42 protein-coding genes and 3 tRNA genes (2 of these 45 cut by a window edge) are annotated in these 57,671 nt (G+C 57.2%); 17 read left to right on the forward strand and 28 right to left on the reverse strand.

What is annotated here, in order from left to right; translation table 11 throughout:
• The 3 genes from cysH to cysJ form a co-directional block, all read right to left on the reverse strand.
• Nucleotides 1-223 carry the 5' portion of a phosphoadenosine phosphosulfate reductase gene (gene cysH, locus NB069_RS17555; RefSeq protein WP_250585621.1) on the reverse strand. Its footprint begins 512 nt before the window's first position, so only the first 223 of its 735 coding nucleotides appear in the window; it begins with the start codon at nt 221-223; its stop codon lies off the left edge, out of view.
• Nucleotides 224-313: 90 nt separating this feature from the next.
• Nucleotides 314-2,026 (reverse strand): assimilatory sulfite reductase (NADPH) hemoprotein subunit, encoded by a 1,713-nt coding sequence (gene cysI, locus NB069_RS17560; protein ID WP_250585623.1) that lies wholly within the window; start codon nt 2,024-2,026, stop codon nt 314-316.
• Nucleotides 2,026-3,831, reverse strand: a complete 1,806-nt coding sequence (cysJ, locus tag NB069_RS17565; protein ID WP_250585625.1) for an NADPH-dependent assimilatory sulfite reductase flavoprotein subunit — start codon at nt 3,829-3,831, stop codon at nt 2,026-2,028. Before cysJ ends, cysI begins: the two co-directional genes overlap by 1 nt.
• A 307-nt stretch (nt 3,832-4,138) precedes the next feature.
• On the opposite strand from cysJ, the gene queD reads away from it, so the two are divergent.
• A complete protein-coding gene (gene queD / locus NB069_RS17570) occupies nt 4,139-4,501 on the forward strand; it encodes a 6-carboxytetrahydropterin synthase QueD (RefSeq protein ID WP_250585627.1) in 363 nt (120 codons plus the stop codon).
• Here queD and NB069_RS17575 read toward each other — a convergent pair.
• Nucleotides 4,486-6,816, reverse strand: a complete 2,331-nt coding sequence (locus tag NB069_RS17575) for a helix-turn-helix domain-containing protein (RefSeq protein ID WP_250585629.1) — start codon at nt 6,814-6,816, stop codon at nt 4,486-4,488. The two genes, queD and NB069_RS17575, sit on opposite strands and share 16 nt — an antisense overlap.
• 171 nt (nt 6,817-6,987) lie before the next feature.
• On the opposite strand from NB069_RS17575, the gene NB069_RS17580 reads away from it, so the two are divergent.
• The gene (locus NB069_RS17580) at nt 6,988-8,157 is read left to right on the forward strand and encodes a M20 aminoacylase family protein (protein WP_250585631.1); all 1,170 of its coding nucleotides are present in this window, start codon (nt 6,988-6,990) and stop codon (nt 8,155-8,157) included.
• Nucleotides 8,158-8,183: 26 nt separating this feature from the next.
• Nucleotides 8,184-9,578, forward strand: coding sequence for an MFS transporter (locus tag NB069_RS17585; RefSeq protein WP_250585633.1), 1,395 nt, complete (start codon nt 8,184-8,186; stop codon nt 9,576-9,578).
• Between the two features lie 20 nt (nt 9,579-9,598).
• Here NB069_RS17585 and queE read toward each other — a convergent pair whose 3' ends face one another.
• Nucleotides 9,599-10,270 carry a 7-carboxy-7-deazaguanine synthase QueE gene (queE, locus tag NB069_RS17590; protein WP_250585635.1) on the reverse strand — a complete coding sequence of 224 codons (672 nt, stop codon included), beginning with the start codon at nt 10,268-10,270 and terminating at the stop codon, nt 9,599-9,601.
• A gap of 254 nt (nt 10,271-10,524) precedes the next feature.
• Between queE and NB069_RS17595 the strand changes: the two genes are divergently transcribed.
• Nucleotides 10,525-11,739, forward strand: coding sequence for a glycosyltransferase (locus NB069_RS17595; protein WP_250585637.1), 1,215 nt, complete (start codon nt 10,525-10,527; stop codon nt 11,737-11,739).
• Nucleotides 11,740-11,795: 56 nt separating this feature from the next.
• Here NB069_RS17595 and eno read toward each other — a convergent pair whose 3' ends face one another.
• The 5 genes from eno to rlmD all read right to left on the reverse strand — a co-directional run bounded on the left by eno (nt 11,796) and on the right by rlmD (nt 19,485).
• Nucleotides 11,796-13,091, reverse strand: coding sequence for a phosphopyruvate hydratase (gene eno / locus NB069_RS17600; protein ID WP_250585639.1), 1,296 nt, complete (start codon nt 13,089-13,091; stop codon nt 11,796-11,798).
• A gap of 82 nt (nt 13,092-13,173) precedes the next feature.
• A complete protein-coding gene (gene pyrG, locus NB069_RS17605; protein WP_039029936.1) occupies nt 13,174-14,811 on the reverse strand; it encodes a glutamine hydrolyzing CTP synthase in 1,638 nt (545 codons plus the stop codon).
• Between the two features lie 224 nt (nt 14,812-15,035).
• Nucleotides 15,036-15,827 (reverse strand): nucleoside triphosphate pyrophosphohydrolase, encoded by a 792-nt coding sequence (gene mazG, locus NB069_RS17610; protein ID WP_250585641.1) that lies wholly within the window; start codon nt 15,825-15,827, stop codon nt 15,036-15,038.
• A 69-nt stretch (nt 15,828-15,896) separates the two neighbouring features.
• Nucleotides 15,897-18,134, reverse strand: coding sequence for a GTP diphosphokinase (gene relA / locus NB069_RS17615; RefSeq protein WP_250585643.1), 2,238 nt, complete (start codon nt 18,132-18,134; stop codon nt 15,897-15,899).
• A 52-nt stretch (nt 18,135-18,186) separates the two neighbouring features.
• Nucleotides 18,187-19,485, reverse strand: coding sequence for a 23S rRNA (uracil(1939)-C(5))-methyltransferase RlmD (rlmD, locus tag NB069_RS17620; RefSeq protein WP_250585645.1), 1,299 nt, complete (start codon nt 19,483-19,485; stop codon nt 18,187-18,189).
• A 57-nt stretch (nt 19,486-19,542) separates the two neighbouring features.
• Between rlmD and barA the strand changes: the two genes are divergently transcribed.
• Nucleotides 19,543-22,299, forward strand: a complete 2,757-nt coding sequence (barA, locus tag NB069_RS17625; protein ID WP_250585647.1) for a two-component sensor histidine kinase BarA — start codon at nt 19,543-19,545, stop codon at nt 22,297-22,299.
• A 324-nt stretch (nt 22,300-22,623) separates the two neighbouring features.
• Nucleotides 22,624-23,984 (forward strand): IS3 family transposase gene (locus NB069_RS17630; protein ID WP_250585650.1). Its coding sequence is split into 2 segments (ribosomal slippage): nt 22,624-23,074 and nt 23,074-23,984, totalling 1,362 coding nucleotides; the frame shifts between segments, so codons are not numbered across the junction.
• A 185-nt stretch (nt 23,985-24,169) separates the two neighbouring features.
• Here NB069_RS17630 and NB069_RS17635 read toward each other — a convergent pair.
• From NB069_RS17635 to syd, 8 genes are all read right to left on the reverse strand, one after another.
• Nucleotides 24,170-25,309 (reverse strand): glycerate kinase, encoded by a 1,140-nt coding sequence (locus NB069_RS17635; protein ID WP_250585652.1) that lies wholly within the window; start codon nt 25,307-25,309, stop codon nt 24,170-24,172.
• 87 nt (nt 25,310-25,396) lie between these two features.
• On the reverse strand, nt 25,397-26,737 hold the full coding sequence (gudD, locus tag NB069_RS17640) for a glucarate dehydratase (protein WP_250589540.1): 1,341 nt from the start codon (nt 26,735-26,737) through the stop codon (nt 25,397-25,399).
• A gap of 12 nt (nt 26,738-26,749) precedes the next feature.
• Complete coding sequence (locus NB069_RS17645) at nt 26,750-28,090, reverse strand: glucarate dehydratase family protein (protein WP_250585654.1); 1,341 nt, start codon at nt 28,088-28,090, stop codon at nt 26,750-26,752.
• On the reverse strand, nt 28,090-29,445 hold the full coding sequence (locus NB069_RS17650; RefSeq protein ID WP_250585656.1) for an MFS transporter: 1,356 nt from the start codon (nt 29,443-29,445) through the stop codon (nt 28,090-28,092). The genes NB069_RS17645 and NB069_RS17650 overlap by 1 nt, the downstream gene beginning before the upstream one ends.
• Before the next feature lie 485 nt (nt 29,446-29,930).
• Nucleotides 29,931-30,380: a flavodoxin gene (locus tag NB069_RS17655; RefSeq protein ID WP_250585658.1), complete on the reverse strand. Its 450-nt coding sequence runs from the start codon at nt 30,378-30,380 to the stop codon at nt 29,931-29,933.
• Nucleotides 30,381-30,404: 24 nt separating this feature from the next.
• A complete protein-coding gene (truC, locus tag NB069_RS17660; RefSeq protein WP_250585660.1) occupies nt 30,405-31,178 on the reverse strand; it encodes a tRNA pseudouridine(65) synthase TruC in 774 nt (257 codons plus the stop codon).
• On the reverse strand, nt 31,175-31,501 hold the full coding sequence (locus NB069_RS17665; protein WP_250585662.1) for a YqcC family protein: 327 nt from the start codon (nt 31,499-31,501) through the stop codon (nt 31,175-31,177). The genes truC and NB069_RS17665 overlap by 4 nt, the downstream gene beginning before the upstream one ends.
• Before the next feature lie 632 nt (nt 31,502-32,133).
• Nucleotides 32,134-32,679 (reverse strand): SecY-interacting protein, encoded by a 546-nt coding sequence (syd, locus tag NB069_RS17670; RefSeq protein ID WP_250585664.1) that lies wholly within the window; start codon nt 32,677-32,679, stop codon nt 32,134-32,136.
• 69 nt (nt 32,680-32,748) lie between these two features.
• Here syd and queF point away from each other — a divergent pair, with 69 nt between their 5' ends.
• The 5 genes from queF (at nt 32,749) to xni (ending at nt 39,214) form a co-directional block, all read left to right on the forward strand.
• Complete coding sequence (queF, locus tag NB069_RS17675; RefSeq protein WP_250585666.1) at nt 32,749-33,591, forward strand: NADPH-dependent 7-cyano-7-deazaguanine reductase QueF; 843 nt, start codon at nt 32,749-32,751, stop codon at nt 33,589-33,591.
• Between the two features lie 116 nt (nt 33,592-33,707).
• Entirely contained in the window at nt 33,708-35,072 is a 1,365-nt protein-coding gene (ppnN, locus tag NB069_RS17680) for a nucleotide 5'-monophosphate nucleosidase PpnN (protein ID WP_250585668.1), read from the forward strand.
• A 549-nt stretch (nt 35,073-35,621) separates the two neighbouring features.
• Nucleotides 35,622-36,911 (forward strand): HAAAP family serine/threonine permease, encoded by a 1,290-nt coding sequence (locus tag NB069_RS17685; RefSeq protein ID WP_250585670.1) that lies wholly within the window; start codon nt 35,622-35,624, stop codon nt 36,909-36,911.
• Nucleotides 36,912-36,974: 63 nt separating this feature from the next.
• Nucleotides 36,975-38,342 (forward strand): L-serine ammonia-lyase, encoded by a 1,368-nt coding sequence (locus NB069_RS17690; protein WP_250585672.1) that lies wholly within the window; start codon nt 36,975-36,977, stop codon nt 38,340-38,342.
• Nucleotides 38,343-38,455: 113 nt separating this feature from the next.
• Nucleotides 38,456-39,214, forward strand: coding sequence for a flap endonuclease Xni (xni, locus tag NB069_RS17695; RefSeq protein WP_250585674.1), 759 nt, complete (start codon nt 38,456-38,458; stop codon nt 39,212-39,214).
• 91 nt (nt 39,215-39,305) lie between these two features.
• Here the strand turns inward: xni and rlmM are convergent, their stop codons facing one another.
• From rlmM to NB069_RS17715, 4 genes are all read right to left on the reverse strand, one after another.
• On the reverse strand, nt 39,306-40,406 hold the full coding sequence (rlmM, locus tag NB069_RS17700) for a 23S rRNA (cytidine(2498)-2'-O)-methyltransferase RlmM (RefSeq protein ID WP_250585676.1): 1,101 nt from the start codon (nt 40,404-40,406) through the stop codon (nt 39,306-39,308).
• Nucleotides 40,399-40,794 (reverse strand): DUF423 domain-containing protein, encoded by a 396-nt coding sequence (locus NB069_RS17705; RefSeq protein WP_039029918.1) that lies wholly within the window; start codon nt 40,792-40,794, stop codon nt 40,399-40,401. Before NB069_RS17705 ends, rlmM begins: the two co-directional genes overlap by 8 nt.
• Nucleotides 40,795-40,837: 43 nt before the next feature.
• Nucleotides 40,838-41,752, reverse strand: coding sequence for a glycine cleavage system transcriptional regulator GcvA (gene gcvA / locus NB069_RS17710; protein ID WP_250585678.1), 915 nt, complete (start codon nt 41,750-41,752; stop codon nt 40,838-40,840).
• Nucleotides 41,753-42,101: 349 nt separating this feature from the next.
• On the reverse strand, nt 42,102-42,329 hold the full coding sequence (locus tag NB069_RS17715; RefSeq protein WP_039029916.1) for a YgdI/YgdR family lipoprotein: 228 nt from the start codon (nt 42,327-42,329) through the stop codon (nt 42,102-42,104).
• A gap of 192 nt (nt 42,330-42,521) precedes the next feature.
• Here NB069_RS17715 and csdA point away from each other — a divergent pair, with 192 nt between their 5' ends.
• Together csdA and csdE are read left to right on the forward strand one after the other, a co-directional pair.
• A complete protein-coding gene (gene csdA / locus NB069_RS17720; protein ID WP_250585680.1) occupies nt 42,522-43,727 on the forward strand; it encodes a cysteine desulfurase CsdA in 1,206 nt (401 codons plus the stop codon).
• Nucleotides 43,727-44,167: a cysteine desulfurase sulfur acceptor subunit CsdE gene (gene csdE / locus NB069_RS17725; protein WP_250585682.1), complete on the forward strand. Its 441-nt coding sequence runs from the start codon at nt 43,727-43,729 to the stop codon at nt 44,165-44,167. Before csdA ends, csdE begins: the two co-directional genes overlap by 1 nt.
• Here the strand turns inward: csdE and tcdA are convergent.
• Entirely contained in the window at nt 44,158-44,964 is an 807-nt protein-coding gene (tcdA, locus tag NB069_RS17730; RefSeq protein WP_039029912.1) for a tRNA cyclic N6-threonylcarbamoyladenosine(37) synthase TcdA, read from the reverse strand. The two genes, csdE and tcdA, sit on opposite strands and share 10 nt — an antisense overlap.
• A gap of 70 nt (nt 44,965-45,034) precedes the next feature.
• The gene (gene mltA, locus NB069_RS17735; protein WP_250585684.1) at nt 45,035-46,132 is read right to left on the reverse strand and encodes a murein transglycosylase A; all 1,098 of its coding nucleotides are present in this window, start codon (nt 46,130-46,132) and stop codon (nt 45,035-45,037) included.
• A gap of 207 nt (nt 46,133-46,339) precedes the next feature.
• Here mltA and NB069_RS17740 point away from each other — a divergent pair.
• From NB069_RS17740 to NB069_RS17750, 3 genes are all read left to right on the forward strand, one after another.
• A tRNA-Met gene (locus NB069_RS17740) sits at nt 46,340-46,416 on the forward strand.
• A gap of 43 nt (nt 46,417-46,459) precedes the next feature.
• A tRNA-Met gene (locus NB069_RS17745) sits at nt 46,460-46,536 on the forward strand.
• A gap of 170 nt (nt 46,537-46,706) precedes the next feature.
• Nucleotides 46,707-46,783, forward strand: a tRNA-Met gene (locus tag NB069_RS17750).
• A 103-nt stretch (nt 46,784-46,886) separates the two neighbouring features.
• On the opposite strand, the gene amiC is transcribed toward NB069_RS17750, so the two are convergent.
• Nucleotides 46,887-48,140, reverse strand: coding sequence for an N-acetylmuramoyl-L-alanine amidase AmiC (amiC, locus tag NB069_RS17755; RefSeq protein ID WP_250585685.1), 1,254 nt, complete (start codon nt 48,138-48,140; stop codon nt 46,887-46,889).
• A gap of 229 nt (nt 48,141-48,369) precedes the next feature.
• On the opposite strand from amiC, the gene argA reads away from it, so the two are divergent.
• A complete protein-coding gene (gene argA, locus NB069_RS17760) occupies nt 48,370-49,701 on the forward strand; it encodes an amino-acid N-acetyltransferase (protein WP_250585687.1) in 1,332 nt (443 codons plus the stop codon).
• 35 nt (nt 49,702-49,736) lie between these two features.
• Here the strand turns inward: argA and recD are convergent, their stop codons facing one another.
• The 3 genes in view from recD to ptrA are tightly spaced (each overlapping or abutting the next) and all read right to left on the reverse strand, a layout consistent with a single transcriptional unit that may run on beyond the window.
• Nucleotides 49,737-51,557, reverse strand: coding sequence for an exodeoxyribonuclease V subunit alpha (recD, locus tag NB069_RS17765; RefSeq protein WP_250585689.1), 1,821 nt, complete (start codon nt 51,555-51,557; stop codon nt 49,737-49,739).
• Complete coding sequence (gene recB / locus NB069_RS17770) at nt 51,554-55,099, reverse strand: exodeoxyribonuclease V subunit beta (protein WP_250585691.1); 3,546 nt, start codon at nt 55,097-55,099, stop codon at nt 51,554-51,556. Before recB ends, recD begins: the two co-directional genes overlap by 4 nt.
• Nucleotides 55,096-57,671 carry the 3' portion of a pitrilysin gene (ptrA, locus tag NB069_RS17775; RefSeq protein ID WP_250585693.1) on the reverse strand. Its footprint extends 307 nt past the window's final position, so only the last 2,576 of its 2,883 coding nucleotides appear in the window; its start codon lies off the right edge, out of view — the gene reads right to left on this strand; it ends in the stop codon at nt 55,096-55,098. The genes recB and ptrA overlap by 4 nt, the downstream gene beginning before the upstream one ends.

Below are 57,671 nucleotides of genomic sequence, written 5' to 3' on the forward strand. Positions count from 1 at the left end.
TCACCGGAATGTCCGGACGAATTTTATTCACCAGATGCAGGCTCACCGCCGCCTGAATACCAAAGCTCGACGAGAGCACATATTCACCCGGCAGATTTTCCAGCGCCCAGGCGACACGCCCTTCGGCGTCCAGCTTCTCCAGTTGGGCGTTAGTTTCTGCCAGGGCCAGAATGCGTTCGACTTTGGGTAGATCGTTCAAAACATTGAGATCAAATCTGGACATAAATCCCTCACTTCTGCCGGGCGGCACTGCGTTTGCCCGGCCTACGGTTTTGTCGGCCCGGATCGCTGCGCGCAACCGGGCATTACCCCATTACTCCCAGAAATCCCGGGCGGGATCGAGCACCGGGCGAATGATGCCCGCACGCACCGTAAAGTCGCCGAAGCCTTCACCCGCTTCGCGCTCCTTCGCCCAGCGCCCGACTAACTCATCAACCGCGTTGAGAATTTCGGGTTCCGTGATGTTCTCGCGATACATACGTGGAATACGCGTTCCGCTGCGGTTCCCCCCCAGGTGCAGGTTGTAACGGCCCGGCGCTTTACCCACCAGCCCCAGCTCGGCCAGCATCGCACGGCCACAGCCGTTCGGGCAGCCGGTGATGCGCATCACGATATGCTCATCAGGAATGCCGTGTTTTTCAAGAATCGCCTCCACTTTATCGGTGAACGAGGGCAGGAAGCGCTCGGCTTCGGCCATCGCCAGCGGACAGGTCGGGAAGGAGACGCAGGCCATCGAGTTTTCACGCTGCGGTTTTACCGCGTCCATCAGGGCATGATCCCGCGCCAGCTTCTCGATCTTCGCCTTCTCGCTTTCCGGCACCCCGGCAACGATCAGGTTCTGGTTGGCGGTGATACGGAATTCGCCCTTGTGGATCTTCGCGATCTCCAGCAGGCCGGTTTTCAGCGGACGACCTGGATAATCCAGAATACGGCCGTTTTCAATAAACAGCGTCAGGTGCCATTTATTGTCGATACCCTTAACCCAGCCGATGCGATCCCCGCGCCCGGTGAATTCGTACGGGCGGATCGGCTCAAACTTAATGCCCGCGCGGCGCTCCACTTCGGCTTTGAAGGTCTCAACGCCCACGCGCTCGAGGGTGTATTTGGTCTTGGCGTTTTTACGATCGGTACGGTTGCCCCAGTCGCGCTGGGTAGTGACGACCGCTTCCGCCACCGCCAGGGTGTGCTCCAGCGGCAGATAGCCAAACTCGCTCGCGGTACGGGCATAGGTGTTCTTGTTCCCGTGCTCAATAGAGAGCCCGCCGCCCACCAGCAGGTTAAAGCCCACCAGCTTGCCGTTCTCGGCAATCGCCACGAAGTTCATGTCGTTGGCGTGCAGATCGATATCGTTCTGCGGCGGGATCACCACCGTCGTTTTGAACTTACGCGGCAGGTAGGTCTGGCCGAGGATCGGCTCTTCGTCCGTGGTCGCGACCTTCTCCTGATCGAGCCAGATCTCAGCATAGGCGCGGGTGCGCGGCAGCAGATGCTCGGAGATCTTCTTCGCCCACTCGTAGGCCTCGGCGTGCAGCTCGGACTCGTACGGGTTAGAGGTGCAGAGCACGTTACGGTTCATGTCGTTGGCGGTGGCCAGCGCGTCCAGCCCGACGGAGTGCAGCATCTGGTGTACCGGCTTCACGTTCTTCTTGAGAATACCGTGGAACTGGAAGGTCTGACGGTTGGTCAGACGGATGCTGCCGTAGATAGTGTTGTCATGGGCAAACTTGTCGATCGCCTGCCACTGTGTGGTGGTAATGATCCCACCCGGCAGACGGCAGCGCAGCAGCATCGCATGACGCGGCTCCAGCTTCTGTTCGGCACGTTCGGCGCGGATATCACGATCGTCCTGCTGGTACATGCCGTGGAAACGGATCAGCAGGAAGTTGTCGCCCTTAAAACCGCCGGTCAGGCCGTCATTTAAATCTTCGGCAATGGTGCCGCGCAGGTAGTTACTCTCAACCTTCATGCGCTCGGCATCAGACAGTTTGCCTTCGACCACCAGAGGGCCAGGATGTTTTTCGCTCATTAGTAGACATCTCGCTGATAACGGCGCTCAACGCGCAGCTCACTTAAATATTCATCTGCCGATTCAGTATCCATGCCACCGAATTCAGCAATCACTTCCAGCAAAGCCTGCTCAACGTCTTTCGCCATACGATTGGCGTCGCCGCAGACATAAATGTGGGCACCGTCATTGATCCAGCGCCACAGCTCCGCGCCCTGTTCGCGCAGTTTGTCTTGTACGTAGATTTTTTCTTTTTGATCCCGGGACCAGGCCAGATCGATCCGGCTCAGCACGCCCTCTTTGACGTAGCGCTGCCACTCCACCTGATACAGGAAGTCCTCGGTGAAGTGCGGGTTACCGAAGAACAGCCAGTTTTTACCTGGCGCTTCGTCGGCAGCACGCTGCTGCATAAAGGCGCGGAACGGCGCGATGCCGGTGCCCGGACCAATCATGATGACCGGGGTTTCCGGGTTGGCAGGCAGACGGAAGTTGTCGTTGTGCTCGATAAAGACCCGCACCTCGCCCTCCTCTTCCACGCGATCCGCGAGGAAGCTCGACGCGCCACCGGCACGGGCACGGCCTTCGATGTCGTAACGCACTACGCCCACGGTGACGTGAACTTCGCTTTCCACTTCAGCCTGCGCGGAGGCGATAGAGTACAGACGCGGCGTCAGCGGACGCAGCAGGCCAATCAATGCCTCGGCATCCAGCTGGGCTGGGGCAAAACGGACCATATCGACGATGGGCGTCGTGGCGGCGTAGTGTTGCAGTTTGGCTTTGTCGCCCACCAGCGGCAGCAGAGATTCGCTCCGGGTCAGGGTGGCGTAGTTCTCCACGATGTTCGCGGTATTCACGGTCAGCTCGAAATGCCACTGCAACGCCTCAGAAAGCGGCAGGGTTTTGCCGTCCACGTTGACCTGCTCGTCGCCCTTGAGCCACAGCAGCTCAACCAGCTCTTTCACCAGCGCCGGATCGTTCTGGTACCAGATACCCAGGGCATCGCCCGGCTGGTAGCGCAGGCCGGAGTCGCCCAGATCGATTTCGATATGGCGCACGTCTTTCTCAGAATCACGGCCGGTGATTTTCTGGTTCACCGACAGGCTCGCCGCCAGCGGCGCTTCTTTGGTGTACGGACTGGTATGGATTTCGTTGACCGTGCCAGTCGCGGTGGCTGCCGCCTGGGCGGGCGTCTCTGTCGGAACGCGGGCCTTCAGGACATCCACAATGCGCGCGCGCCATTCGGCCGCTGCGGCCTGGTATTCAACGTCGGTATCGACGCGATCCAGCAGGCGTTCCGCGCCCAGTTCGGCCAGCTTGCTGTCAAAATCTTTGCCCGACTGGCAGAAGAATTCGTAGGAGGAGTCGCCCAGGCCGAAGACCGCAAATGCGGTGCCCGCCAGTTTTGGCGCTTTTTTGGAGAACAGGAACTTATGCAGCGCAACCGCTTCTTCAGGCGGCTCACCTTCGCCCTGGGTGGAGGTCACAACGACAACCAGTTTTTCTGACGCGATTTGCTTAAATTTATAATCCCCGGCGTTCACCAGGTTCACGTTCAGTTTGGCTGCGAGCAGATCGTCGCGCAGGGCTTCAGCCACGCGCCGGGCATTGCCGGTTTGCGAGGCGGAGATAAGCGTAATTGCCGGGATCTCAGCCGCAGGAGCCGGTGCACTTGCCACAGCCCCCGGCTGTTGATTGAGCATTCCCCAGAAATAACCGGATACCCAGGCGAGCTGGGTGGGGGAGAAATCAGTGGTGGCCGCCTGCAGGCGTGCCAGTTGCTCCGGGTTCAGGGGAAGCAAATTTGAAGGTGGGGCCTGTGTTGTCATGCGTCGTTATGTTCCAGTAGCAAAGCTGAATTTTTATCTGAAAGACAGAACAGAGTGTAAGGTTAACGGCGCGGATCATAACAATTAAAGAAGGGATGGAAATAATAAATAACCAAATGGACTAACCTCTTTTAGTTATTGTTCTTAACGATAAAACTGATTAATTATCCTGTTGAAAAATATAGTTAAAAAGTGGCCCCACCACGGCCTGAGGGCCCCACTCCCGTAATGGCCGTTTTAGTTAATGATAAAAAATGTACTTTCCGGTACTCTACGCCGGTTTTTTCCGCATTTTTGAGAGTCCACGATGTCCACCACGCTGTTTAAAGATTTTATGTTCGAAGCCGCCCACCATCTGCCTCACGTCCCGGAAGGGCATAAATGTGGCCGCCTGCACGGGCACTCCTTTATGGTGCGTCTGGAGATCACGGGTGAAGTCGATCCGCATACGGGCTGGATTATGGACTTCTCCGAACTGAAAGCGGCGTTCAAACCGACCTACGATCGCCTCGATCACTACTATCTGAACGACATTCCGGGCCTTGAGAACCCGACCAGTGAAGTGCTGGCAAAATGGATCTGGAATGAGATGAAACCGCGGGTACCGCTGCTGAGCGCGGTGATGATCAAAGAGACCTGCACCGCTGGCTGCATCTATCGCGGGGAATAATTTTCCTCATCAGAAAGCAACGGCGCGAGCTCAAAGAGCATAAGCGCGTTGCTTTCCAGCGATTCCGTTATCTGCCAGTCCTCCTGAAGCCGTTCATCACGCATTAATAGCGTAGGACGCGCTTTATGCTCCACCCATCGCCACATCTCTTCATCGGGCCCCCTTTCGCTGCGTACACCTTCAATCAAGGGAAAGAGCGCGCCGTTGTGCTGGTCAAACAGGTGGCATTTAATCCGCCACCTGCCGCTTAACCCCTTTAACTGGATATGGAACTGCTGACGAAAGCGCTGGATGAAGGCCTCTTCGCTGGAGAGCAGCGGGTTAAACACCACCGTATTGCCCAGCAACAGCTGATATCCGTTGTGATGGCGCAGCAGCAGCAGGTTCTTTTCATTTACCAGCACTTCACCCCGCAGGCGACGCCACAGCCAGAGCACCCAGTAGATAGGGCGAGGCAGGCCGTGGTTATACTGCAGGGCAAGGCTGGACGTGTCGATGGTATTGTTGGCCCGCGCCTCGCCCTGTAAACCTGAATTAAGCCAGAACCCCGCCAGCCAGACCTGTTCCGAGAGACCGAGCAGGTTTTGCATCAGCAGTGCTCCGCGGAAAAACCCGCCGTTAGTCGTGCGGGTATTCCCGGTGAGGGTATTCCACGACAGCAGCCATAGCGGAAGAGAGAGCCTGCGCTGGCGAAGGGATGTCAGGATCTGCCGGATCTTCTGTACCGGATAGTTTTCTGAGGAGGAGAGATGCGCCGGATCCAGCTGCGCCAGATCGAGAAGCTCGTTGGCATCGGCCGGACAGGCCAGAAAATCGGCCTGCGTCAGGAGAGTGGAGTTCAACAGCGCCTCGTCGCTTTGCGCAGCGGCAAAGCGGTGCCAGATCCCGAACGTCGCCTTCGGCAGATACTCGCCCAGCGTCGCCCGCTGGGTCTGCCAGACCTGTGAGCGCGTCTCCTCACTTGCCTGGGTTGACCAGTGCATCACAAACTGCCAGCTGCCGGTGATATCGGGAGAAAAATGGTTAACCGACTGCTGTAAAAAGCGCGCCAGCAAATCGGTGCGGGTTGTCAGGCCGGTATGCATTAGCACCGCCCACTGCTTTTGACCAAGCCAGGTGAAGACCTGATGAAGGTTGTACCAGCAGGCGTATCCCGCCATCTGCGGATCGTCCCAGCCGCTGGCAAACAGACGGCTGCTGAGGAAGGGCTCCGCGATATCAATCCCGTAAATGGGTATCGCCTCCCCGAGCTTTTCCAGCGCCCGGCGCACATCCTCGCGCAACAGATCGTCCAGCTCACGCACCGTCACCACCATTCGGGTATGGCGCAGCGGCGCGGAAGGTTTAAGAAGGCGCAGATCAAGCACCCTTTCCTGCCCCGGATGCGGAGTGAATGACGACGGCTCCCAGCCGCGCGTTTCGGGTTGATTCAACAGGCTGAAGAGCTTATCCACCGCCACCGGGTAGAGCAGCTCCCCGCTATTTTGGCGTAATCGGGGGGCGCCGGGGTGAGCGCGCCGTTGTTTACGAAACTCGCCCGGCGCCATCTGGTGATGACGCCGGAACAGATCGCTCATCATTCGCGTACTGGCAAATCCCTGCTCCAGCGCGATCTGGTGCAGTGGTCGGCTGGTCAGGCGAAGCGCATCCGCGGCCTTTTCCAGCCGCAGAGTCGTAATGTACTGCATAAAACTGACGCCCATCTCTTTACGAAAGAGACGGGAGAGCCAGGCTTCCGAGACAAATTCACTCTCAGCGATCTCTGCCAGGGTAATACGTCGGGTATAGCTGGCGTTGATGCGTTCCACCACCCGGGCGATGCGTTTGCTTAAGCCCGGATGGGTTTCCCGCAGGATCAGGCGGGCGGGTTGCTGAAACCGGCTGGTTAACAGCAGCAGGATCTCGCTCAGCCAGCGGGTCGCCTCCAGCCGATAGCGATGCCGATCGTTAATCAGGGTGCTCACCAGCAGCTGGCGCAGGAGATGACGTAGCTCATCACACTGCGGCCAGCTGCCTCCGGTCTCAGGTGGAATAGTGTAATCGTGGGCAAAAAAGTCGCTGCACAGCTGCTGGATCCAGCGTCCGGAAAGCACAACGCGCATCGCCGTATTCCCGCTCTCGCTGGTGAGCTGCCAGCGTTGATTACGGTTGACGATGGTCAGGGTATCCGCCGCGAGCGTCACCTGCCGCTGGTCAGTTTGCAGTTCGGCGCGGCCTTCCAGCAGCCATAGCAGGGTCAGCGCATCGTCCTCCTCCTGATGAAACTGACGAATGTCCTGCACATTTACCGAAAATTCGCTACCCCGTTGCTCCATTTGCCCCTCCAGGGAAGACAAATAATAACGCGCTGTTTTTTGTCATAACGGAATTGTATGAAAAACAATCAGAAATAATGCGTCGCTTCACAACAAAAAAGTGCAATTTCCGTCGCTGCGATCGGCATAAACTCGAAATTAGCATTGTTTGATAAAAAAAGGATAACAAAAATGACACATCCGATTGTTGAAGCACTGCAGAGCAATGAGGCGCAGTTTATTGCGCTGCGCCGCCATTTTCATCAGCATCCCGAAATCGGTTTCGAGGAGGAGCAAACCAGCCAGCGCGTCGCGGAACTGCTCCAGCAGTGGGGTTACGACGTGCATCGCGGGATGGCCAAAACCGGTGTCGTAGGCACCCTGAAAGTGGGTAACGGCAATAAACGCCTGGGCCTGCGTGCTGATATGGATGCGTTACCGATGCAGGAGGACAGCGGCAAAGCATGGAGCAGTACCGTTGCGGGCAAATTCCACGGCTGCGGCCATGACGGCCATACCACCACCCTGCTCTATGCCGCTGAATACCTGGCGCGCACCCGCAATTTTAACGGTACGTTGCACCTGATTTTCCAGCCGGCGGAAGAGCTGCTGTATGGCGGGCGGGTGATGGTGGAAGATGGCCTGTTTGATACTTTCCCCTGCGACCATATTTTCGGTCTGCATAACATGCCGGGGCAAAAGCTGGGCAAAATTGGCCTGCGCGACGGCGCCATGATGGCCTCTTCTGACACCCTTCACATTGAAGTTAACGGCGTGGGCGGACATGGTGCCCTGCCGGAACATACCGTTGATGCCACGCTGGTGGCGTGCCACATCACGCTCGCCCTGCAGTCGATTGTGTCGCGCAATATCACCCCGTTTGAACCTGCGGTCGTCACCGTCGGCAGTATTCAGGCCGGACATGCGCCCAACATCATCAACGAGAAAGTGCTGATGAAGCTGACCGTACGCACGCTGAACGAAAAGGTGCGCCAGACCGTACTGCAGCGTATCCACGACATTGCGGTGGCGCAGGCTGAAAGCTTCAACGCCACGGCCACTATCCGGCATATCAACGGCAGCCCGGTTCTGACCAATAACCCCGCCGCCAACGAGATGGTGCGCACCGTCGCCCAGGATCTGTTCGGTGCAGATGCGGTCGCCTCCGTCGGTTCATTTATGGGCAGTGAAGACTTTGCCTTTATGCTCGAGAAGAACCCTGACGGCTGCTACTTCACCATTGGTGCAGGCGACGAAGCGGATCGCTGCATGGTGCATAACCCGGGCTATGACTTTAACGACAAGATCCTGCTAACCGGTGCCGCGCTCTGGAGCGCCCTGACCGAACACTATCTGCGTTAATCGCGTATCCCCAGGAGGGCTGCACAATGAGTACCGTTCCCCTGACAGGCACCCCGGCTTTCGCAGGTAACGATCGACTGCTGGCGGGGATTGTTCTGAGCGTTCTGACATTCTGGTTATTTGCCCAGTCGGTGATCAACGTGGTGCCGGCCATGAAAAATAGCCTCGATATTTCCCTGGAGACGCTCACGCTGGCGGTCAGCCTCAGCGCGCTGTTCAGCGGCTGCTTTGTGGTTGCCAGCGGCGGCTTTGCCGATAAGTTTGGCCGCGTGCGCCTGACGGTGATCGGCCTGGCGCTGAGTATTGTCGGCAGCGGCCTGCTGTTTCTGGCCCGGGAGCCGGTGCTCTTTCTGCTGGGACGGGCGATCCAGGGGCTGTCCGCAGCCTGCATTATGCCCGCCACGCTCGCGCTGATTAAAACCTGGTATGAAGGCAAAGCGCGCCAGCGGGCGATCAGTTTTTGGGTGATTGGCTCCTGGGGCGGCAGCGGCCTGAGCTCGTTCGTGGGCGGCGCGATCGCCACCAGCCTGGGCTGGCGCTGGATATTTGTTTTCTCCATCGTAATGGCTCTGGCGGCGCTGCTGCTTATCCGCGGCACGCCCGAAAGCCGAAGCGCCAGCGCCGGTCAGCATAAGCTGGATATTGGCGGGCTGGTGAGTTTTGTCTGTATGCTGGTGCTGCTCAATCTGTTTATCAGCAAGGGCCACAGCTGGGGCTGGAGTAGCGGCCTGTCGCTGACGGTACTGGGGGCGGCGATCCTCGCGGCGCTGGGCTTTATCATGACCGGCCTGCGGAAGGGCGATGCGGCGCTGATTGATTTTGCGCTGTTTAAAAACCGGGCCTACAGCGCGGCGGTGCTCTCCAACTTTATGCTCAACGGCTGTATTGGCACCATGATGATTACCAGCATCTGGCTGCAGCAGGGCCATCATCTGACCCCTTTGCAAACCGGGATGATGACGCTGGGTTATCTGGTGACGGTGCTCGCCATGATCCGCGTGGGGGAGAAACTGCTGCAACGTTATGGCGCCCGCCTGCCGATGATGACCGGCCCCGTGCTGACCGCGATCGGCATTACCTTTATCTCCTGCACCTTCTTAAGCAAGGAGATCTACATCGTGACCGTCTTTTTCAGCAACGTCCTGTTTGGACTGGGGCTGGGCTGTTACGCCACGCCATCGACGGACACGGCAGTAATGAACGCCCCTGAGAGTAAAGTCGGCGTGGCGTCGGGAATTTATAAGATGGGAAGTTCGCTGGGTGGAGCAATGGGGATCGCCGTGACGGCTTCACTGTACGCCCTGCTGCTGCCGCTGGGTATGGCCAGTGCCGCCCAGTACGCGCTGCTGTTTAACAGTGCGATTTGTCTCAGTTCGGCGGTGGTGACCTGGGCATTATTACCCAAGCTGCAGGCCCCTTAATCACAGGGGCCGCAGGGCTGTCAGGCGATATTGAGGTACTTGTGCGTCTGCATCGACAGACGCCAGTTCCGCGCAATACAGGTCTCGATACAGAGGCGCGTGGCGTCTTCTTTCTGGGAGATCGGCTGCAGGGCAATCACCCGCTGCTTGTCGTCGGTTAAGGTTTCCAGCAGTTCGTCCAGGGCTTCGATATCGCGTACGCGACCGACCGGGTGCTTGATCTCGTCCGCGCGTTCCAGCGCCTGGGACAATACGTCGTAACCGCCGCGCATGTTCACTTTTGGCGAGACCGTCACCCAGGTGGTGTGGGTACAACGCACTTCGTGGGTGCCGCTGGTCTCAATCTGGCAGCTAAAGCCGTTGCTTTCCAGCAGCATGGTAAGCGGCATAAGGTCGTGAATGCAGGGTTCCCCACCGGTGATCACCACGTGGCGCGCCGTCCAGCCCTGACGGCCGATGATCGCCAGCAGATCGTCGGGGTTTGCTGCGCCCCATTTGTCGCTCTCTTTGGTTTTCGCCAGAATGCTGAACAGTGAAACTTCCCGATCGCTGAGCGTTTCCCAGGTATGTTTGGTATCACACCAGGCGCAGCCAACCGGGCATCCCTGCAGACGAATGAAAATAGCGGGAACGCCGGTGAAGTAACCCTCGCCTTGCAGGGTCTGGAACATCTCGTTAATCGGGTACTGCATAGTTATCTCTGGTCAGATTTACGGGGGGGCATTATTGCAGATCGCACATAATCAGGCAAAACAACCCCGGCCAGGAATTTATTGCGGTCAGTTTAAGGATAGCCAGGCCCATAGCTTCAGGGTGGAAAACCCTTGTCAGAGGGCTATGTTAAAAACATGAAAACTTACGCTACGCTTTTAAGATATCGCCCACCCGGCTCGGGTCGATGTTAACCCCCTTGACTGAGTCGCCATCAGAATACTGGACAAGCAGAATGAGCCATTTTGCGGTAATCACGCTACCGTTATACAGCCATATGCACGCTATGGAAGCACTGGCAAAACACCTTATCATGCGCGGCCATCGGGTCACTTTTTTTCAGCAGGAAGAGGCGCGCACCTTGCTCAGGGAACCGCAGGCGCACTTCGTCGCAGTAGGTCAGCCGACGCCGTCTGCACTGCACGAGCCGGGGTTTTTCAGCCTGATATCAGGTATGGCAAGCGTAACCGATATGCTGTGCCGTGAACTGCCCCTCGCCTTCCGACAGCACAACATTGACGCCGTGATTGTCGATCAGATGGAGCCGGCGGGAGGACTGGTTGCACAAGCACTCAACCTGCCCTTTATCTCCATCTGCTGCGCCCTGCCGGTAAACCGGGATAACACCATCCCCCTGCCGGTGATGCCTTTTCGCTATGGCACCAGCGACCGCAGTCGGAAATTATACGCCTCCAGCGCGGATGTTTATGACTGGCTGATGTCGAGACAGGGGCGGGTCATTGCCCGTCATGCCCGGGCATTTGGTTTGCCCTCGCGCAACAGGCTGGATCAATGCCTGTCGCCGCTGGCGCAAATCAGCCAGACCATTCCCGGCTTTGATTTTCCACGCACCTTGCCCGCCTGCTTCCACGCGGTAGGCCCGCTGCGCGCCGATCCGCCAACGGTTTCTTCCGGCAAAAAGAAGCCGTTTGTTTTTGCGTCATTAGGCACCATCCAGGGCTACCGCTATGGGCTGTTCCGCAAGATTGCCCGCGCCTGCCAACAGGCTGGTGTGCCCCTGCTTATTGCCCACTGTAACGGACTCAATGCCAGTCAAACCGCCCGGCTGGGGAATATGGGGGCGCAAACCGTAGGATTTACCGATCAGCTGGCGGTATTGCGCGATGCCAGCGCCGTCATCACCCACGCAGGGCTGAATACGGTTATGGATGCCATCGCCACCGCCACGCCGATCCTCGCCGTGCCTCTGGCGTTTGATCAGCCAGGCGTCGCCGCCCGAGTGGTCTTCAGCGGCATTGGCCTTAAGGCCTGCCGCTTTTCGCCGAGCCGCACGCTCAGCCAGCATCTTCTCGATCTGCTGGAAAATAAGCAGTACACGCAGCGCATCACTGCCCTACAGACTGAGCTGATAAACGCCGGAGGGGCAGCACGGGCTGCCGACATCATTGAACAGGCGGTGTGCACACGTCATAGCGTATCGGCGGTGTAATGATAAAAAAAAACCCGCCGAAGCGGGTTTTTCTGAAGACTCAGGTTCAGTAGAAATTACTGACCTTTGATCTCTTTACGACCGTTGTATGGTGCTTTCTCGCCCAGCGCTTCTTCGATACGAATCAGCTGGTTGTATTTAGCAACACGGTCAGAACGGCTCATAGAACCCGTTTTGATCTGGCCTGCAGCGGTACCAACAGCCAGGTCAGCGATGGTAGCGTCTTCAGTTTCGCCTGAACGGTGAGAGATAACGGCAGTGTAGCCAGCGTCTTTCGCCATTTTGATCGCAGCCAGAGTTTCGGTCAGAGAACCGATCTGGTTGAATTTGATCAGGATGGAGTTAGCGATGCCTTTCTCGATACCTTCTTTCAGGATCTTGGTGTTGGTTACGAACAGATCGTCACCAACCAGCTGGATTTTGTCGCCCAGTACTTTGGTCTGGTATGCGAAACCATCCCAGTCAGACTCGTCCAGACCGTCTTCGATAGACACGATTGGATACTGTTTGGTCAGGTCTTCCAGGAAGTGGGTAAACTCTTCGGAGGTGAATGCTTTGTTGCCTTCGCCAGCCAGAACGTATTTACCGTCTTTGTAGAATTCAGATGCTGCACAGTCCATCGCCAGGGTGATGTCGGTGCCCAGCTCGTAGCCAGCAGCTTTAACCGCTTCAGCGATTACAGCCAGTGCTTCGGCGTTGGAGCCCAGGTTAGGTGCATAACCACCTTCGTCACCTACTGCAGTGTTCATGCCTTTAGCTTTCAGAACCTTAGCCAGGTGATGGAACACTTCAGAACCCATACGGATGGCTTCTTTAACAGTTTTCGCGCCAACCGGCTGAATCATGAATTCCTGGATGTCGACGTTGTTATCTGCGTGCTCACCGCCGTTGATGATGTTCATCATCGGAACTGGCATAGAGTATTTGCCTGGGGTGCCGTTCAGTTCAGCAATGTGTTCGAACAGTGGCTGACCTTTAGAAGCCGCTGCTGCTTTGGCGTTCGCCAGGGAAACAGCCAGGATTGCGTTCGCACCGAAGTTAGATTTGTTTTCAGTACCGTCCAGATCGATCATGATCTTGTCAATGCCAGCCTGATCTTTGGCATCTTTGCCAAGGATTGCCTGAGCAATAGGACCGTTTACTGCGCCAACCGCTTTGGTTACGCCTTTGCCCAGGAAGCGGGATTTGTCGCCATCGCGCAGTTCTAGCGCTTCGCGGGAACCAGTAGAAGCACCTGACGGCGCAGCAGCCATACCTACGAAACCACCTTCCAGGTGTACTTCGGCTTCAACAGTCGGGTTACCACGGGAGTCGATGATTTCACGACCGATGACTTTAACGATTTTGGACATTAGATTTTCCTCAGTACAAGTTAAACTAAAACTCCAGACAAACAACGCGTACCTTTGGTACGCGTTGCCGTTCTAACTTTTCTTACTTCGCCTGACGCTTCTGGAACTCATTGGCGGCTTTCACAAAGCCAGCAAACAGCGGATGTCCATCACGCGGCGTAGAAGTAAATTCCGGGTGGAACTGACAGGCTACGAACCATGGGTGGTTCGGCACTTCGATGATCTCGACCAACTGATCATCCCCGGAGCGGCCCGCAATACGCAGACCCGCAGCTTCAATTTGTTTCAACAGCAGGTTGTTCACTTCATAACGGTGACGATGGCGCTCAGTGATGACCGGCGCACCGTACATCTGGCGTACCAGGCTGTCGTCAGAGAGCTGGCAAGCCTGAGAACCCAGACGCATCGTGCCACCCAGATCGCTTTTCTCGGTACGGACTTCGACGTTACCTTCTTCGTCGCGCCATTCGGTAATCAGCGCCACAACAGGGTACTTACAGTCTGGCACAAATTCAGTAGAGTTCGCGTTTTCCATCCCCACCACGTTGCGTGCAAATTCAATCAGCGCAACCTGCATACCCAGGCAGATGCCAAGGTAAGGAATATTGTTTTCACGCGCATAGCGTGCGGTAGCGATCTTGCCTTCAACACCACGGTAGCCGAAGCCGCCAGGGATGAGAATAGCATCCAGATCTTTCAGAATTTCTACACCGCGGGTTTCAACATCCTGCGAATCGATCAGCTTGATGTTGACGGTTACGCGGTTTTTCAGGCCACCGTGTTTCAGCGCTTCGATAACTGACTTATAGGCGTCCGGCAGTTCAATGTACTTGCCGACCATACCGATAGTCACTTCGCCTGCCGGGTTCGCTTCTTCGTAAATAACCTGTTCCCATTCAGACAGGTTAGCTTCCGGACAGTTCAAGCTGAATCGTTTACAAATATAATCGTCCAGGCCCTGTGATTTCAACAGGCCCGGGATTTTATAAATGGAATCGACATCTTTCATTGAAATAACGGCTTTTTCTGGCACGTTACAGAACAATGCAATTTTTGCACGTTCGTTGGCCGGAACTGCACGATCGGAGCGGCACACCAGGATATCAGGCTGAATACCGATAGAGAGCAGCTCTTTAACGGAGTGCTGGGTCGGCTTGGTTTTCACTTCGCCTGCGGCAGCCATGTAAGGCACCAGAGTCAGGTGCATGAACAGCGCGTGTTCGCGACCGATATCCACCGCCAGCTGGCGAATCGCTTCAAGGAACGGCAGAGATTCGATATCACCTACGGTACCGCCGATTTCAACCAGCACGACGTCGTGGCCTTCGCCACCGGCAATGATTCGCTCTTTAATGGCGTTGGTGATGTGTGGGATAACCTGAACGGTTGCGCCCAGATAGTCACCGCGACGCTCTTTACGCAGAACGTCGGAGTAGATACGGCCAGTCGTGAAGTTGTTACGACGGGTCATTTTGGTGCGAATGAAACGCTCGTAGTGACCCAGGTCCAGGTCGGTTTCAGCGCCGTCTTCAGTAACGAACACTTCCCCGTGTTGGATCGGGCTCATGGTACCTGGATCGACGTTGATGTACGGATCCAGCTTCATCATGGTCACATTGAGGCCACGGGCTTCAAGAATGGCTGCGAGGGAGGCTGCGGCAATGCCTTTACCCAGAGAGGATACAACCCCGCCGGTCACAAAAATATAGTTCGTTGTCATGCTGAACCTGAGAAGTTAGGGTGAAACGATGGAATAACCAGGACGGGAAAGTAGTATACCCGAACACGGCGAGCGCCACAAACTTTCATTCTCCGTCTCCTGTCTCAGGCTTTGACTCACATTGGGAGTGAGAAAATAGCCCCTTTTGGGTAAATGTTTTTGACGCAAATCAAGCGCTTGTCATTTAAAAAATCACACAAATTGCGCTTGATCGCAAAAACCCGTTAGAGATCAGATTCCTGGCGTTTTACTTCCTGCCACACTTCTTCCATCGCATCGAGGTCCACGCCGGTCATTTCCAGGCCGCGGGCAGCGATAATGCGCTCCACTTCCCGGAAGCGACGCTCGAATTTGAGGTTCGCTTTTTGCAATGCCACTTCGGCTTTGACCCCTAAATGACGCGAAAGGTTGACGGTAGCAAACAGCAGATCGCCCATCTCCTCTTCCAGCTTCTCCTGATCAACGACCGCCTGCTGGGCTTCGTGCATCACCTCGTCAATCTCTTCATGCACTTTGTCGAGCACCGGGCCGATCGTCGTCCAGTCAAACCCCACCGTCGAGCAGCGTTTCTGGATCTTATGCGCGCGCATCAGTGCCGGCAGGCTTAACGGGATATCATCCAGCGCGGAATGCTGCGACTTTTCTGCCCGCTCCGCGCTTTTAATCTGTTCCCAGCGAGCCAGCACTTCGTGGCTGTTCTCAGCGGTGGCATCGCCAAAAATATGCGGGTGACGGCGCTCCAGCTTGTCGCTGATGGCGGCGCAGATATCGTTGAAATCAAAGCGCCCCTCTTCCTGGGCCATCTGCGCATAGAACACCACCTGGAACAGCAGGTCGCCCAGCTCGCCGCACAGATCGTCAAAATCTTCCCGGGAGATGGCATCCAGCACCTCGTAGGTCTCTTCCAGAGTGTAGGGGGCTATGGTGGCGAAAGTCTGCTCTTTGTCCCACGGACAGCCGTTTTCCGGGTCGCGCAGACGTTTCATAATGCCGAGCAGGCGGTCGATTTGGGTCATGGTCTTTTCCATTAAAAAATAAAGCCGGGTGGCGGCGAAGCCTGACCCGGCCTACAAAAGAAAGTGCGATTAACCGCCGTGCAGGCGACGGGCGTCAATCACATCCGGTACCTGGTTCAGCTTGCCGAGCACCCGGCCCAGCACCTGCAGGTTATAGATTTCGATGGTCATATCGATGGTGGCGAGCTGCTGACGGGTGTCGCTGCGGCTGGCAACCCCAAGCACGTTCACCTTTTCGTTCGCCAGAATGGTAGTGATGTCGCGCAGCAGGCCGCTGCGATCGTTGGCTGACACCCGTACTACCAGCGAATAGCCAGCGGAGTAGCTCTCGCCCCACACCGCATCAACGATGCGTTCCGGCGCGTGGGACTGTAAGTCGTCCAGCTGATCGCAATCCGCGCGGTGGATGGAGATCCCCCGGCCCTGGGTGATAAAACCGACGATTTCGTCCCCGGGGATCGGCTGGCAGCAGCGGGCGATGTGGTGCATCAGATTACCCACGCCCTCCACCACTACTCTGCCGTTGTCTTTCTCTTTGCTACGGTGCGAGGGATTGTAGCTCTTCTGCTGCAGCTGCTTCAGCGCCGCGGCATCCTGCTCTTCCGCGCTCGGTTTGTTGAACTGCGCCTGCAGGAAATTCACCATCTGGTTAAGACGAATATCCCCGCCGCCGATGGCAGCCAGCAGCTCATCCAGCTCGTTGAAGTTGTAGCGCGGCAGCAGGAATTTCTCCGCCTCTTTCAGATGGATGCCTAAATGCTCCAGCTCGTCGTCCAGGATCTGACGCCCGGCAAGGATATTCTTGTCACGATCCTGCTTGCGGAACCAGGCGTGAATTTTAGAGCGCCCACGGCTGGTGGTGACATAGCCGAGGTTCGGGTTCAGCCAGTCGCGACTCGGGTTCGGCTGTTTCTGGGTGATGATGTCTACCTGATCGCCCATCTGCAGTTGATAGGTGAAGGGTACAATACGCCCGCCGATTTTGGCGCCGATGCAGCGATGCCCCACATCACTGTGGATGTGGTAGGCGAAGTCGAGCGGCGTAGAGCCTGCTGGCAGGTCAACCACGTCCCCTTTCGGCGTAAAGACGTAGACCCGGTCGTCAAAGACCTGGCTGCGCACTTCATCGAGCATTTCGCCCGAGTCAGCCATCTCTTCCTGCCACGCAATCAGCTTACGCAGCCAGGCAATGCGATCTTCGTGACCGGAGCGCGCCCCGCCTGAGGTGCCCTCTTTGTACTTCCAGTGCGCGGCGACGCCCAGCTCGGACTCTTCGTGCATCTGTTTGGTGCGGATCTGGATCTCGACCGGTTTGCCGCCCGGCCCCAGGACCACGGTATGGATCGACTGGTAGCCGTTCGGTTTCGGGTTAGCGACGTAGTCGTCAAACTCATCCGGCATGTGGCGGTAATGGGTATGAACAATCCCCAGCGCGGCGTAGCAGTCCTGTAACCGCTCGGCCACGATACGCACGGCGCGCACGTCAAACAGCTCGTCAAAGGCGAGATGCTTCTTCTGCATTTTGCGCCAGATGCTGTAGATATGCTTCGGACGGCCATAGACTTCGGCCTTCACGCCCTCTTCTTTCATCGACTTACGCAAACCGCCGACAAACTCTTCGATGTAATGTTCGCGGTCGATACGGCGCTCGTGCAGCAGTTTGGCAATCCGTTTGTATTCCGCCGGGTGCAGGTAGCGGAAGCAGTAATCTTCCAGCTCCCATTTCAGCTGCCCGATCCCCAGACGGTTCGCCAGCGGGGCATAGATATTGGTGCACTCTTTCGCCGCCAGCACGCGTTCATCTTCCGGCGCGTCTTTCACTTCCCGCAAATGGGCGACGCGTTCTGCAAGCTTGATCACCACGCAGCGGAAATCATCCACCATCGCCAGCAGCATACGGCGGACGTTATCGACCTGTTCAGAAGAGACCGAATCGGTATGGGTGGCTTTAAGCTGGCGGATGGCCGCCATGTCGCGCACGCCGTGGATCAGGGCGACAACGGATTTGCCCACGCTTTCACGAAGGGCATCTTCTGTGACCACCTCCGCGTCCGCCAGTGGGAACAGCAGCGCAGCCTGAAGCGTTTCGATATCCATACTCAGCATGGAGAGGATTTCGACCATTTCGATGCCGCGCCACAGCAGCAGTTCGGCATCGGGGTGCCCCTGAGTGGTGCGCAGACAATAGGCCCATGTTTCGGTTAAGCGTTCACACGACTGCTGGCTGGCAATCCCCAGACTTGCGATCCATTTTTGTGGGTCAAACTCACCAGCTTTATTGAGATGTGCACTTCTTACCGCAACCATTGTCCTCTCCTTTAGGGACCCTTGCCTGTCGGATTCGACAAGCCGAAACTCATCAGTTGTGTTCAAACAACGCCATTGATTCCAGATGTCCAGTGTGCGGGAACATATCAAGCATTGCCAGACGCTGAATCTGGTAACCCGCGGCGAGTAACGCCTCGCTATCCCGGGCAAGCGTCGCCGGATTACAGGAAACATAGACCACGCGCTTAGGGGCGAGTTTGATAATATGCTGCATCACGCCTGGCGCACCCGCGCGTGCCGGGTCCAGCAGAATTTTATCGAAACCGTGCGCTGCCCATGGCTGCCTGGTGACATCCTCTTCCAGATTCTCATGAAAAAATGTCACGTTTTGCAGCGCATTATGAATAGCGTTTTCGCGCCCCTTTTCCACCAGCGCCGCCACGCCTTCCACACCAACGACGCTGTGTGCCCGTTTTGCCAGCGGCAGGGTAAAGTTGCCCATCCCGCAGAACAGGTCGAGCACCCGGTCCTCTGGCTGAATATCCAGCCATGCCAGCGCGGTCGCTACCATCTGCTGATTAACGCCGTCATTGACCTGAATAAAATCACGCGGACTGAACGTTAAGCGTAGCCCGTCTGAATCATACCAGGGCGTTTCACCGCTCAGTTGCTCAAGTATCTCGCTTTGCGGAGCGAGATAAAGCGCAAGGTCAAAGGAATGCGAAAAGCGTTCCAGTTTTTCACGATCTTTGGCCGACAGCGGCGCCGTATGGCGCAGCACCATCAACGGACCGCTGTTGGCCAGCACCAGCTCAACGTGCCCGAGATGGCGAGCGCCCTGCAGTTCAGAAAGGCATTTGCGCACTTCTGGCAGCAATGCCTCAAGATGGGGCACCAGAATGGGGCACTGTTTGACGTCCACAATGTCGCTGGAGTTGGCCTTGCGAAAGCCCATCTCCAGACGCGCAGTTTTCGGCTGCCAGTTCAGGCTCAGACGCGCCCGGCGGCGGTAGCCCCAGGGCCTATCGGCGATCGTTTCATCGACGTCGTGCTTCAGCAAGCGCGCCAGCGCATTGCTTTTGCTGCGCGCCTGGAGCGCAACGCTGGCGTGCTGCTGTTGGCAGCCGCCGCACACGCCGAAGTGCGGGCAGCGTGGCGTTTCGCGTTCCGGGCTATCATTAAGACGGCGCTTTACCTGGCCGCGTGCGTACTGACGTTTCTCTTCCGTCAGGGTGATTTCCGCACGCTCCTGGGGCAGCAGTCCGGGGATAAATACGGTCTTACCCTCATGGCGCGCCACCCCCTGTCCGAACGGATCGAGGTCTGTCACTTCAACAGTTATGATCTGACGCGTCGTCACGCGTCGCTTTGCAGAGTAGAATTGCGCCATCGCCGGGAATTTTCTCAAATGAACATATTGACTCTAATTGTCCCATAACGGAACTCCATGACCAACTACAGCCTGCGTGCGCGCATGATGATTTTGATCCTCGCCCCTACCGTACTCATTGGTTTACTGCTGAGTACCTTCTTCGTGGTGCACCGTTATAACGACCTTCAGCGCCAGCTTGAGGACGCCGGGGCCAGCATTATTGAGCCGTTGGCGGTATCCAGCGAGTACGGCATGAACCTGCAAAACCGCGAGCCCATCGGCCAGCTCATCAGTATTTTGCATCGCCGTCATTCAGACATTGTGCGGGCTATCTCGGTGTATGACCAAAATAATCATCTGTTCGTCACCTCCAATATCCAGCTTGACCCGGATACCCTGAAGCTGCCGGACGGAACGGCGTTTCCAAAACGGCTGAGCGTGATCCGCCAGGGCGAAAAGATGATCCTGCGCACGCCGATTATCTCGGAAAGCTATTCACCGGATGAATCACCCGCATCGGACGCCAAGCCCAATAACAACCTGCTGGGATATGTGGCGCTGGAGCTGGATCTCAAGTCCGTGCGGCTGCAGCAGTACCGGGAGATCTTCATCTCCACGGTGATGATGCTGTTTTGTATCGGCATCGCGCTGATCTTTGGCTGGCGTCTGATGCGTGATGTGACCAGCCCTATCCGCAATATGGTGAATACCGTCGACCGCATCCGTCGGGGCCAGCTCGACAGCCGCGTTGAGGGCTTTATGCTCGGCGAGCTGGATATGCTGAAAAACGGCATCAACTCGATGGCCATGTCGCTGGCGGCGTACCATGAGGAGATGCAGCATAACGTCGATCAGGCCACCTCCGACCTGCGCGAAACGCTGGAGCAGATGGAGATCCAGAACGTCGAGCTGGATCTGGCGAAAAAACGTGCTCAGGAGGCGGCCCGCATCAAATCAGAGTTCCTGGCGAACATGTCTCACGAGCTGCGCACGCCGCTTAACGGGGTGATTGGCTTTACCCGCCTGACCCTGAAAACCGAGCTCAACCCAACCCAGCGCGACCACCTGCATACCATTGAACGCTCCGCCAATAACCTGCTGGCGATCATCAATGACGTGCTGGACTTCTCCAAGCTCGAGGCGGGCAAACTTATCCTTGAGAGCATACCGTTCCCGCTGCGTAATACCCTGGATGAAGTGGTCACCCTGCTGGCGCACTCCTCTCACGACAAGGGGCTGGAGCTGACGCTGAACATTAAAAACGACGTACCGGACAACGTGATTGGCGATCCGCTGCGTCTCCAGCAGGTGATCACCAACCTGGTGGGCAACGCCATTAAATTCACCGAGAGCGGTAACATCGACGTGCTGGTTGAAAAGCGCGCCATCAGCAATACCAAGGTGCAGATTGAGGTGCAGATCCGCGATACGGGGATCGGTATTCCTGAGCGGGATCAGTCCCGGCTGTTCCAGGCCTTCCGTCAGGCCGACGCCAGTATTTCCCGCCGTCACGGCGGCACCGGGCTGGGACTGGTCATCACCCAGAAACTGGTCAACGAGATGGGGGGCGATATCTCCTTCCACAGCCAGCCTAACCGGGGGTCGACCTTCTGGTTCCATATCAATCTCGACCTCAACCCGAATGTCATGACCGATCGTCCGGCCATGGACTGCCTGCAGGGTAAACGGCTGGCGTACGTGGAGCCGAATACCGCCGCCGCGCAAAGTACCCTTGATGTGTTGAGCACCACCCCGCTGGAGGTGGTATACAGCCCGGCGTTCTCCGCGCTGCCCGTTGCGCATTACGACATCCTGCTGATGGGGATCCCGGTGACCTTTACCGGCGAGCTGAGCATGCAGCAGGAGCGGCTGGCGAAAGCGGCCTCGATGACCGATTACCTGCTGCTGGCTCTGCCGTGCCATGCGCAGATTAACGCCGAGGAGCTTAAGCATGACGGGGCGGCAGCCTGTCTGCTGAAACCGCTGACTGCCACCCGTCTGTTGCCGACCCTCACCGAGTACTGTCGTCTGAACCATCACCCCGCGCCTGCGATCAGCGATCAGAGCAAACTGCCGATGACGGTGATGGCGGTGGACGATAACCCCGCCAACCTGAAGCTGATTGGTGCGCTGCTGGAGGATCAGGTGCAGCATGTCGAGCTGTGCGAAAACGGCCTGCAGTCCGTAGAGCGGGCGAAGGCGATGCCATTTGACCTGATCATGATGGATATTCAGATGCCCGGCATGGATGGCATCCGCGCCTGCGAACTGATTCGCCAGCTTCCTCATCACCTGCAAACGCCGGTTATCGCCGTAACGGCGCATGCGATGGCGGGTCAAAAAGAGAAACTGCTGAGCGCCGGGATGAACGATTATCTGGCGAAACCGATCGAAGAAGAGAAACTGCGCAGCCTGCTGCTGCGCTACAAACCTGGTCCCGCCACGGACAACCGGGTAGCTCCGCCTCCCCCTCCGGAGAGCGTGGTCAACGCCAGCGCAACCCTCGACTGGCAGCTGGCGCTGCGTCAGGCGGCGGGTAAAAACGACCTGGCGCGGGAGATGCTGAAGATGCTGGTGGACTTCCTGCCGGAGATCCGCAATAAGGTGGAGGAGCAGCTGGTAGGTGAGGAACCGGACGATCTGCTCGGCGCTATCCATAAGCTGCACGGCAGTTGCGGTTACAGCGGAGTGCCGCGCCTGAAGAACCTGTGTCAGTTGCTGGAGCAGCAGTTACGTTCCGGCACGCCGGAGAGCGAGCTGGAACCGGAGTTCCTGGAGCTGCTGGATGAGATGGATAATGTGACGCGGGAAGCGATGAAGGTGTTGGGATAGTCAGGGCTGAGGGATCCGCATTTCTATTGTCCATCTTAAAGCGGCATTTAGATCATAAGAGAATAAAAAACTTACAGCGACTCCCTGGTCCGGCTGAAAATCGCCGAAGCGTTTCCGGATGGCCGGGGCGAGGCGCAGGGACGCGCCGAGAGGGCATAGCCTGCAGGGATGCAGGCTGGTGCCCGACCCGAAAGCCAGGAGGAATAAGCTGAGGGGACCGCGAAGCGGCGATTTTTTTGCCGGGAGCCGGGATTGCTAAGGGGGCGGCGGTGCACTGAACCCCGGATCCTGGACACCAGATTCCAAATCTGGAGGTTCAGAACGATGAAACATCCTTTCCATATCAGACTTGCGGCTGTAGAGCATTACATGGCCGGAAAGTCGGGCATTAAAGAAACAGCCCGCCTGTTCAGTGTCGGCAAATCACCCCTGACCCGCTGGCTACGGGCTTACCGTCGTCAGGGTAAAGCCGGGCTGGAGGACCGTCCTGCGCGGACCTATACTGCAGAATTCAGGCTCCGCGTTGTCCGTTACGTCGCAAAAAACAGGTGCAGCTATGCGGAGGCTTCATCGCGCTTCGCCATCCCCAATGAATCCCTTATTCTCAACTGGATGAGGCGCTACCGGAGGGGAGGGGCAAAGGCGCTTCACACTGCCAGACCCGGACCCGCTATGTCACAGAAAAAATATGTCCCCGGTGCTAAGCCCTTCAGTGAAATGACGCCCAAAGAACTGCAGAGGGAGCTGGAATATCTGCGTGCGGAAAATGCTTACTTAAAAAAGCTGAAAGCCCTGAGAGAAGAAAACGCGCTCAGGGAGCAGGAGAAAAAACCAGAATAGTGCAGTCGTTGCTGACGGCACACAGGCTGCCCTGCCTGCTGTATGCCGCGCGGTTGTCACGCAGCACATATTATTATCATGTCTCGCACCCTGAGCACGGGACTGAGCGTTATGCGGATGCGGTCAGTGCAATGAAGGCCATCAGCCAGCGGCATGCGCAGCGTTATGGCTACCGGAGAATGACGAGAGCACTGCGGGATGAGGGCTTCACGCTCAATCACAAGACAGTGCGCAGGCTGATGAAAGAGCATGGCCTCACCTGTCAGCTGCGGCGGAAAAGATACCGCTCGTATATGCCGGATGCAGGGCTGGCATCCGCCAATCTGCTGGCCCGCGACTTCAGCGCTGAACGAAGCGGGATCAAGTGGTGTACGGATGTGACGGAGTTCCGGGCCGGGGGACAGAAACTGTACCTGTCAGCCCTGCAGGATCTGTTCAACAACGAAATCGTGGCCTGGAATATGTCGACCAGCCCGTCACAGCCTCTGGTCTGCAGGATGCTACATAAGGCCCTGAAAGCAAAAAGACATAGTGAAGGCCTGGTCTTACACAGCGATCAGGGCTGGGCTTACAGGACGCCGGCATGGCGGTTAATGCTGGAAAAAGCCGGGATAGTCCAGAGTATGTCGCGAAAGGGAAACTGCCTGGATAATGCAGTAATGGAAAACTTCTTCAGTCATCTGAAAGTGGAGATGTACTACCGCAAGAAGTATGGTTCCGTGAAGGAGCTGGAGCGGGATATCAGGGCTTATATTCGTTACTTCAACACCGAACGAATTAGCCTGAAAACTGGCGGCCTGAGCCCGGTGACGTACCGGACTCAGGCAGAAAAAACAAAAGAATAGAGGTGTCCAGGAAACGGGGTTCAGTGCAGGCGAGCCCCCTTAGCACGTTCACAGATGAGGCAGCTTACAGATAAGTACAGAACGTGAGGTGAACGGAATAACCACCTCAGTCGCATGTTCCCCCTCACCCCAGCCCTCTCCCTGAGGGAGAGGGAGCCGGCCGTGCGAATCTGGGGAAGATAAAACTACATTCCCATCCCCACCTTCAACACCGCCGCAATATTCCTCGCCGCCATCCGCACATTTTCCTCGGCGTTTTCCAGCGCCTCCTCCAGCGTACAGACGGTATAAATCACGCTGAACACCGCGTCGATGCCGTGCTCATGCACCACGCCAACATCCGCCGTCAGGCTGCCCGCGAGGCCAATCACCGGTTTATTATGACGTTTAGCGATCTTCGCCACCCCAACCGGCACTTTGCCATGGATGGTCTGGCTGTCGATTCGTCCTTCCCCGGTGATCACCAGATCGGCATCGGCCACCAGGCTGTCCAGATTGAGCGCATCGGTAACAATTTCAATGCCCTGGCGCAGCTGCGCGCCGCAAAACGCATATAGCGCCGCCCCCATTCCGCCCGCCGCGCCGCCGCCCGCCAGCCCGAGCACGTCAACGTCCAGGTCACGGGCGATGATGCGGGCATACTGCGACAGCGCGCGATCGAGGCGAACGATCATCTCCGGCGTGGCCCCCTTCTGGGGACCAAACACCGCGGTGGCACCGTTGTCACCGGTCAGCGGATTGGTGACGTCGCAGGCCACGTCAATGCGGCACTCCGTCAGCCGTTTATCCAGGCCGCTGATATCGATACGCGCCAGCTTCTCCAGCTCGCCGCCCCCCGCACCAATGGCGTTCCCCTGCTCGTCCAGCAGCTTCGCCCCAAGCGCCTGTACCATTCCTGCGCCGCCATCGTTGGTGGCGCTGCCACCGATACCGATGATGATATGTTTTACGCCAGCATCCAGCGCATGACGGATCAGCTCGCCGGTTCCCCAGGAGGTAGTTTTCAGCGGATTACGCTGGCCCGGGGGAACCCGCTCCAGACCGCTGGCCGCCGCCATCTCGATAAACGCACTTTTGCCATCGCCGGAGCGGCCATAAAAACCCTCAACATGCTCGCCGAGCGGCCCTGTTACCCGCACCTGAATAATGTCACCCTGAGTCGCGGCGACCATCGCTTCCACGGTGCCCTCGCCACCATCAGCAACCGGCAGCTTCACGTACTCCGCCGTGGGGAAAATCTCGCAAAATCCTTGCTCTATCGCCGTTGCCACTGCCAGGGCACTCAGGCTCTCTTTGTAAGAGTCCGGTGCGATAACTATTTTCATAAGCCGTCCTTACGCATGTTGACCACCATAAGCATACACCCGTCACGCAAGAGAAAATGCCGACTCCCGCAGGAACCGGCACCGGACTTAACGCACCATGCAAGGGCGTTTGTTGTTGAAGGTCCACTCCGGGATGAGGTACTGCATCGCCATCGCGTCGTCGCGCGCGCCCAGACCGTGCTGCAGATAGAGCTCGTGCGCCTTCATCACCTGATCCATATCCAGCTCAACGCCCAGACCCGGCGTGGAAGGCACCTGCACCATACCGCCTTTGATTTCGAACGGCTCTTTGGTCAGACGCTGGTTGCCTTCCTGCCAGATCCAGTGGGTGTCGATGGCGGTGATGTCGCCCGGCGCGGCCGCAGCCACATGGGTGAACATCGCCAGCGAGATATCAAAGTGGTTGTTGGAGTGCGATCCCCAGGTCAGGCCGAACTCGTGGCACATCTGCGCCACGCGCACCGAGCCCTGCATGGTCCAGAAGTGCGGATCCGCCAGCGGGATATCTACGGATTGCAGCGACAGGGTATGGCCCATCTGGCGCCAGTCGGTGGCGATCATATTGGTGGCGGTTGGCAGACCGGTAGCGCGACGGAATTCAGCCATTACTTCACGCCCGGAGAAGCCCTGCTCGGCGCCACACGGATCTTCTGCGTAAGCCAGCACGCCCTTCAGGCGTTTACCGATGCGGATCGCTTCATCAAGGGACCAGGCGCCGTTAGGGTCGAGAGTGACGCGCGCCTGCGGGAAGCGTTTCGCCAGCGCGATGATCGATTCGGCTTCCTCGTCACCGGCCAGCACGCCGCCCTTCAGCTTGAAATCGTTAAAGCCGTACTTCTCGTACGCCGCTTCCGCCAGACGTACAACCGCATCCGGGGTCATCGCCTCTTCATGGCGCAGGCGATACCAGTCGCACTGCTCATCCGGCTGGCTCTGGTACGGCAGCGGGGTCAGCTTACGGTTGCCTACAAAGAAGAGGTAGCCCAGCATCTCCACTTCAGTGCGCTGCTGCCCGTCACCCAGCAGGGAGGCAACGTTGACTCCCAGGTGCTGGCCCAGCAGGTCGAGCATCGCCGCTTCAATACCGGTGACCACGTGAATAGTGGTGCGCAGGTCAAAGGTCTGCAGCCCGCGGCCGCCCGCGTCACGGTCAGCAAATTCGTTACGTACCGCATTGAGGACGTTCTTGTATGCGCCCAGCGTTTTGCCGACGACCAACGGGATCGCATCTTCCAGCGTTTTACGGATCTTCTCCCCACCCGGGATTTCACCCACACCGGTATGGCCAGAGTTGTCTTTGATAATCACAATATTACGGGTAAAGAACGGGGCATGGGCGCCGCTCAGGTTCATCAGCATGCTGTCATAACCGGCAACCGGGATGATCTGCATGGAGGTGACAACAGGCGTAGTAAAAGTGCTCATAATTCAATCCTTTAATCAGTGGCGACCGAACGCCGGGCGTTTACGGTCAAAGGTCCAGCCGGGAATAAGGTACTGCATCGGGCCTGCATCATTACGCGCGCCGCCTGGCAGTTTCTTATACGCTTCGTGTGCTTTGTGGATCTGATCCCAGTCAAGCTCCACGCCAAGCCCCGGGGCGTCAGGGACGGCAATCTTGCCGTGTTTAATTTCGAGTGGATTTTTGGTCAGGCGCGCTTCGCCTTCCTGCCAGATCCAGTGGGTATCGATAGCCGTCGGCGTGCCAGGGGCGGCGGCGCCTACGTGGGTAAACATGGCCAGCGAAATATCAAAGTGGTTGTTAGAGTGGCAACCCCAGGTTAAGCCCCAGTCATCGCACAGCTGCGCCACGCGTACCGCGCCGGAAAGGGTCCAGAAGTGCGGATCCGCCAGCGGGATATCCACCGAGTTCAGCATCACCGCATGGCCCATCTCGCGCCAGTTTGTGGCAATCATATTGGTTGCCACCGGCAGGCCCGTGGCGCGGCGGAACTCCGCCATCACCTCACGGCCAGAGAAGCCCTGCTCAGCGCCGCACGGATCTTCGGCGTAGGTCAGCACATCGCCCAGGCCTTTGCACAGGGCAATGGCTTCATCCAGCAGCCAGGCGCCGTTGGGATCGACGGTAATACGGGCATCCGGGAAGCGTTTTTTCAGGGCGCGGGCGCTGTCGATCTCCTGCTCGCCCGGCAAAACGCCGCCTTTCAGTTTGAAATCTTTAAAGCCGTAGCGATCCTGCGCCGCCTCTGCCAGGCGGACCACCGCCTCGCTGGAGAGCGCCTCCTGATGGCGCAGGTGGTACCACTCGTGATTGCCCGGGGAACGCTCCAGATAAGGCAGATCGGTTTTGTTGCGATCGCCCAGGTAGAAGAGATAGCCCAGCACGGTGACCGCATCGCGCTGTTTACCGGGACCAAGGAGTTCACATACCGGCACGTTCAGCGCTTTGCCCAGCAGGTCCAGCAGCGCCGCCTCCAGCGCCGCCACCGCGTTCACCCGCAGTTCAAATGTCCAGGCACCTTTGCCGAAGGTATCGAAGTCGGCAGACTGGTTACCTTTGTGCACGCGCTGTACGACTTTGTTCAGCCGCGCCACTTCCTGGCCAACCACCTGGGGGATGGCATCCACCAGCGTCTGGTAGATCACCTCCCCGCCGGGGGCTTCCCCTACGCCGGTGTTCCCGGCGTTATCGGTCAGCACCACGATGTTGCGGGTAAACCAGGCGTTGTGCGCGCCGCCGATGTTCAGCAGCATGCTGTCCTGGCCGGCGACCGGAATAACCTTCATTTCCGTCACGATGGGGCTGGATTGCATGCTCATTATGAACGCTCCGCAACAGGTTTCAGCTCGATACGTTTGATATCACCCACCAGCACCAGGTAGCTCAGTACCGCCACCAGGGCATGGATCCCGACGTAAATCAGCGCGCCGTTGAACGAGCCGGTAGTGCCGACGATGTAGCCAATCGCGATCGGGGTGACAATACCGGAGATGTTGCCGAACATGTTGAACAGACCGCCGCTCAGGCCGCTGATCTCTTTCGGCGCGGTATCTGCCATCACCGCCCAGCCCAGCGCACCGATGCCTTTACCGAAGAACGCCATTGCCATGAAGCCGATAATCATCCACTCAGCATCAACGTAGTTACACACTACCATCGACATGGAGAGCAGCATCCCCAGCACGATTGGCGTTTTACGGGCGATATTCAGGGAACCCGTGCGGCGCATCAGCCAGTCGGAAATCACCCCGCCCAGCACGCCGCCGATAAAGCCGCAGATCGCCGGAACAGAGGCCACAAACCCGGCTTTCAGGATGGACATGCCGCGCGCCTGCACCAGGTAGACCGGGAACCAGGTGATAAAGAAGTAGGTTAAGGCGTTGATGCAATACTGGCCGAGGTAGATCCCCACCATCATGCGAGAGCCCACCAGCTGTTTGATCTGGCCCCACTTCTGGCTGAACGGCACTTTCTCTTTGTTTTTCGCCTGATCCATATTGATCAGCGCGCCGCCTTCGGCGATGTAATCCAGCTCTTTCTGGTTTACGCCCGGATGCTGGTTCGGCTCGTGGATCACTTTCAGCCAGACAAAGCTGATGACGATACCCAGGCCACCCATGAAGAAGAACACGTGTGACCAGCCCACCTCGTGCGTCAGCCAGCCCATGATTGGGGCGAAGATAACGGTGGCAAAGTATTGCGCGGAGTTAAAAATGGAAACCGCCGTTCCCCTCTCCTGCGCCGGGAACCAGGCCGCCACTATTCGGCTGTTGCCCGGGAAGGATGGCGCTTCGGCCAGACCCACCAGGAAGCGCAGGGTAAAGAGCGCGACGATAATGCCAAAGCCGTTAAAGACATCGACGAAGCCCTGCAGCAGGGTGAACAGGGACCAGATAAAAATGGACCAGAAATAGACACGTTTTGAACCGAAGCGGTCAAGCAGCCAGCCGCCAGGAATTTGGCCGATAACATAGGCCCATGAAAATGCCGAGAAAACATATCCCATGCCGACCGGATCCAGACCGATATCTCTTGCCATTTCCGAGCCGGCAATTGACAGGGTGGCGCGGTCGCCATAGTTGAAGGATGTGACGATAAACAGCATCACCACTATCCAGTAGCGGGCATTAGTGCGCTTTTCAGCGCTGCTCGCCGCTTGGCTTAATGAACTCATTCTTGCACTCCTGAATCATAGCGTTTTCGCTACGTTCATTCTGAACAGCTCAACCGTAGGGTAATCAGAATGACGTGTATGTGTTATTGCAGTTCGAACGTTTAGGTCGTATTGCCTCAATGACTGCATTTTTATTAACTGGCGGAAAAAGTATAAGAAAGGATCCAGGGCGCTCTCACCGTGCAACGACACAACATTGGCGCACTCCTTTGCGGTTGTTTGTGGCAAAAGCCCAGGCCAATGGAAGAGACTTCACGGAAATGAAAACTGCCCGCCGGTAAACGGCAGGCAGAAGGAGGGGATTACCGGGAGTGTGAAACAGGTCGCTTGACGCAGTGAAAATGCCTGCTAATAACCACGATCAAGACAGGGATTTACGGGCGTTTGCCCAATGCTTACTCGATTCAGTTACCTTACATTGTCTGCAAGGTCGCTTTGTTAACTGGCAAAAGGTTCTGGCCCTCCGCAGCAGGGAGGGCGGGAACTTATTTTAGCAATGTGCCCCAGTGTTCAACCCAGGGATTGGATTCGCTTTCCGGCTCAGGGTGTTCAGAGGCATCGATCATCAGCATTTCGCCCACGCGCTGCGCGCTTTGCTCCTGTAACAGCGCATCGAACTGCTTGCCGCCGCCGCAAAAATTCGCGTAGGTGCTGTCACCGAGCGCGATAATGCCGTAACGCATTTCCGGCTGGTAACCCAGCTTATCCTTAATGCCCGTAAACAACGGGACGATACTGTCCGGCAGATCGCCCTGCCCGGTTGTCGAGGTGACCACCAGCGCATACTGACCCTGATATTTTTCCCAGTCGGCCAGATCGGGATCTTCATAGACTGTCGCTTTATGGCCCATTCCCGCGAGGATCGCTTCGGCCTCTTCAGCCACCAGCAGCGAATTGCCGTACATCGTGCCGACAAAAATTCCGATTACCGCCATGTTTTACTCCCTGATTAGACGCAATTAACGATCATCCTGAACGCTGGCAACGTCAAACTCAACCCTTTCATTTTCGGGGAGTTGTCCGCGCCATCCAAACTGTGACAGCGCCTGCATCCATACCTCGTCCAGTCCGGCGCGGATCGTCAGCGGCTCGCCGGTAAACGGATGGATAAGGTGCAGCTGGCTGGCGTGTAACATCAGACGATTGCAGCCGAAATGCTCTGCTGCACTGCGGTTCTGCCGCAAATCGCCATGCTTGCTGTCGCCGATGATCGGGTGGCGCAGATGCGCCAGATGGCGTCGCAGCTGGTGCTTACGCCCGGTTTTCGGTTCCAGTTCAATCAGACTATAGCGTGTAGTGGGAAACTTACTGGTGGCAACCGGCATTTCGGTGGTCACCATTCCGCGATAATCAGTCACCGCCGGCTGCGGGCCTTTGTCATCGCGGGCATACTTATCGGCGATTTTATCCAGCTCTTCCGTCAGGGGATAATCGAGGGTTGCGGCCTCTGTGAGCCAGCCGCGGACAATCGCATGGTAGCGTTTCTGGATCTGATGCTGCTCAAACTGCTGCGACAGACGACGTCCGGCCTCGCTGGAAAGCCCCATCAGCAGCACACCGGAAGTGGGTCTGTCGAGACGATGGGCCGTAAAGACATGCTGACCGATCTGGTCGCGCACCGTCTGCATGACGACGACCTTCTCATCCCGGTCCAGCCAGCTACGGTGCACCAGCCAACCCGAGGGTTTATTGACGGCCACCAGCCACTCATCCTGATAGAGGATCTCAATCATGCTTCGTCGCCGAAGAGCGTATCCAGCGCCAGCAATGCCGTCAGCACCGCGTCGCGAGAGGGGTGAGCGGCGTCGAGCGCCATTTCATAATAGGGCGCCACGGCAAAGCTCTGGGGCAGCGGATGACCGCTGTCCAGCAGGGCGTGCATGCGGGGAATGAGCACCCACTGCAGCCACTCAAACGGCTCCAGGGTATCCATGCAGAAAGGTTGTGTACTTTCAAACGCGTCAGGCTGCGGGGCCATCTCTTGCCACAGCTGATGATCCCGCAGTAAAGCTTCGATGGCGTGCAGTTGCGCGCGCACGTTGTCGTGATGGGTCATGAAAACCTCAACTGAAAATGTGAACGGCGCGCAGCATAGCAAAGACCACGCAGAAATAAAAAAAGGGAGCACTGTTTACACAGTGCTCCCGGTTCGTTTCGCAGCAATCCAGCTACTTTTGGTGCTCCCTGCTCATCCGTGACAACTTTTCCTCTGACCCGAAAGTCTGGTCTTCCCTGAACCGCTGCATCCTGCACACATCGTCCTGATGTGACTGTTTCATCCTGAAACGTCCTGGCCTTCCTGACCCACCGGACATCCTTACCGGCTCTCATTCTCCTTCCTGGAGGTGTCCTTCAACGCGTCTTGCGCTATCCTCTTGCTTCTTCCTGAAGCCTTCCCTGTAACGCCTTCCTGACGTGTCCTTGCTAAGAAACGTCATCATCCTGATGTTCGTTTCTTGTGTCGGCATCCTGTCGACGGACATAGAATCCCTTATTCCGCTTCGTCTTACAAGGCGGTGCGTAAGCCAAATTAAAGAGCAGGCTTATCTGTGAGACAGGATTTAACCGCTCAACTTATTGATAGAATTGTAATTTAATCGCAGCCCAGCAAGATGCGCCTGCAGGATATGACGCCGATCTCTCACAAGCTATGTAAGAGATCTCTCACACGCGCAGTAGTATTCAGGATTACACGACGGGATGTAGTTGATTGAGGAAATCCGCAAGGGTAGCGGAGAGGAGCTGGCGTTTTTGCGTGCCCAGCGTCTCTTTAACGACGTTGCCTGTGAGATTACAGACAGAGATAACGTCCATTTCACTGTCGAGCGTGGCGATAAACAGCGTGGGCGACAGCTTCAGACGCTTCTGGGTAACCAGGTGCCCAATCAGGTTCTCCTGCACGCGCAGCAGATCTTCTTCGCTCCAGGTTTGCAGCAATGTCAGCGCTTCATTATCAAAGCGAGCGCACATATCCCCGGCGAACTGTGTGGTATAGAACGCGTGAACCGTTGGTTGTACCATAATGCCCATGGCGCGTTCAATGGCATTTACATTCTGCTCAGCGGAAAATGGCTGCGGCTGCCAGGTCACCGTATCGCCGGAAGAGGTGATAATGCAGGGGGAAGGCACGCCGTACAGCTCTTCACTTTGCGGCCATGACGCATTCTGTTCATGCCAGGCGTCGCAGTAACGCGTAGTAAATGCAGTTAACGCAGCAGCAGTCTCTTTATCCACCGGTTTCTCTCTTTATCTAAGACAGGATACACTCAGCCCCATAGTTTACCCTTAAAGTGACAACGAAACATGTCTTACGAAAATCATGATGCCCTGTCGGGCCTGACGCTGGGCAAAAGCACAGCCTACCGCGACATCTACGACGCCAGCCTGTTACAGGGCGTGCCGCGCAGCCTCAACCGCGATCCGCTGGGCCTGAAGGCTGATGCCCTGCCCTTCCACGGCGGCGATATCTGGACGCTGTATGAACTCTCCTGGCTTAACGCCCGCGGCTTGCCGCAGGTGGCAGTCGGCCAGGTTGAGCTGGATTATGCCAGCGTGAATCTGGTGGAATCCAAAAGCTTCAAGCTCTACCTCAACAGCTTTAACCAGACGCGTTTCGACAGCTGGGAAGCGGTGCAGCGCACGCTGGAGCGTGACTTAAGCGCCTGCGCCCAGGGTAAGGTCACCGTGGCGCTCTACCGGATTGACGAGCTGGAAGGCCAGCCCGTTGCCCACTTCCATGGCACCTGCATTGACGATCAGGATATCGAGATCGACAACTACCAGTTTGACACCGCCTGGCTGGAAAATGCCGCCAGCGGCAAAGTGGTGGAAGAGACGCTGGTCAGCCACCTGCTGAAATCCAACTGCCTGATTACGCACCAGCCTGACTGGGGTTCCGTGCAGATTAAGTATCGCGGCGCGAAAATCGATCGAGAGAAGCTGCTGCGCTATCTGGTCTCCTTCCGTAACCATAACGAGTTTCATGAGCAGTGCGTGGAGCGCATCTTCAATGACATTCTCCATCTCTGCCAGCCAGAGGCGCTGAGCGTCTATGCCCGCTATACCCGACGCGGCGGGCTGGATATCAACCCATGGCGCAGCAACACCGATTTCGTTCCGGCGATGGGTCGGTTAGTGCGTCAGTAAAATAAATAAATTCACAATATGCGCGGTATCTTCCGCGCTTTAGGTTGTGAAAGGTCATAAGCCAGGGCTATTGTAATCAACAGGGAAAGACGATAAACGTCCCGTAAGGAGCTCACTTGATTACACATATTAGCCCGCTTGGCTCAATGGATATGTTGTCGCAGCTGGAAGTGGACATGCTCAAGAGCACGGCCAGCAGCGATCTCTATCAACTGTTTCGTAACTGTTCGCTTGCCGTTCTGAACTCCGGTAGCCTCACCGACAACAGCAAAGAGTTGCTGTCCCGCTTTGAAAGCTTTGACATTAACGTTCTGCGCCGCGAACGTGGCGTAAAGCTGGAACTGATTAACCCGCCGGAAGATGCCTTCGTGGACGGACGTATTATTCGTGCGCTGCAGGCCAACCTGTTTGCCGTCCTGCGCGATATCCTGTTTGTAAATGGCCAGATCAGCAACGCCGGCCGTTTCCAGCATCTGAACCTGGAAAGCTCGGTTCATATCACCAACCTGGTGTTCTCTATTCTGCGTAACGCCCGCGCGCTGCACGTGGGCGAAGCCCCGAGCATGGTGGTGTGCTGGGGCGGTCACTCTATCAACGAAACCGAATATCTCTATGCCCGTCGCGTGGGTACCCAGCTGGGTCTGCGCGAGCTGAACATCTGTACAGGCTGCGGCCCGGGTGCGATGGAAGCGCCAATGAAAGGTGCGGCTGTAGGCCATGCGCAGCAGCGCTACAAAGAGGGACGTTTCATCGGCATGACCGAGCCGTCGATCATCGCCGCCGAGCCGCCGAACCCGCTGGTTAACGAACTGATCATCATGCCGGACATCGAGAAACGTCTGGAGGCGTTTGTCCGCATCGCTCACGGGATTATCATCTTCCCGGGCGGCGTGGGTACGGCAGAAGAGCTGCTCTATCTGCTGGGCATTCTGATGCATCCTGCTAACCAGGATCAGGTTCTGCCGCTGATCCTGACCGGTCCGAAAGAGAGCGCTGATTACTTCCGCGTGCTGGATGAGTTCATCGTGCATACGCTCGGCGAGACGGCACGCCGTCACTACCGCATTATCATTGACGATGCCGCAGAAGTGGCGCGCCAGATGAAAAAGGCGATGCCGCTGGTGAAAGAGAACCGTCGCGATACCGGAGATGCCTACAGCTTCAACTGGTCTATTCGCATTGCGCCGGATCTGCAGATCCCGTTTGAACCGTCGCATGAAAATATGGCTAACCTGAAACTCTATCCGGATCAGCCTGTAGAAACCTTAGCTGCCGATCTGCGTCGCGCCTTCTCAGGCATCGTCGCGGGGAACGTGAAAGAGGTGGGCATCCAGGCTATCGAACAGTTTGGCCCGTATAAGATTCATGGCGATCGCGAAATGATGCGCCGTATGGACGATCTGCTGCAGGGCTTTGTCGCCCAGCACCGTATGAAACTCCCCGGCACGGCCTATATCCCCTGTTACGAGATTTGCGCGTAACGCCCGTGTCCGGCAGCCTGCCGGACACCCTCTCACTCATACCCGCCGGGAAGGGTTTAAACTGCCCGGCTTTTTTATTGCCTTCAGTAACATGGCCTGTTTTTTATTATCACCAATACTTATCTTTTCGTTATTTCATAACCCAACGCAAACGATTACCTCTTTTTAAAGAGCGTGATTAATTAGCCACAAACGCCATAAAGCATGAAAAAATGCTCTAAACAGGCACTTTTACAGCGTATGACTCCTATCTTACAAGGCTCTCTATCCCGTCACATATCGTTGATGGTAGCCTTCGCGCCCAGAAATTCCTCGTGATGATTTATTAGCAGATAAATGGTCTAAAGATACCCACCTCAAAAGTAGATTATTGCATTTGAGATCGGGATCACTGATAGATCCATTACGAAAATGTATCTTTCCGCCCGCCGATAGTTACGGAGAAAAATTATATAAAAACCGTCACTGAGCGAATTTCATATTACGTTTTGCTCTTTTTGCATCGAATTTGACCAGAAACCTGACATTAGCTACTTCCTGGAGACACAGATGGAAACCACTCAAACCAGCACCGTTGCTTCGATTGAAACACGAAGCGGATGGCGTAAAACCGATACCATGTGGATGCTTGGCCTGTACGGCACAGCAATCGGCGCTGGTGTTCTCTTCCTGCCTATTAACGCGGGTGTTGGCGGCTTAATTCCGCTGATCATCATGGCAATCATTGCGTTCCCGATGACCTACTTCGCACACCGCGGCCTGACTCGTTTTGTGCTGTCCGGTAAAAATCCGGGTGAAGACATCACCGAAGTGGTTGAAGAGCATTTCGGGATTGGCGCAGGTAAGCTGATTACTCTGCTCTACTTCTTCGCAATTTACCCCATCCTGTTGGTATACAGCGTGGCAATCACCAACACCGTTGACAGCTTTATGACCCATCAGCTGGGCATGACTCCGCCACCGCGTGCCATTCTGTCGCTGATCCTGATTGTCGGCATGATGACTATCGTGCGCTTCGGTGAGCAGATGATTGTTAAAGCGATGAGCGTGCTGGTGTTCCCGTTCGTTATCGCCCTGATGGTGCTGGCGTGCTACCTGATCCCACAGTGGAACGGCGCGGCGCTGGAAACCCTCTCCCTGAGCAGCGCGTCTGCCACCGGCAACGGCCTGTGGATGACCCTGTGGCTGGCAATCCCGGTCATGGTCTTCTCCTTCAACCACTCCCCGATCATCTCCTCCTTCGCGGTAGCGAAGCGTGAAGAGTACGGTCAGGAAGCCGAGAAGAAATGCTCCAGCATCCTGGCTCGCGCTCACGTGATGATGGTGCTGACCGTTATGTTCTTCGTCTTCAGCTGCGTGCTGAGCCTCTCCCCGGCGGATCTGGCAGCGGCGAAAGAGCAGAACATCTCGATTCTCTCTTACCTGGCGAACCACTTTAACGCACCGGTTATTGCCTGGATGGCGCCAATCATCGCGATTATCGCTATCACCAAATCCTTCCTCGGCCACTACCTGGGCGCACGTGAAGGCTTTAACGGTATTGTGATTAAATCTCTGCGCGGCAAAGGCAAGAGCATTGAAATCAACAAGCTGAACAAGATCACTGCGCTGTTTATGCTGCTGACCACCTGGGCGGTTGCGACGCTGAACCCGAGCATCCTCGGCATGATCGAAACCCTGGGCGGCCCGGTTATCGCGATGATCCTGTTCCTGATGCCGATGTACGCGATTCAGAAAGTGCCAGCGATGCGTAAATACAGCGGCCAGATCAGCAACGTCTTCGTTGTGGTTATGGGTCTGATTGCTATCTCCGCTATCTTCTTCTCGCTGTTCGCTTAATTCCTCCTGCGCCGTCTTCGGACGGCGCCCTCTTCTCCTCAGACGTAAAGCAACGGACGCATCATGATTAGCGTTTTCGATATTTTTAAAATTGGTATTGGTCCTTCCAGCTCTCACACCGTCGGGCCAATGAAAGCGGGTAAACAGTTCACGGACGATCTTATTGCGCGCGGAATGCTGCACGACACCACCCGCGTGGTGGTAGATGTCTATGGCTCCCTGTCGCTGACCGGCAAAGGTCACCATACCGATATCGCCATCATTATGGGCCTGGCAGGCAACCTGCCGGATAGCGTCGATATTGACGCCATCCCGAGCTTTATCCAGGACGTAAACACCCACGGCCGCCTGCTGCTGGCCAACGGTGAACATGAAGTTGAGTTCCCGGTCGATCGCTGCATGAACTTCCATGCCGACAACCTGTCGCTGCATGAAAACGGCATGCGGATCACCGCGCTGGCAGGCGACAAGGCCATTTACAGCCAAACTTATTACTCCATCGGCGGCGGTTTTATCGTCGACGAAGACCATTTTGGGCAGCAGGACAGCGCGCCTGTCGCGGTCCCTTATCCGTACAAGTCGGCAGCGGATCTCCAGCGCCATTGCCAGGAAAGCGGTCTGTCACTCTCCGGCCTGATGATGCAAAACGAGCTGGCATTGCACAGCAAAGCAGAGCTGGAGCAGCACTTTGCCAGCGTCTGGGAAGTGATGCGCGCCGGAATTGAACGCGGTATCACTACCGAGGGCGTACTGCCGGGCAAACTGCGCGTCCCGCGCCGTGCTGCGGCCCTGCGCCGGATGCTGGTGAGCAGCGATAAAACCACCAGCGATCCGATGGCGGTGGTTGACTGGATCAACATGTTTGCGCTGGCGGTGAACGAAGAGAACGCCGCGGGCGGACGCGTGGTAACGGCCCCGACTAACGGTGCTTGCGGTATTGTTCCTGCGGTGCTGGCCTATTACGACAAGTTCATCCGTGAAGTAAACGCTAACTCGCTGGCTCGCTATCTGCTGGTGACCAGCGCTATTGGCTCGCTGTACAAGATGAACGCCTCGATCTCAGGCGCCGAAGTAGGCTGCCAGGGCGAAGTGGGCGTGGCCTGTTCCATGGCGGCTGCAGGCCTGGCGGAACTGCTGGGCGCCAGCCCGGCGCAGGTCTGCATTGCGGCAGAAATCGGCATGGAGCATAACCTCGGCCTGACCTGCGATCCGGTTGCCGGCCAGGTGCAGGTGCCCTGTATCGAGCGTAACGCGATTGCCTCCGTGAAGGCGGTCAACGCCGCACGTATGGCGCTGCGCCGCACCAGCGAGCCGCGCGTCTGCCTCGATAAAGTGATCGAAACCATGTATGAAACCGGGAAAGACATGAACGCCAAATACCGCGAAACCTCTCGTGGTGGCCTGGCGATGAAGATTGTCACCTGCGACTAAGCCTAAAAAAGGAGCCTTGTTTTGCGAGGCTCCTTCCCGTTCCTCCCGCCTCTCGTAGTTTCATTCCGCCGACGGTGTTACCCTTAATCCACTGGATATAAGAGGGATTATCTGTGGCTGTTCATTTACTTATTGTCGACGCGCTGAACCTTATCCGGCGTATTCACGCAGTACAGGGTACGCCCTGCAAGGATACCTGCCTGCATGCGCTGGAGCAGTTGATTCGCCACAGCCAGCCCAGCCACGTGGTCGCCGTGTTTGATGATGAAGCACGTAACAGCGGCTGGCGTCATCAGCGTCTGCCGGATTACAAAGCCGGACGCGCGCCCATGCCGGACGATCTGCACGCCGAAATGCCGATGATACGCGCCGCCTTTGAGCAGCGCGGCGTGCCCTGCTGGGGCGCTCAGGGCAATGAAGCCGACGATCTCGCAGCCACGCTTGCGGTTAAGGTCGCCAGCGCCGGGCATCAGGCCACTATCGTTTCCACTGACAAAGGCTACTGCCAGCTGCTTTCCCCGACTATTCGCATCCGTGACTATTTCCAGAAACGCTGGCTCGACGCCCCTTTTATTGCCGGTGAGTTTGGCGTATCCCCCCAGCAGCTGCCGGATTACTGGGGTCTGGCGGGGATCAGCAGCTCAAAGGTGCCGGGCGTGGCGGGCATTGGCCCGAAAAGCGCTGCCCAGTTGCTGACAGACTTTCAGGATCTGGAAGGGATATACGCGCATCTGGATGAGGTGCCGGAGAAGTGGCGTAAAAAACTGGAGGCCCATAAAGAGATGGCCTTTATCTGCCGGGACGTGGCGCGGTTGCAGACGGATTTACAGCTGGACGGGAATTTGCAGCAGCTCAGGTTAGAGCGAGTGTGAAGTCATGCCCGGTGGCGCTGCGCTTACCGGGCCTACGGGACGAGGGGTGCTGTAGGCCCGGTAAGCATAGCGCCACCGGGCGCTGTACAGATTATCGCTCGTCGCGACGTCCACCCACGGCAGCCCACCAGCGGCGCACGTGTACCGTCACCTCTTCGCGGTCGTGGTACAGCTGGCGCGCCTGGATCTCGGCATTAATACCGTGCTCCTGAAGCTGGGCCTGAATGTACGCCAGGTTCTGGGAAACCTCTTCGTAGCGTTTTTTCATCGGCAGCTTGAGGTTGAAGATCGCCTCCCGGCACCAGCCGTTGACCAGCCAGGTCGCCATCAGTGCCGCCACCTTCGCCGGTTTCTCCACCATGTCGCACACCAGCCAGGTGATGTTATTGCGATTAGGGCGATAGCGGAAACCGTCTTCACGCAGCCAGGTCACCTGGCCGGTATCCATCAGGCTTTGCGCAATCGGGCCGTTATCAATGGAGTAGACCCACATGTTGCGTTTCACCAGCTGATAGGTCCAGCCGCCCGGACAGGCGCCCAGATCCACCGCATACATGCCGTTTGCCAGACGCTCATCCCACTCGTCGGCCGGGATAAAGACATGGAACGCCTCTTCCAGTTTGAGCGTGGAGCGGCTCGGCGCGTCGGAAGGGAACTTAAGACGCGGGATGCCCATATAAAACGGCGAGTTATTGGTGGTCAGGGAGTACCCGACGTAGCAACAGCCCGGAGCGATAAAGAAGACATGCACCACCGGACGCTTTGGCGTCTCGTAGTTGGTCAGCACGCCGCAATCACGCAGCGCGGCACGCAGCGGCACGGTAAATTTACGGCAGAACTTCATCAGCTCTTTGCTTTCGTTGGTGTCTGCCACCTCAACGCGCAGTTCACCGCCCTTCTCCACCATGCCCTGCAGCATACCGGCAACAGGGGTAATGCGATCTTCTGGCGGCAGATCCTGCAGCAGCTCGCTGGCCACAAACATCTGACGGGCAAAAATCAGCGAGCTGAACGGCAGTTCGCGAACCAGTTTTTCAGCCTCTTCTGGCTGATAGCATTCGAAAACGACATAGCCCGCGTTCTCTTTCACGCGAGCAAAACCAAAGACTTCGCGTTTTGCGGCTTTATCAGTAATTTCCGCGGCACACTCTTTTTCAAAGCCCGGGCGACAATATAAGACAACTTTATTCATGAACAACGCCCTTGCGTTTCAGACGGAACGAACCGATTAACATTAATACCCACCCGACCAGGAAGCTGACGCCACCGACCGGGGTAACAAACGCCCACAGGCGTAAATGCGAGAGCGCAAGGCAGTAGAGGCTACCGCTGAACAACACGGTACCCAGCGCCATAAACACGCTGCTCCAGTAAAACCAGATGCTGATGCGACGCTGCATCGCCACCGCCAGTCCGAAGATTGCCAGGGTATGAAACGCCTGATATTCCAGACCGGTGTGGATCCAGCCCATCTCTACCACACCCAATGATTTGCGTAATACATGTGCGCCAAAGGCGCCCAGCGCAACAAAAATAAAGCCACTCACCGCGGCAAAAATCAGCATAAAACGGCTGGTCATGTTTCTGTCCTGAAGTTATGCGCGTCCTGCGCGCAAAAGAATGTTACTCGTACCTGAAGCGGAATTTTTCTTGCTCGTTGGCCGCCTTTGCCAGGATCCACTGGCGAAACGCGGCTATTTTACCCAGTTCTGCCTGACTGTCATGACAAACCAGATAAAATGCATTCTTGCTGACCAGAACATCATTAAAGGGGCAAACCAGACGGCCTGCCTCAATTTCGGACTGCGCCATAACGTTGTTCGCCAACGCCACGCCCTGTCCGTGGATGGCAGCCTGTAACACCATCGCGCTGTGGCTGAAGATGGGGCCCTGCTGCACGTTTATATGGTTAAGACCAAGCTGGCGGGTATAAGTTTGCCAGTCGCGGCGAGAAGCATCGTGCAAAAGCGTGTGCTGCGCCAGATTCTCCGGCGTTTTTAACGCTTTTTCGCCTGTTAAGAGTAGTGGCGAGCAGACCGGCAGCAAATATTCCGCGTACAATTTTTCGACACGCAGGCCCGGCCAGTTACCGCGGCCATAAAAAATTGCAACGTCGACATCGTCTGCCAGCTTGTCTTCCTGACGGTCAACCGCCTGGATTCGAACGTCGATTCCCGGATAAGCTGAGTTAAAGCTTGAGAGCCTCGGCACCAGCCACTGAATGGCAAAACTGGGCAACAGACTGACCGTCAGCGCCCCTTTCGCACTCCGCGCCTGTAGCTTACGGGTTGCCTCGGTAAGCTGAGAAAATATCTCTTTAATATCCTGAAAATAGCTCTGCCCCTCTTCAGTAAGAAGCAGGGAACGATTGCGGCGTCGGAACAGCTTGAGGCCCAGAAAATCCTCAAGGGACTTGATTTGATGACTTACTGCGGCCTGAGTCACAAAAAGCTCATCGGCCGCGCGGGTGAAACTTAAATGGCGCGCGGCAGCATCAAATACACGTAATGCATTAAGTGGTGGTAATCGCTTGGACATGGTTATCTGGCTTAGATGTTAACGGCTTTTAACAAACAGGAAACAACGTTTAACCTATTAGTTTTTTTTATCTGAGCCATTATAAATTGTCCGTTGAGGAACTACCAGCAAATACCTATAGTGGCGGCACTTCCTGAGCCGGAACGAAAAGCTTTTTTTGGAATGCGTGTTCTGATGGGCTTTTGGCTTACGGTTGTGATGTTGTGTTGTTGTGTTTGCAATTGGTCTGCGATTCAGACCACGGTAGGAAAACTACCACCTTTTCACTTCCTGTACATTTACCCTGTCTGTCCATAGTGATTAATGTAGCACCGCCCAATTGCGGTGCTTTTTTTTGTCTGCTGTATCCTTACTTATTCAGCTCAACCATCTCTTTCACATCACTGCGGTTGATCTGCTGTTTGTTCCCGTTAGCGTCCTTATACGAGATCATGCCGGTATCGTTATCGGTCTGCGGCTTACCTTCTGACACTATGGAGCGGCCATCATTGGTGTGCATGACATAGTTATTACCAGAACAGGCGCTCAGGGCAAAGGTAAGCATACAGGCCGAGGCAATTGCGATAGTCTTTTTCATTTTCTTCTCCTTTAGCAATAAATGCTATTCAAAGCGTGTTTTATAACAGGCTAAAACATTCTCCAGACACACTTTCAGCATAACCTGCTTCGTCTGTTGCGCCAGGATAAACAGACAATTCCGATAGAGATCAACCTCCTTGCCCTGACGGGTGATTTGCGCGACGATCTGATCATCACGAAGAGGAATTCCATGAACGCATTCAGCCCTGCCCATTTTCGCGCGCAGTTCCCGGCGCTGGCCGATGCCGGTGTCTATCTTGATAGCGCCGCGACCGCACTCAAGCCCCAGGCGGTGATCGAGGCCACCCACCAGTTTTACAGCCTGAGCGCGGGCAATGTGCATCGCAGCCAGTTTGCCGAGGCGCAACGCTTAACCGCGCGCTACGAAGCGGCACGCGACCAGGTCGCCCGCCTGCTTAACGCCGAAAGCGGTAAAAACATTGTCTGGACGCGAGGCACGACCGAAGCCATCAATATGGTGGCGCAATGCTACGCCCGCCCGCGCCTGCAACCGGGGGATGAGATTATCGTCAGCGAGGCGGAGCACCACGCTAACCTCGTGCCCTGGCTGATGGTTGCCGAACAGACCGGCGCCCGGGTGGTGAAGTTGCCCCTGGGCGCAGATTTGCTGGCGGATGTCGCCCGCCTGCCCGAGTTTATGACCTCGCGCAGCCGCATCCTCGCGCTGGGGCAGATGTCCAACGTTACCGGCGGCTGTCCGGATCTCGCCCGTGCCATCAGCCTCGCCCATGACAACGGGATGGTGGTGATGGTCGATGGCGCGCAGGGGGTTGTGCATTTCCCGGCGGATGTGCAGCAGCTGGATATCGACTTCTATGCCTTCTCCGGACATAAGCTCTACGGGCCGACCGGGATTGGCGCGCTGTACGGTAAAGCGCAACTGCTGGAGGAGATGACGCCGTGGCTCGGCGGCGGCAAGATGATCACCGAGGTCACCTTCGACGGGTTCAACACTCAGCAAGTGCCGTATCGTCTTGAAGCCGGTACGCCAAACGTCGCGGGCGTCATTGGCCTGAGCGCGGCGCTGGAGTGGCTGGCGGATATCGATCTACAGCAGGCAGAGAGCTGGAGCCGCGGGCTGGCGACGCTGGCGGAAGAGGCGCTGAAACAGCGCCCCGGATTTCGCTCTTTCCGGGTGCAGGACTCAAGCCTGCTGGCGTTCGATTTTGCCGGCGTGCATCACAGCGACATGGTGACGCTGCTGGCGGAGTACGGCATCGCCCTGCGCGCCGGCCAGCACTGCGCCCAGCCGCTGCTGGCGGCGCTGGGCGTAAACGGCACGCTCCGCGCCTCGTTTGCCCCCTACAATACCCAAAGCGATGTCGACGCGCTGGTCGCCGCCGTCGATCGCGCCCTTGCTTTACTGGTGGATTAATGACAAGCCCAACTCTGGCCGGACACCCGTTCGGCACCGTCATCACTGAAAAGACGTTAAAACAGACCTTCGCCCCGCTAAACCAGTGGGAAGACAAATATCGTCAGCTGATCCTGCTGGGTAAACAGCTGCCTGCGCTCTCCGATGAGCTTAAGGCACAGGCGAAAGAGATCCCCGGCTGTGAGAACCGCGTCTGGCTTGGGGTCACGCGTATTGGGGATAACCTGCATTTTTATGGCGACAGCGAAGGACGTATCGTTCGCGGCTTGCTGGCCGTGCTGCTGACGGCCATTGAGGGGAAAAGCGCCGCGCAGATCCTGGGAGAAAATCCCCTGGCGCTGTTTGATGCGCTGGGACTTCGCGGCCAGCTAAGCGCCTCGCGCAGCCAGGGGCTAACTGCGCTCAGTGAAGCGGTGCTGGAGGCGGCGCGTCAGGCCTGACGTTCCGCCTTCGCCATCATCTTTTTCAGGGCATGAGACACGGCGATAAAACCAAAGCTCGCGGTCACCATGGTGGCCGCGCCAAACCCGGAGGCACAGTCCATCCGTTTTGGCCCTTCTGCGGTGCTCTTCATGGCACACACCGAACCGTCCGCCTGCGGATAGACCAGCGCTTCCGTGGAAAAGACGCAGTCGATGCCCAGCTTGCCTTTGCTGTTTTTCACCACGCCAAAATCGCTTTTCAGGCGCTCGCGCAGCTTAGCCGCCAGCGGATCCTGAATGGTCTTCGCCAGGTCAGTGACCTGGATCTGCGTCGGGTCAATCTGCCCGCCCGCTCCGCCAGTGGTCACCAGCGGCACTTTATTGCGACGGCACCAGGCGATGAGCGCCGCTTTCGGACGCACGCTGTCGATGGCGTCAATCACGTAGCTGTAACCGGCCCCCATGTATTGCGCCACGTTATCGGCAGTCACGAAATCATCAATCACGGTGACGCGACATTCCGGGTTGATCTGGCGAATGCGCTCCGCCATCACCTCTGACTTTGCCAGCCCGACGCTGTCGCGCAGGGCGTGGATCTGCCGGTTGGTGTTGGTGACGCAGACATCATCCATGTCGATTAGCGTAATGGCGCCGATCCCGGTTCGTGCCAGCGCTTCTGCCGCCCATGAACCCACGCCGCCAATGCCGACCACGCAGATATGTGCATCGGCAAACAGCTGCAGGGCTTTTTCACCATATAAACGCGCGGTGCCACCAAAACGCTGGCGCCAGGCTTCGCTCATTACTACAGACATACGACCTCAGATGTAAAAAGGGTGAGAGTTGCCCCTCACCCTGGAAAACATGGCGTCAATATTACCACACTCAGCCGCTAAACACGTTGCCCGCGCCTGCTGCGGATTTCAGCACCCATACACGCCCGTAGTGGTTATACCAGCCTGCACGGTGGCCGGCATCGGCACCAATGCCCTGATAAATATCGAAGTGCTGGCCTTTAATCGCGCCGCCAACGTCCAGCGCCACCATCAGACGCAGCTCGTACTGGCCGCTGAACTTACCTTCATTATTCAGCAGCGGAACTTCTGCCAGCAGCGTGGTTCCCGGCGGGATGACCGTCTTGTCAGACGCTACCGACGCCCGGCCAATCAGCGGTACCGCACTGGCGCCTTTCACCGGGGCAAAGTTTTGCGGTTTAAAGAAGACAAACGACGGGTTCTGCTCAAGCAGCTCACGGACTTCATATTCGCTGTGCTTCTCGCCCCACTCGCGGATCGCCTGCATCGACATATCTTCGCGTTTCACTTCCCCGCGATCGATCAGCACCTTCCCGATGCTGCGATACGCATGGCCATTCTTACCGGCGTAGCTGAAGAAGTTTAGCGGGCTGCCGTCACCAAAATCGATATAGCCGCTGCCCTGCACATCCATGATGAAGTTATCCATCAGCGAGTTGCTGTAGGCGAGGACATAGTTGTCGCTCAGCGCACCCGAGTAGATCTCAGCGCGGGACGGCAGGCGGCCACGTTTTGGCGGCATGCGGTAGATTGGATACTTGAACTCACCCTGCGCGGTATGGCGCGCCTGCACCACCGGCGTGTAGTAGCCGGTAAACTGGACGTTACCGTAGTTGTCGGTGCCTTCCATCTGCCAGGCGTCGATACCGTACTGGCGCATGGTGCGGGTATCGCCTCCGGCACGTAGCCAGTCCTGCACGGCGTTATAAACGGCGTTCTGCGAGCCATACAGCCGCGGCGAGGCGGTGCGGATCTGGCTTACCTGCTCGGCAAAGTCGCCGCCATTAATGGGCGCGCCCACGGCGTCCGGCTGGTTCACTAAAGAGAAAGGCTGGGTCAGTTTCCCGTCTTTATATTGCTGACCGCGATCGGTCGGTTTGGAGGAACAGGCGGCGAGAATTGCTACCATGGCGCCCGTTATCAGATACTTCGCCCAACGTCCTTTCATATATCCCATCTTCAAGTTGCCCGATTCTGCGTAACGAAGATAACAAACCGGCAGGGGTATTGAAATGCGATTACCTTCCCTGTCGCAAATTCTGCGCAAAAAACAGTCTGATTGTCGTTATAGCGCGCAACACAACGCCTAATTTGGTGATTTTTACGAAAAAGGGTTGCAACAAAAAGTCAGCAGAGTATAGTGCGCTTCCACGGACGCGGGGTGGAGCAGCCTGGTAGCTCGTCGGGCTCATAACCCGAAGGTCGTCGGTTCAAATCCGGCCCCCGCAACCAATTAAAATTTGATGAAGTATCTTCTGCAAAGCAGAAAGACGGACGCGGGGTGGAGCAGCCTGGTAGCTCGTCGGGCTCATAACCCGAAGGTCGTCGGTTCAAATCCGGCCCCCGCAACCAATCAAATTTAAAGAAGTAAGATTCTACAAAGTAGAAATTTTTGCAAAGTAGTTCGAATCACAGCAAGGCGGCGACGCAGTGAATCCTTAGGAGCTTACTCCAGTAAGTGACTAAGGTGAACGAGGAAAGCCAACGCAGATGTGGTTTGAAATACGAAGCAAAAAGACGGACGCGGGGTGGAGCAGCCTGGTAGCTCGTCGGGCTCATAACCCGAAGGTCGTCGGTTCAAATCCGGCCCCCGCAACCAACACTTCTTAAAACAATAAACACCCTTTCGGGTGTTTTTTTGTTTTTGTCGCCAGCCAACCCGTTGGCCCGCGCACGCGCAGCGCCGCCGGGCCAGGTTGATGTTATCCCCGTCTTGCCAGGGTCGCACCGTCAGAGAAATAGGCCTTAATCCCTGACAGTATCGATTCCGCCACTTCCTGCTGGAACTTCGCCGTCTTGAGCTTGCGCTCCTCTTCCACGTTACTGATAAACGCGGTCTCCACCAGAATCGACGGGATATCCGGCGCTTTCAGTACCGCAAAACCGGCCTGCTCAACGCTGTTCTTATGCAGCTTATTGACACGGCCGAGCTTACCCAGCACCGCTTTGCCAAACTTCAGGCTGTCGGTGATGGTCAGCGACTGCACCATATCAAACATGGTGTGGTCGACGTAGCGATCGCCGCTTCTTCCTACCCCACCAATAAGGTCAGAGGCGTTCTGGGTATCAGCAAGATAGCGTGCGGCGGTACTGGTCGCCCCTTTGGTGGAGAGGGCAAACACCGATGAACCGCTCGGCTGACGGCTGGTAAAGGCGTCCGCATGAATGGAGACAAACAGATCCGCGCGCTGCTTCTGCGCTTTTGCTACCCGCACCTTCAGCGGAATAAAGACATCTTCGTTACGCGTCATGTACGCGCGCATATTGCCTTCCCTGTCGATCAGCGCCTTCAGGCGACGGGCAATCTGCAGCACCACGTCTTTTTCCCGCGTCCGGTATTTGCCTACCGCGCCGGAGTCCTCCCCGCCGTGTCCCGGATCGAGCATGATCACAATCGGGCGATCGCGCCCGGCTTTGCCCGGCTGCGGGCCGCTTTGCGCTGGAGGAACCTGCTTTTCAAGATCGCCTTTGTTGTAATCTTCCAGCAGAGCCAGGAGTGGATCCTGAATGTCCGTTGCGTTGGCCGGATAGAGATCCATCACCAGACGCTCTTTAAAACCCGCCACCGGGGCCAGGGCAAACAGCTGCGGTTTAACGTTCTGCTTAAGTTCAAACACCATGCGCACGGTTTTCGGATCAAACTGCCCGACCCGCGCGGACTTGATGAAAGGATCGTCCCCGCGGATCTGGGCACTCATCCCTTTCAGCACCGAATTCAGATTGACGCCTTCGATATCCACCACCACCCGCTCCGGGTTGCTCAGAGCGAATTGCTTATAGTTCAGCACCCGGTTCGACTCCACCGTCACGCGTGTATAGGTCGACGAGGGCCAGACACGCACCGCGACGACCTGACTGACGGCGGCAAGTCCTACCTGACTGACGCTAAGCAACCACATGGCTCCGGCCCCTTGTAACAGGCGGCGACGACTTAATGCTTTACTGGATCCCGACATGCTTCTCCCGAGCAAAGATATCGAATAACTTTTCATAACGTCTAAATTGACCGAAAACTTTAGCGAATGATGCATAACCTGTCATCCCTAAAAGGGTAAACAATCATGCGTTAACGATAAGTTTGCTGAATCTTTTCTTTGCTTCGCTGAAAATTTTGGCTTGCGCGCAAAGGCATATTCGAATAAAAATACAAAAATTACGAATAAACATTCATTAAGGGGTTGTGCCGTGGTGAAGGAACGTAGAATCGAACTGGTCCAGGGATTCCGCCATTCTGTTCCCTATATCAACGCCCACCGGGGAAAGACGTTTGTCGTCATGTTGGGTGGCGAAGCCATTGAACATGAGAATTTCTCCAGTATAGTCAATGACATCGGCCTGCTGCACAGCCTGGGGATCCGCCTGGTTGTCGTTTACGGCGCCCGCCCGCAGATCGAAGAGAATCTGGCCGCACACCATCACGAGCCGATCTACCACAAGCACACCCGCGTTACCGACGCCAAAACCCTGGAGCTGGTTAAGCAGGCTGCCGGTCTGCTGCAGCTGGATATTACCGCCCGTCTGTCGATGAGCCTCAACAACACCCCGTTGCAGGGGGCGCATATTAACGTGGTCAGCGGGAATTTTATCATCGCCCAGCCGCTTGGCGTGGATGACGGCGTGGATTACTGCCACAGCGGACGTATTCGTCGTATTGATGAAGAGGCCATCCACCGCCAGCTCGACGGCGGTGCGATTGTGCTGACCGGCCCGGTCGCCGTCTCCGTCACCGGCGAAAGCTTCAACCTCACCTCCGAAGAGATTGCCACCCAGCTGGCGATCAAGCTGAAGGCAGAGAAAATGATCGGCTTCTGCTCCTCTCAGGGTGTGATGGACGAGCTGGGGAATATTGTCTCTGAGCTGTTCCCTAACGAAGCTCAGGCGCGTGTCGATACGCTTGAGGCACAGGGTGATTACTACTCCGGTACCGTGCGTTTTCTGCGCGGCGCAATTAAAGCCTGCCGCAGCGGCGTGCGCCGCAGCCATCTGATCAGCTATCAGGAAGATGGCGCCCTGCTGCAGGAGCTGTTCTCTCGCGACGGTATCGGGACGCAGATTGTGATGGAGAGCGCCGAGCAGATCCGGCGCGCCACCATCAACGACATCGGCGGCATTCTGGAGCTAATCCGCCCGCTGGAACAGCAGGGAATTCTGGTGCGTCGCTCCCGCGAGCAGCTGGAGATGGAGATCGACAAGTTCACCATTATTCAGCGTGATAACCTGACTATCGCCTGTGCGGCGCTCTATCCTTTCCCGGAGGAGAAGATCGGCGAGATGGCCTGCGTGGCGGTACACCCCGACTACCGCAGTTCGTCGCGCGGGGAAGTGTTGCTGGAGCGAATTGCCCTTCAGGCGCGCCAGATGGGGCTGAGCAAGCTGTTCGTGCTGACCACCCGCAGCATTCACTGGTTCCAGGAGCGGGGGTTCAGCCCGGTGGACATTGATTCCCTGCCGGAAACCAAGAAAGAGATGTACAACTACCAGCGTCGTTCTAAGGTGCTGATGGCAGATCTGGGTTAAGTCCCCTCGCCCTCTCCCCACTGGGGAGAGGGAAATTATAACGCCTCAAAAATCGCACTCAGGCCACTGCGCCGCTCCGTACGGGTGGTCACGGCCTGCGTCAGTACGCCTTCATCGGCATACAGCGACAGCCGCCGACGGGCGCGGGTAATGGCGGTATAGACCAGCTCGCGGGTGACAACCGGCGAGATCTGGTTAGGTAAAATCAGCGCCGCGTGATCGAACTCAGAGCCCTGAGATTTATGCACCGTCATGGCCCAGGCGGTTTCATGTTCCGGCAGACGGCTGGGCTGCACCGATTTCACGCTGCCATCGGGCATCTGGAACCAGACGCGCAGCCCCTGGCCGCGATCCAGAGCAATGCCGATATCGCCGTTAAACAGACCCAGGGCGCTGTCGTTGCGTGAGATCATCACCGGCCTTCCTTCATACCAGCGCGAATGCGGCTGGCGACCAATCCGCCGTTTTTGCACCAGCACCTGCTCCAGCCTTTCGTTAAGCCCGGCAACGCCAAAGGGCCCATCCCGCAAGGCGCACAGCAGCTGGAAGCCGCCGAAGGCCGTCAGAATTTCTGCTTCGGAAGCCTGCTGCTGCACGCTGTCGAGGAAGTGTTGATACCCCTGCAGGGCATCTTCGAGCATCACCAGATACTCTTCCCCGCTCTGAAGCTGTTTTTTCTCGATATCACTGAATTTGCCGTCAAACACCGAGCGGATAGCGTGGCGATCGCCGCGATTGACCGCGGCCGCCAGCTGGCCGATGCCTGAATCGCTGCCAAAACGGTAGCTTTTTTGCAGCAGGCACAGGCTGTCGCGCAGCGCACCCGCTACCGGGCTAATGTTGCCCTCCATCTCACATCCCGTCATGCTGGCCAGCTCCTGCGCCCGCTGGACGGTAAATCCGGCGCTGGCCCAGGTGCAGATGTCACCCAGCACCGCGCCCGCTTCGACAGAGGCCAGCTGATCGCGATCGCCCAGGAAGATCACCCGGGCATGAGGCGGCAGAGCGTCGATCAGGCGGGACATCATCGTCAGGTCGATCATGGAGGCTTCATCCACCACCAGGACATCCAGATGCAGCGGATTTCGGGCATGGTAACGCAGACGCTGGCTGCCCGGCTGAGCGCCGAGCAGACGGTGCAGCGTGCTCGCTTCCGTCGGGAATCGCGCACGCTGAGCGTCGGTCAGGGGCAGTTTTTGCAGGGCGCCGCCCAGAGATTCCGTCAGGCGCGCGGCGGCTTTACCGGTCGGTGCCGCCAGGCGGATACGGCATTTCTGCTCCCCCGCCATCTGGATCAGCGCCGCCAGCAGGCGGGCAACGGTGGTGGTTTTGCCGGTGCCCGGTCCGCCGGAAATCACAGAGATGCGCCGCGTTAACGCCACCGCTGCGGCCACCTTTTGCCAGTTAACGGCTTCATCAGAGGTGAACAGCGCGTTCAGGGTACGCTGAACGTCGGCGCTGTCATGGGGCAAAGGCTGGTTGGCGTCGCTAAAGAAGCGGGCAACCTCCCGCTCGTAGCGCCACATCCGGTTGAGGTAGAGCCGCTCGCCGGTCAGCACCAGAGGCGTCGGTTCATCCCCGGCACTCACAGCGCGGGAGCGCAGGAGCGTGGCTGTCCAGTCCGGCTCTTCGTCAAACAGGGCAAAACAGGCCTGTAACCCGGCGCTTTTCGCCTCGGCCCGCAGCCGCGACAGCGGCAGGCAAACGTGCCCTTCTCCCGTATCACGGCTTAAAATTGCTGCCGCCAGCATCACCGCCGGCTCGTCGTTTCCGGCCACCATCATCGCAAACTGCACATCCAGACGACGCAGCACGCGCTGCTCTACGGCCTCCAGCAACTGTTCCTGCATCGTCATTGTGTTAGCTCCTCGTTACTGGCTGAAAACAGGCTATCCATTTGATCAATTAACGCTTCATCCGGGCGGGTGGCAAAGCAACCGGCACCCGGCGAGCTGCCATCCACCCCGCGTAAAAACAGGTAGATTACCCCACCGAAATGCTGTTGATAGTCATAACCGGCAATACGGTGGCGCAAATAACGGTGCAGCGCCAGGGTATACAGCTGGTACTGCAGATCGTAGCGATGGGACTGCATGGCTCTGGCCATGGCCTGGGGAGTATAGGCCTCGCTGTTTTCCCCCAGCCAGTTGGATTTATAGTCCAGCAGGTAGTAGCGGCCATTATGGCGAAATACCAGGTCGATAAAGCCTTTCAGCATGCCGCGCACCTGGCGAAAATCGAGCGGTGGACAGCCCTGGGACAGAGGATCGTACTCGCGGATCAACGCATCCAGCGCATCGGCGGTGAGCGGTCCGGCCACGGGCAGATAAAACTCCATCTCAACCTGTTTATCAGCAGCCGTTAGCTGACTCAGCGAGATGCCCTCTTCATTGAGCGGGGTCTCCAGCACCTGGGTGATCCAGCGGGTTAACACCGGCTCCCAGCGGGCGTCATAGCCCGCTTTTTGCAGCATCTCCAGCACCCATTCCTCAGAGACGGGCTGCGTAAAATCGAGCGCCTCAAACAGGCTATGTAAAAAGGTCCCCGGCGAGGCCCCGCGCGGAAACTGGTGCGGCGTCAGCTCAGGCTCCTGCGGCACATCCCCGGTGCCTGCGGCATCCACGTCGAGGCGCGGCATCAGATCCTGGGCGATACTGTGCCCGTTCTGCTGTAATCCCGAGTAGCTGGTAACCCGCCAGTCGTCGAACAGCCTGCGGGCCACCTGCCGCGCCTGCAGATCCGGCGTTACCGGTTCCGGCATGTGCCAGCGGGCGGTATCTGCCACCCCCGCAAGCTGTAGCGCGATATGCTCACTGCATAGCGCTTCCAGGCACTGGCGCAAACCGGCGGCGTCTTTCGGCTCGCCGCGCTGGATCAGACGCCCGAGTGCGCTCAGATGGAAATCGCTCTCGCCAGATTTTTCACCACGACGGCGGAACAGCGGCGCCACGCCCAGGCTGCAGTGCCACACCGAACGGGTGAGTGCCACATACAGCAGACGTAAATCCTCTGCCAGCCGCTCGGCCTCGGCCAGCTCCACGCTGTCCTCGGCCTTGCTGAGGTCGAGGACCGCTTCAAAGGTTTTACGATCGTGATAAAAGGCCTGATCCTGCACCCGATAATTGGCAATAAAGGGCAGCCAGACCAGGGGATATTCCAGCCCTTTCGATTTGTGAATGGTGACGATTTTGACCAAATGCTTGTCACTTTCGAGACGCATTTGCTGGCTTGAGGCATTGCTGTTCGGCTCGGCGATGTGCTGCGCCAGCCAGCGTACCAGGGCGTATTCGCTCTCAAGCTGCGCGCCCGCCTCCTGAAGCAGTTCGCTGATGTGCAGAATATCGGTCAGGCGGCGTTCGCCCCCGGCGGTGGCCAGCATATTTTCAGCGATGTTGCGCTGGGTCATGATATCGCGCAGCATCGCCATAACGCCCCGCTTCTGCCAGCGCTCACGGTAGCGAGTAAACTCCTCTACCGCTTCATCCCAGAGAACCTCACTGTTATTCAGCGTATCGATATCCTGGGCGTTAAGACCGAGCATGGCGCTGGCCAGCGCGCTGCGCAGCGTGCTTTCACGCTCCGGGGCCAGCACCGCCTGCAGCAGCCAGAGCATCTCCTGGGCCTCCAGCGTTTCGAACACGCTGTCGCGGTTGGAGAGATAGACCGAAGGAATGCTAAGCAGGGTCAGCGCATCGCGGATCAGCGCCGCCTCCTGACGGCTGCGCACCAGCACCGTAATGTCCGATGCCTTCACCGGCTGGGCATCATCGCCCCGGTGCAGGATGGCTTCGCCGCGAACACCGGCGCTCAGCCAGTCACGGATTTGTGCCGCGCAGTGCTGGGCCATAAAGGTCTGGTAATCCCCGACGCCGCATCCCTCGCCCTCCATCAGCCAGATGCTCATCGCGGGCTGGAAATCGCCCTTGTACTCGAAACGCAGCGTGGCGTTCCGTGGGGCGGATTTAACCGGTAAAAAGGGGATCTCACGAAACATGAAGGCGTCGTTCATCTGTGAGAAGAGCGTATTCACACTTTCGACCATGCCGGGCGCCGATCGCCAGTTAGTGTCCAGGGTGTAGTGCGCGGCCACTTCGCCACGGGCTTTCATATAGGTGAAGATGTCCGCCCCACGAAACGCGTAGATCGCCTGTTTCGGGTCACCAATCAGCAGCAGTGCGGTATCCGGCTGCTGACGCCAGATGCGGCGGAAAATCCGGTACTGCTGGGGATCGGTATCCTGGAATTCATCGATCATCGCCACCGGGAAACGGCCCCGGATCGCTGCGGCCAGCGCGTCGCCATTGTCGCTGTTCAGCGCCTCATCAAGTCGGCTGAGCATATCGTCAAAACCGAGTTCGCCGCGACGGCGCTTTTCCCGCGCTACCGCTTCGCGGATCTCTGCCAGCGCACGGGTAATCATCAGATCGTTGAGGGTCAGCGGCTCTGCCAGCAGGGTATCGATGGCGGCAAAAAGAGGGTGTTCAGGCACCTCGCCGCCGGCTTTGGTGCGCGCGGCAAGGAACGACTGGGAAAATTTTTCCAGCGCGTCAGGCAGCTGGTAGCTGTGCTTCTCTTCCTGGGCCCAGGCCGTGATGCGCTCAATATACTTTGCCTGATTGCCGCGGTTGAACTTGCGCCGGTCAATGCCAGAGCGCTCAATCACCGCGTCGATTTCTGCCACGCTGTCAGACCACTGCTGTTTCATGGTGGCAATTAAGCCGACAATTTTTTCATGGCGGGACGCCAGGGTTTCGTCTGCAGGTGGAGCGGATTTAATGACCGGTGCTTCCCCCTGAAGATAGCGATCGATAGCCCGCAGTAACTCCTCCGGGCCTTTCCACAATCCGTGTACCGCTTCGGCAATGTCGCGTGGCAGAGGATAACAGTGGCGACGCCAGAAGTCGGCGCACGCCTGGTAGCGTAGCTGGGATTCATCTTCGATAAGCTGTTGCTCAAAGAGCATGCCGGATTCAAAGGCGTTCAGGCTGAGCATGCGCTGGCAGAAGCCGTGGATGGTGAACACCGCGGCCTCATCCATCTGCCGTTCCGCCAGCAGCAGCCACTGGGCCGCCTGCTGTTTATCGTTAATCTCTTCCAGCAGACTGGCGTACAGCGGGTTATCCGTGCTTTGTCTCAGGCAGGCGATGCGCAATTCATGAATATTGGCGCGGATACGTCCGCGCAATTCTTCAGTGGCGGCTTCGGTGAAGGTCACCACCAGCAGCTCTTCCACGCTGAGCGGGCGACTAAAGGCTGCGCTGCCGCCCAGACCGAGCAGCAGCCGCAGATAGAGTGCCGCGATGGTGAAGGTTTTTCCGGTTCCCGCTGAGGCCTCTATCAGTCGCTCCCCCTGTAACGGTAAACGTAAGGGGTTAAGGGACTCAGCGGTATCGGTCATTCGTTCTTACTCCTGGGCAAAGATTGCTGCAATGCGCTCACGCTCTTCCATACCGTCCAGCCTGCAGGCGGGGCGACGTCGGCTTTTTTACTCTGGCTACCGGAAACCTGTGACAGGATAGCCATCCCCTGTGGGGCAACCACCGCCTGGTGGAAGAAGTCAGCCACTTTCTGCGGCGTGAGCTGTTTTATCTCGGCCACTACTTTATCACGCGAATCGAAGCGCATATTGCCCCGATCAAAATCTTTGCTGATCTTTGACGCTTCTTCAGCCAGCGTCTGTGGCGGCTGCATCATCTGGGTAATCACCGCCTGCTGGATCTGGGCAAACTCCTCAGGCTTCATGGCGCGCAGCTTCGCTTCCGCCTGCGGGAAGAAGGCCTGGAAACGCTGCCAGAGATAATCCGGCTGTTTATCACTGCTTTGCAGCAGGAAGCCCATCCCCCACTGGCGGCCAACGTTCATCGAGAAGGCAAAGACGGCATAGCCCAGCTGCTCCTCGGTACGTAGCTGGGTGTAGAACCAGGGCTGCACGATTTGTCCGAGCATGGCGCTGTACGCTGAGCTGGCGTATTCGTCATAGCCGGTCGGGACAAAGACCGCTGCCAGCGCGGAATCCGTACTGCTGCCTGCTTTTTCGAATATCACATTCTGCTGTTTTTCCACCAGCACGTCCTGATTACGACACCATTCTGTGCCCTTCGCACCTAATTGTGTCCGCACCTCCTGCGCCAGCGTTTTCGCCTGATCTTCGCTCATATTGCCCACGACAAGGAACTCCGGGCGGGCATTGGTTTTCAGCGCGGCACGATAGGCCATCACTTCGTCGAGAGTAATGGACGGCAGCAGCGCCCGGCGATCTTCGCGCTGGAAATAGGGCACCTGGGAGAGCATCTGCACCGGCATGATGGCCTGATCGAAGGCTTTGCCTTTTTCGGCGGAGTCCATCATCTGCGCATACCAGGATTTCGCCTGCTCCAGCTGCTCCTCGGTGGCCGTATAGCTGAAATAGCCTTCCAGCAATGCCTTGAACAGCTGCGGCAGACGCTGGGTATAGCCGTTGGCGTTCAGCATCAGGCCATTATTGGCGTTGGTTGAGAAACCGATCCCGCCTACTGCGGCCTGGTTGCTGAGCTGATCCAGCGCGATGCCAGCCAGATAGTCATTCAGCGCGAACATAACCTGGTTTTTAGCGGTGTCCATCGCCGCAGGGTTACGCAGCACCATGCTGACGTTAGCTTTCGGCTCGCTGGCGAAATAGCGGCTTGGGGTGTAAACCACGCGCAGGTCAGGCTCATCCATAATCAGCTGCGGTGTTGGGTACGCTTTCGCGGGCTTGATCAGGGTGAAATCATCCGGGATATAAGGGTTCACCTCCGGCAGCTTGAGGGCAATACCGGCGGCTCTCTTCTGCCAGTCGGCAAAAGTTTGCTCGCTGATTTTGTCTACCTGATACTCGGCATTCACAAAGTAGGCCGTTTTGTTATGCGGCTCGTCCGGACTGATATACCAGATACGGGCGTTCTGCGGGGTCATCATCGCCAGGCGGGCTTTAATGGCCTCAGCATCGTATTTATCGGCGATGTTGACCGCATCCAGCGTATGCTCAACCGGCACGCGGATCATGGTATCTGCCAGCCACTCAACGTAGTCCATATCGCGGGTGATGGACGGATAACGGAAGTCGAGGTCCAGCACGTGAGCCAGCTCATCGAAATAGCGTTTATCAACGCCTTTATCACGCAGCAGCGAGAGATAGCTGAATATCGCGGCGACAACCTCGTCGCGATGGGCCAGCCCTTTATCGGTTAAGGTCGCGGAGATGGCCAGCACACCGCTGTTGCCGTTGACGACAGGATCGGAGTCCGCGCGGATCCCTTCCACCAGCCCCTGCTTTTGCAGCCAGTCGGAGAGCGTGTCCGGGCTACGGTTGCCAATCAGATAGTTAACCAGCTCGTCGGTTTTGCTGCGAAACTGCGCCGTGTTGTTATCAATACGGAACTCAACGCGCAGCACCTTACGCGGCATCGCGGGAACATAGTGAATGATTAACCCTTTCTGGGCATCGGTGACCACCGGAACGGTGGTTTCCGGGCGGGTAATATTTTTGTTTGGCACACGGCCATAGGTCTGGGCAGCCAGCTGCGCCAGTTCCGGCAGCGGCTTATTGCTGTAGACCACCGCCTTCATCAGGTTAGCGGAGTAGTATTTGTCGCGGAATGCGTGCAGTGCGTCGAGCACCGGACTGCCCGGTTTATCGCTCAGCGTCTCAAGGTTACCGCCGGAGAAGCGAGAGCCAGGGTGTGCGGGGTTAATGGTTTCGGCGCTGACCTGCGCCATACGCATACCGTCCCGGGTACGCGCCAGCGTCAGCTCCGAATTAACGGCGTTGCGCTCACGATCGGCATATTTTTTATCCAACAGCGGCGCGGCAATGGCGTCCGCAAGACGATCGACCGCCCCTTCCAGCGCATCGTTTTCGACTTCCAGATAAAAAGCCGTACGGTACGGCGCGGTACTGGCGTTATGGCTGCCACCGTGCATTTTTAAAAATTCGGCCAGGCTGTCAGGCT

The organism is Leclercia adecarboxylata (assembly GCF_023639785.1).
Lineage (GTDB): Bacteria > Pseudomonadota > Gammaproteobacteria > Enterobacterales > Enterobacteriaceae > Enterobacter > Enterobacter adecarboxylatus_D.

Bases quoted from the DNA above. Each gene is read 5' to 3' on its own strand.
- cysI (WP_250585623.1), bottom strand. From the start codon at position 2,026: ATGAGCGAAAAACATCCTGGCCCTCTGGTGGTCGAAGGCAAACTGTCT.
- cysJ (WP_250585625.1), bottom strand. From the start codon at position 3,831: ATGACAACACAGGCCCCACCTTCAAATTTGCTTCCCCTGAACCCGGAG.
- queD (WP_250585627.1), top strand. From the start codon at position 4,139: ATGTCCACCACGCTGTTTAAAGATTTTATGTTCGAAGCCGCCCACCAT.
- NB069_RS17575 (WP_250585629.1), bottom strand. From the start codon at position 6,816: ATGGAGCAACGGGGTAGCGAATTTTCGGTAAATGTGCAGGACATTCGT.
- NB069_RS17580 (WP_250585631.1), top strand. From the start codon at position 6,988: ATGACACATCCGATTGTTGAAGCACTGCAGAGCAATGAGGCGCAGTTT.
- NB069_RS17585 (WP_250585633.1), top strand. From the start codon at position 8,184: ATGAGTACCGTTCCCCTGACAGGCACCCCGGCTTTCGCAGGTAACGAT.
- queE (WP_250585635.1), bottom strand. From the start codon at position 10,270: ATGCAGTACCCGATTAACGAGATGTTCCAGACCCTGCAAGGCGAGGGT.
- NB069_RS17595 (WP_250585637.1), top strand. From the start codon at position 10,525: ATGAGCCATTTTGCGGTAATCACGCTACCGTTATACAGCCATATGCAC.
- eno (WP_250585639.1), bottom strand. From the start codon at position 13,091: ATGTCCAAAATCGTTAAAGTCATCGGTCGTGAAATCATCGACTCCCGT.
- pyrG (WP_039029936.1), bottom strand. From the start codon at position 14,811: ATGACAACGAACTATATTTTTGTGACCGGCGGGGTTGTATCCTCTCTG.
- mazG (WP_250585641.1), bottom strand. From the start codon at position 15,827: ATGACCCAAATCGACCGCCTGCTCGGCATTATGAAACGTCTGCGCGAC.
- relA (WP_250585643.1), bottom strand. From the start codon at position 18,134: ATGGTTGCGGTAAGAAGTGCACATCTCAATAAAGCTGGTGAGTTTGAC.
- rlmD (WP_250585645.1), bottom strand. From the start codon at position 19,485: ATGGCGCAATTCTACTCTGCAAAGCGACGCGTGACGACGCGTCAGATC.
- barA (WP_250585647.1), top strand. From the start codon at position 19,543: ATGACCAACTACAGCCTGCGTGCGCGCATGATGATTTTGATCCTCGCC.
- NB069_RS17635 (WP_250585652.1), bottom strand. From the start codon at position 25,309: ATGAAAATAGTTATCGCACCGGACTCTTACAAAGAGAGCCTGAGTGCC.
- NB069_RS17645 (WP_250585654.1), bottom strand. From the start codon at position 28,090: ATGAGCATGCAATCCAGCCCCATCGTGACGGAAATGAAGGTTATTCCG.
- NB069_RS17650 (WP_250585656.1), bottom strand. From the start codon at position 29,445: ATGAGTTCATTAAGCCAAGCGGCGAGCAGCGCTGAAAAGCGCACTAAT.
- NB069_RS17655 (WP_250585658.1), bottom strand. From the start codon at position 30,380: ATGGCGGTAATCGGAATTTTTGTCGGCACGATGTACGGCAATTCGCTG.
- truC (WP_250585660.1), bottom strand. From the start codon at position 31,178: ATGATTGAGATCCTCTATCAGGATGAGTGGCTGGTGGCCGTCAATAAA.
- NB069_RS17665 (WP_250585662.1), bottom strand. From the start codon at position 31,501: ATGACCCATCACGACAACGTGCGCGCGCAACTGCACGCCATCGAAGCT.
- queF (WP_250585666.1), top strand. From the start codon at position 32,749: ATGTCTTACGAAAATCATGATGCCCTGTCGGGCCTGACGCTGGGCAAA.
- NB069_RS17685 (WP_250585670.1), top strand. From the start codon at position 35,622: ATGGAAACCACTCAAACCAGCACCGTTGCTTCGATTGAAACACGAAGC.
- NB069_RS17690 (WP_250585672.1), top strand. From the start codon at position 36,975: ATGATTAGCGTTTTCGATATTTTTAAAATTGGTATTGGTCCTTCCAGC.
- rlmM (WP_250585676.1), bottom strand. From the start codon at position 40,406: ATGAATAAAGTTGTCTTATATTGTCGCCCGGGCTTTGAAAAAGAGTGT.
- NB069_RS17705 (WP_039029918.1), bottom strand. From the start codon at position 40,794: ATGACCAGCCGTTTTATGCTGATTTTTGCCGCGGTGAGTGGCTTTATT.
- gcvA (WP_250585678.1), bottom strand. From the start codon at position 41,752: ATGTCCAAGCGATTACCACCACTTAATGCATTACGTGTATTTGATGCT.
- NB069_RS17715 (WP_039029916.1), bottom strand. From the start codon at position 42,329: ATGAAAAAGACTATCGCAATTGCCTCGGCCTGTATGCTTACCTTTGCC.
- csdA (WP_250585680.1), top strand. From the start codon at position 42,522: ATGAACGCATTCAGCCCTGCCCATTTTCGCGCGCAGTTCCCGGCGCTG.
- csdE (WP_250585682.1), top strand. From the start codon at position 43,727: ATGACAAGCCCAACTCTGGCCGGACACCCGTTCGGCACCGTCATCACT.
- tcdA (WP_039029912.1), bottom strand. From the start codon at position 44,964: ATGTCTGTAGTAATGAGCGAAGCCTGGCGCCAGCGTTTTGGTGGCACC.
- mltA (WP_250585684.1), bottom strand. From the start codon at position 46,132: ATGAAAGGACGTTGGGCGAAGTATCTGATAACGGGCGCCATGGTAGCA.
- amiC (WP_250585685.1), bottom strand. From the start codon at position 48,140: ATGTCGGGATCCAGTAAAGCATTAAGTCGTCGCCGCCTGTTACAAGGG.
- recD (WP_250585689.1), bottom strand. From the start codon at position 51,557: ATGACGATGCAGGAACAGTTGCTGGAGGCCGTAGAGCAGCGCGTGCTG.
- recB (WP_250585691.1), bottom strand. From the start codon at position 55,099: ATGACCGATACCGCTGAGTCCCTTAACCCCTTACGTTTACCGTTACAG.